General features: G+C 39.7%; 52 protein-coding genes (1 of these 52 cut by a window edge). 37 read left to right on the top strand and 15 right to left on the bottom strand.

Features of this window, described 5'->3' with window-relative positions; genetic code table 11:
- A complete protein-coding gene (locus ACZSMY_RS02815) occupies positions 1–195 on the top strand; it encodes an alpha/beta-type small acid-soluble spore protein (RefSeq protein WP_040981996.1) in 195 nt (64 codons plus the stop codon).
- 73 nt (positions 196–268) lie between these two features.
- Here ACZSMY_RS02815 and ACZSMY_RS02820 read toward each other — a convergent pair whose 3' ends face one another.
- Together ACZSMY_RS02820 and ACZSMY_RS02825 are read right to left on the bottom strand one after the other, a co-directional pair.
- Positions 269–1,366, bottom strand: coding sequence for an ABC transporter ATP-binding protein (locus ACZSMY_RS02820; protein ID WP_042534664.1), 1,098 nt, complete (start codon positions 1,364–1,366; stop codon positions 269–271).
- A 111-nt stretch (positions 1,367–1,477) separates the two neighbouring features.
- Positions 1,478–2,377, bottom strand: a complete 900-nt coding sequence (locus tag ACZSMY_RS02825; protein ID WP_193064761.1) for a PucR family transcriptional regulator — start codon at positions 2,375–2,377, stop codon at positions 1,478–1,480.
- Between the two features lie 164 nt (positions 2,378–2,541).
- On the opposite strand from ACZSMY_RS02825, the gene ACZSMY_RS02830 reads away from it, so the two are divergent.
- Positions 2,542–2,889 (top strand): YlbF/YmcA family competence regulator, encoded by a 348-nt coding sequence (locus ACZSMY_RS02830; RefSeq protein ID WP_042534660.1) that lies wholly within the window; start codon positions 2,542–2,544, stop codon positions 2,887–2,889.
- Positions 2,890–2,951: 62 nt separating this feature from the next.
- Here ACZSMY_RS02830 and ACZSMY_RS02835 read toward each other — a convergent pair whose 3' ends face one another.
- A complete protein-coding gene (locus tag ACZSMY_RS02835) occupies positions 2,952–3,137 on the bottom strand; it encodes a YhzD family protein (protein ID WP_042534658.1) in 186 nt (61 codons plus the stop codon).
- Between the two features lie 165 nt (positions 3,138–3,302).
- Positions 3,303–3,536 carry a hypothetical protein gene (locus tag ACZSMY_RS02840; RefSeq protein WP_175297069.1) on the bottom strand — a complete coding sequence of 78 codons (234 nt, stop codon included), beginning with the start codon at positions 3,534–3,536 and terminating at the stop codon, positions 3,303–3,305.
- A 486-nt stretch (positions 3,537–4,022) separates the two neighbouring features.
- Between ACZSMY_RS02840 and ACZSMY_RS02845 the strand changes: the two genes are divergently transcribed.
- From ACZSMY_RS02845 to ACZSMY_RS02875, 7 genes are all read left to right on the top strand, one after another.
- Complete coding sequence (locus ACZSMY_RS02845) at positions 4,023–4,919, top strand: ABC transporter ATP-binding protein (RefSeq protein ID WP_042534654.1); 897 nt, start codon at positions 4,023–4,025, stop codon at positions 4,917–4,919.
- Entirely contained in the window at positions 4,912–6,165 is a 1,254-nt protein-coding gene (locus ACZSMY_RS02850) for an ABC transporter permease (RefSeq protein WP_042534653.1), read from the top strand. Before ACZSMY_RS02845 ends, ACZSMY_RS02850 begins: the two co-directional genes overlap by 8 nt.
- A 276-nt stretch (positions 6,166–6,441) precedes the next feature.
- Positions 6,442–6,741: a metal-sensing transcriptional repressor gene (locus tag ACZSMY_RS02855; RefSeq protein ID WP_042534650.1), complete on the top strand. Its 300-nt coding sequence runs from the start codon at positions 6,442–6,444 to the stop codon at positions 6,739–6,741.
- Between the two features lie 135 nt (positions 6,742–6,876).
- Positions 6,877–8,091: a metallophosphoesterase family protein gene (locus ACZSMY_RS02860; protein WP_193064763.1), complete on the top strand. Its 1,215-nt coding sequence runs from the start codon at positions 6,877–6,879 to the stop codon at positions 8,089–8,091.
- Positions 8,088–11,039, top strand: coding sequence for an AAA family ATPase (locus tag ACZSMY_RS02865; RefSeq protein ID WP_465147445.1), 2,952 nt, complete (start codon positions 8,088–8,090; stop codon positions 11,037–11,039). The genes ACZSMY_RS02860 and ACZSMY_RS02865 overlap by 4 nt, the downstream gene beginning before the upstream one ends.
- A gap of 18 nt (positions 11,040–11,057) precedes the next feature.
- The gene (gene yhaM / locus ACZSMY_RS02870; RefSeq protein ID WP_042534644.1) at positions 11,058–12,002 is read left to right on the top strand and encodes a 3'-5' exoribonuclease YhaM; all 945 of its coding nucleotides are present in this window, start codon (positions 11,058–11,060) and stop codon (positions 12,000–12,002) included.
- Positions 12,003–12,105: 103 nt separating this feature from the next.
- Positions 12,106–12,282 (top strand): sporulation YhaL family protein, encoded by a 177-nt coding sequence (locus tag ACZSMY_RS02875; protein ID WP_042534641.1) that lies wholly within the window; start codon positions 12,106–12,108, stop codon positions 12,280–12,282.
- A gap of 47 nt (positions 12,283–12,329) precedes the next feature.
- Here ACZSMY_RS02875 and ACZSMY_RS02880 read toward each other — a convergent pair whose 3' ends face one another.
- From ACZSMY_RS02880 to ACZSMY_RS02900, 5 genes are all read right to left on the bottom strand, one after another.
- Positions 12,330–13,229, bottom strand: a complete 900-nt coding sequence (locus ACZSMY_RS02880) for a peptidylprolyl isomerase (RefSeq protein ID WP_042534639.1) — start codon at positions 13,227–13,229, stop codon at positions 12,330–12,332.
- Positions 13,230–13,343: 114 nt separating this feature from the next.
- On the bottom strand, positions 13,344–13,529 hold the full coding sequence (locus tag ACZSMY_RS02885) for a hypothetical protein (protein ID WP_042534637.1): 186 nt from the start codon (positions 13,527–13,529) through the stop codon (positions 13,344–13,346).
- A 223-nt stretch (positions 13,530–13,752) separates the two neighbouring features.
- Positions 13,753–14,124, bottom strand: coding sequence for a YtxH domain-containing protein (locus ACZSMY_RS02890; RefSeq protein WP_042536304.1), 372 nt, complete (start codon positions 14,122–14,124; stop codon positions 13,753–13,755).
- A 284-nt stretch (positions 14,125–14,408) separates the two neighbouring features.
- Entirely contained in the window at positions 14,409–14,930 is a 522-nt protein-coding gene (locus ACZSMY_RS02895) for a tryptophan transporter (protein ID WP_042534635.1), read from the bottom strand.
- A 123-nt stretch (positions 14,931–15,053) separates the two neighbouring features.
- Entirely contained in the window at positions 15,054–15,485 is a 432-nt protein-coding gene (locus ACZSMY_RS02900; RefSeq protein ID WP_042534633.1) for an HIT family protein, read from the bottom strand.
- 197 nt (positions 15,486–15,682) lie between these two features.
- Between ACZSMY_RS02900 and ACZSMY_RS02905 the strand changes: the two genes are divergently transcribed.
- Both ACZSMY_RS02905 and ACZSMY_RS02910 read left to right on the top strand, forming a co-directional pair.
- Positions 15,683–16,426, top strand: a complete 744-nt coding sequence (locus ACZSMY_RS02905) for an ABC transporter ATP-binding protein (protein WP_042534631.1) — start codon at positions 15,683–15,685, stop codon at positions 16,424–16,426.
- Positions 16,419–17,639 carry an ABC transporter permease gene (locus tag ACZSMY_RS02910; protein WP_042534629.1) on the top strand — a complete coding sequence of 407 codons (1,221 nt, stop codon included), beginning with the start codon at positions 16,419–16,421 and terminating at the stop codon, positions 17,637–17,639. Before ACZSMY_RS02905 ends, ACZSMY_RS02910 begins: the two co-directional genes overlap by 8 nt.
- A gap of 38 nt (positions 17,640–17,677) precedes the next feature.
- On the opposite strand, the gene ACZSMY_RS02915 is transcribed toward ACZSMY_RS02910, so the two are convergent.
- Positions 17,678–18,853: a M20 family metallopeptidase gene (locus ACZSMY_RS02915; protein WP_042534627.1), complete on the bottom strand. Its 1,176-nt coding sequence runs from the start codon at positions 18,851–18,853 to the stop codon at positions 17,678–17,680.
- Positions 18,854–19,220: 367 nt separating this feature from the next.
- Positions 19,221–19,655 (bottom strand): ferritin-like domain-containing protein, encoded by a 435-nt coding sequence (locus ACZSMY_RS02920; RefSeq protein ID WP_042534623.1) that lies wholly within the window; start codon positions 19,653–19,655, stop codon positions 19,221–19,223.
- Between the two features lie 108 nt (positions 19,656–19,763).
- Between ACZSMY_RS02920 and ACZSMY_RS02925 the strand changes: the two genes are divergently transcribed.
- The 4 genes from ACZSMY_RS02925 to ACZSMY_RS02940 all read left to right on the top strand — a co-directional run bounded on the left by ACZSMY_RS02925 (position 19,764) and on the right by ACZSMY_RS02940 (position 22,987).
- A complete protein-coding gene (locus ACZSMY_RS02925; protein ID WP_042534622.1) occupies positions 19,764–20,414 on the top strand; it encodes a phosphatase PAP2 family protein in 651 nt (216 codons plus the stop codon).
- 66 nt (positions 20,415–20,480) lie between these two features.
- Positions 20,481–21,251 carry a cell wall-active antibiotics response protein LiaF gene (liaF, locus tag ACZSMY_RS02930; protein WP_042534620.1) on the top strand — a complete coding sequence of 257 codons (771 nt, stop codon included), beginning with the start codon at positions 20,481–20,483 and terminating at the stop codon, positions 21,249–21,251.
- Positions 21,252–21,269: 18 nt separating this feature from the next.
- Complete coding sequence (locus ACZSMY_RS02935) at positions 21,270–22,328, top strand: sensor histidine kinase (protein WP_042534619.1); 1,059 nt, start codon at positions 21,270–21,272, stop codon at positions 22,326–22,328.
- Between the two features lie 17 nt (positions 22,329–22,345).
- Positions 22,346–22,987 carry a response regulator gene (locus ACZSMY_RS02940; RefSeq protein ID WP_042534618.1) on the top strand — a complete coding sequence of 214 codons (642 nt, stop codon included), beginning with the start codon at positions 22,346–22,348 and terminating at the stop codon, positions 22,985–22,987.
- A 635-nt stretch (positions 22,988–23,622) separates the two neighbouring features.
- Here the strand turns inward: ACZSMY_RS02940 and ACZSMY_RS02945 are convergent.
- Positions 23,623–24,120, bottom strand: a complete 498-nt coding sequence (locus tag ACZSMY_RS02945; protein ID WP_042534615.1) for an antibiotic biosynthesis monooxygenase family protein — start codon at positions 24,118–24,120, stop codon at positions 23,623–23,625.
- Between the two features lie 186 nt (positions 24,121–24,306).
- On the opposite strand from ACZSMY_RS02945, the gene ACZSMY_RS02950 reads away from it, so the two are divergent.
- The 5 genes from ACZSMY_RS02950 (at position 24,307) to ACZSMY_RS02970 (ending at position 31,030) form a co-directional block, all read left to right on the top strand.
- Positions 24,307–26,508, top strand: a complete 2,202-nt coding sequence (locus ACZSMY_RS02950; protein ID WP_256704791.1) for a transglycosylase domain-containing protein — start codon at positions 24,307–24,309, stop codon at positions 26,506–26,508.
- Positions 26,509–26,808: 300 nt separating this feature from the next.
- Entirely contained in the window at positions 26,809–27,846 is a 1,038-nt protein-coding gene (gene hemE, locus ACZSMY_RS02955; RefSeq protein ID WP_042534614.1) for a uroporphyrinogen decarboxylase, read from the top strand.
- A 120-nt stretch (positions 27,847–27,966) separates the two neighbouring features.
- Entirely contained in the window at positions 27,967–28,902 is a 936-nt protein-coding gene (gene hemH / locus ACZSMY_RS02960) for a ferrochelatase (RefSeq protein ID WP_042534612.1), read from the top strand.
- Complete coding sequence (gene hemY / locus ACZSMY_RS02965) at positions 28,902–30,308, top strand: protoporphyrinogen oxidase (RefSeq protein WP_465147446.1); 1,407 nt, start codon at positions 28,902–28,904, stop codon at positions 30,306–30,308. Before hemH ends, hemY begins: the two co-directional genes overlap by 1 nt.
- 152 nt (positions 30,309–30,460) lie before the next feature.
- The gene (locus ACZSMY_RS02970) at positions 30,461–31,030 is read left to right on the top strand and encodes a GNAT family N-acetyltransferase (protein WP_042534609.1); all 570 of its coding nucleotides are present in this window, start codon (positions 30,461–30,463) and stop codon (positions 31,028–31,030) included.
- A 127-nt stretch (positions 31,031–31,157) separates the two neighbouring features.
- On the opposite strand, the gene pepF is transcribed toward ACZSMY_RS02970, so the two are convergent.
- Complete coding sequence (pepF, locus tag ACZSMY_RS02975) at positions 31,158–32,978, bottom strand: oligoendopeptidase F (protein ID WP_042534608.1); 1,821 nt, start codon at positions 32,976–32,978, stop codon at positions 31,158–31,160.
- A gap of 268 nt (positions 32,979–33,246) precedes the next feature.
- The gene (gene yhfH / locus ACZSMY_RS02980) at positions 33,247–33,378 is read right to left on the bottom strand and encodes a protein YhfH (RefSeq protein ID WP_084612985.1); all 132 of its coding nucleotides are present in this window, start codon (positions 33,376–33,378) and stop codon (positions 33,247–33,249) included.
- 112 nt (positions 33,379–33,490) lie between these two features.
- Between yhfH and ACZSMY_RS02985 the strand changes: the two genes are divergently transcribed.
- The 16 genes from ACZSMY_RS02985 (at position 33,491) to ACZSMY_RS03060 (ending at position 56,019) form a co-directional block, all read left to right on the top strand.
- Positions 33,491–34,219 carry an MBL fold metallo-hydrolase gene (locus tag ACZSMY_RS02985; RefSeq protein WP_193064769.1) on the top strand — a complete coding sequence of 243 codons (729 nt, stop codon included), beginning with the start codon at positions 33,491–33,493 and terminating at the stop codon, positions 34,217–34,219.
- A gap of 153 nt (positions 34,220–34,372) precedes the next feature.
- A complete protein-coding gene (locus ACZSMY_RS02990; RefSeq protein WP_042534606.1) occupies positions 34,373–35,368 on the top strand; it encodes a lipoate--protein ligase in 996 nt (331 codons plus the stop codon).
- 229 nt (positions 35,369–35,597) lie between these two features.
- A complete protein-coding gene (locus ACZSMY_RS02995; RefSeq protein ID WP_042534605.1) occupies positions 35,598–36,062 on the top strand; it encodes a competence protein ComK in 465 nt (154 codons plus the stop codon).
- Between the two features lie 381 nt (positions 36,063–36,443).
- Positions 36,444–37,082 (top strand): TVP38/TMEM64 family protein, encoded by a 639-nt coding sequence (locus tag ACZSMY_RS03000; RefSeq protein ID WP_042534604.1) that lies wholly within the window; start codon positions 36,444–36,446, stop codon positions 37,080–37,082.
- Positions 37,083–37,241: 159 nt separating this feature from the next.
- Positions 37,242–37,790, top strand: coding sequence for a signal peptidase I (gene lepB / locus ACZSMY_RS03005; protein WP_042534603.1), 549 nt, complete (start codon positions 37,242–37,244; stop codon positions 37,788–37,790).
- A gap of 819 nt (positions 37,791–38,609) precedes the next feature.
- Positions 38,610–42,107 carry a helicase-exonuclease AddAB subunit AddB gene (addB, locus tag ACZSMY_RS03010; protein WP_042534602.1) on the top strand — a complete coding sequence of 1,166 codons (3,498 nt, stop codon included), beginning with the start codon at positions 38,610–38,612 and terminating at the stop codon, positions 42,105–42,107.
- On the top strand, positions 42,100–45,816 hold the full coding sequence (addA, locus tag ACZSMY_RS03015) for a helicase-exonuclease AddAB subunit AddA (protein WP_042534600.1): 3,717 nt from the start codon (positions 42,100–42,102) through the stop codon (positions 45,814–45,816). The genes addB and addA overlap by 8 nt, the downstream gene beginning before the upstream one ends.
- A 3-nt stretch (positions 45,817–45,819) precedes the next feature.
- A complete protein-coding gene (locus tag ACZSMY_RS03020) occupies positions 45,820–46,977 on the top strand; it encodes a DUF418 domain-containing protein (protein WP_319022572.1) in 1,158 nt (385 codons plus the stop codon).
- 144 nt (positions 46,978–47,121) lie between these two features.
- Positions 47,122–47,493, top strand: coding sequence for a YisL family protein (locus ACZSMY_RS03025; protein WP_042534597.1), 372 nt, complete (start codon positions 47,122–47,124; stop codon positions 47,491–47,493).
- Between the two features lie 581 nt (positions 47,494–48,074).
- Entirely contained in the window at positions 48,075–49,574 is a 1,500-nt protein-coding gene (locus tag ACZSMY_RS03030) for an alpha-amylase family glycosyl hydrolase (RefSeq protein WP_256704784.1), read from the top strand.
- Positions 49,575–49,805: 231 nt separating this feature from the next.
- Positions 49,806–50,354 (top strand): signal peptidase I, encoded by a 549-nt coding sequence (lepB, locus tag ACZSMY_RS03035; RefSeq protein ID WP_042534594.1) that lies wholly within the window; start codon positions 49,806–49,808, stop codon positions 50,352–50,354.
- A 218-nt stretch (positions 50,355–50,572) separates the two neighbouring features.
- The gene (locus ACZSMY_RS03040) at positions 50,573–51,202 is read left to right on the top strand and encodes a helix-turn-helix domain-containing protein (protein WP_193064837.1); all 630 of its coding nucleotides are present in this window, start codon (positions 50,573–50,575) and stop codon (positions 51,200–51,202) included.
- 17 nt (positions 51,203–51,219) lie between these two features.
- Entirely contained in the window at positions 51,220–52,386 is a 1,167-nt protein-coding gene (gene rodA / locus ACZSMY_RS03045) for a rod shape-determining protein RodA (protein ID WP_042534590.1), read from the top strand.
- A gap of 275 nt (positions 52,387–52,661) precedes the next feature.
- Complete coding sequence (ddlA, locus tag ACZSMY_RS03050) at positions 52,662–53,759, top strand: D-alanine--D-alanine ligase (RefSeq protein ID WP_042534588.1); 1,098 nt, start codon at positions 52,662–52,664, stop codon at positions 53,757–53,759.
- Between the two features lie 20 nt (positions 53,760–53,779).
- On the top strand, positions 53,780–54,211 hold the full coding sequence (locus ACZSMY_RS03055) for a hypothetical protein (RefSeq protein WP_042534586.1): 432 nt from the start codon (positions 53,780–53,782) through the stop codon (positions 54,209–54,211).
- A 128-nt stretch (positions 54,212–54,339) separates the two neighbouring features.
- Positions 54,340–56,019 carry an ABC1 kinase family protein gene (locus ACZSMY_RS03060; protein WP_175297094.1) on the top strand — a complete coding sequence of 560 codons (1,680 nt, stop codon included), beginning with the start codon at positions 54,340–54,342 and terminating at the stop codon, positions 56,017–56,019.
- Positions 56,020–56,090: 71 nt separating this feature from the next.
- On the opposite strand, the gene guaC is transcribed toward ACZSMY_RS03060, so the two are convergent.
- The gene (gene guaC, locus ACZSMY_RS03065; protein ID WP_042534582.1) at positions 56,091–57,074 is read right to left on the bottom strand and encodes a GMP reductase; all 984 of its coding nucleotides are present in this window, start codon (positions 57,072–57,074) and stop codon (positions 56,091–56,093) included.
- A 289-nt stretch (positions 57,075–57,363) separates the two neighbouring features.
- Between guaC and ACZSMY_RS03070 the strand changes: the two genes are divergently transcribed.
- Positions 57,364–57,671, top strand: partial view of an SDR family NAD(P)-dependent oxidoreductase gene (locus ACZSMY_RS03070; protein WP_042534580.1) — the 5' portion only. Its footprint extends 493 nt past the window's final position; 308 of the gene's 801 nt are visible here — the first part of the coding sequence; the start codon lies at positions 57,364–57,366; its stop codon lies off the right edge, out of view.

Consider the following 57,671-nt stretch of genomic DNA (forward strand, 5'->3'; position numbering starts at 1 on the left):
ATGGCAAACAACAATTCAAACCAATTAGTAGTGCCTGGAGTACAACAAGCTCTTGATCAAATGAAATATGAAATCGCTCAAGAATTTGGTGTAAACCTTGGTGCAGATTCAACTTCTCGTGCAAATGGTTCTGTAGGTGGAGAAATCACAAAACGCCTAGTGCAGACTGCTCAACAACAAATGCATGGTAAATAATTTTATTAAATAAAATATTACTGGCTAAAAAGGGGAACTTATAATGAGTTCCCCTTTACCAATATCTTCTGTCTTAACGTATCCGCTGTTCACTCTCATTATCAAAGAAGTGGACCTTATTCATATCAAAGGAAAGCTCTAATTCATCCCCGCCTTGAATATCTGCACGAGAATCGACGCGCGCAACAAATTCTTGATTATCGATACTGGAATAAAGAATAGATTCTGCTCCCATCAATTCCGCAACCTCAATTTTGGCTGTCAATTTAGACTCAGGAGAGGATTCTAAGAAGACTAATTCATCATGAATATCTTCCGGACGAACACCGATAGTCAGCTCTTTTCCTTCATAGCCCTGTTCTTTCAGCGGTGCAAGCTTTGGCTGCGGAATTAGGAAGGAATGGTCACCGATTTGGAACTTGTCTCCCTGCAATGTGCCAGTAAAGAAATTCATAGATGGAGATCCGATAAACCCGCCTACAAAAATGTTTTCCGGTAAGTCATACACATCCTTAGGAGCACCAACCTGCTGAATAACACCATCTTTCATTACAACGAGTCTTGTTGCCATTGTCATTGCTTCGGTCTGGTCGTGAGTCACATAGATAGTTGTGGTTTGCAGTCGCTGGTGCAGCTTTTGGATCTCTGCACGCATTTGCACACGCAATTTTGCATCCAGGTTAGATAAAGGTTCGTCCATCAGGAATACCTTGGCATCCCGGACAATCGCACGTCCTAAAGCAACACGCTGTCTTTGTCCGCCGGATAATGCTTTTGGTTTTCTGTCTAAGTATGCTTCTAATCCTAAAATTTTAGCCGCTTGATCAACACGTTTTTTGATTTCTTCTTTTTTAAATTTGCGAAGCTTAAGTCCGAATGCCATATTATCATATACATTCATATGAGGGTATAAGGCATAGTTTTGGAATACCATTGCGATATCGCGATCTTTTGGTGAAACATCATTCATTAATTTCTCATCAATATACAGTTCCCCGTCAGATATTTCTTCCAAGCCGGCAATCATGCGCAATGTAGTTGATTTCCCGCACCCGGATGGCCCGACAAATACAATAAATTCCTTATCTTGAATATGTAAGTTGAAATCTTTTACCGCTAATACATCCTTATCGTATTTCTTTTGAATATGATTTAATTTTAATTCTGCCATGATGACATCTCCTTAAAATGATTTAGTGTTAAAATAAAATGAAAGCGTTTTTCTTATGTTTTTAATTTTACTGAAAAAGCTGTAAAAACAATATGGAGATGTTGCACAAAATTATGACTGGATATTGTGCATATTTGCTAAAATGGCTAAATAAACGGTAAATGCATTATCAAACTGCTTGATATCAATGCCTGTACTTTCATAAAATTTATCGAGTCGATACTGCAGGCTGTTCCTGTGGATATATAAATTCTTTGCTGTTTCAGATACATTTAAATTACATTGAATAAACATTCGAATCGTTTCTAAAGCCTCCGGGTCTGTTAAAAACTCTTTCAAAACCCATTCACTTAATTGCTGCCGTTGCTTATGGGAAAGAATTTCAATAAGAAACGAAGGGTATACCTCGGTATAATCAATCACAGCTGTGTCCATTTTTCGAAAGCTTCTCTCTGCCATGGTGGTAATTTGCTCTATGCAGTCTGCCAAGTCTTTATCATTTTCTAAGTAGGGGCCGATGAAAAACATGATTTTCACATATAATTCACCTGTTAATGTATCGGCGATCTGGTGATAAGTGATGCCCTCCTCTAAAAAACTGGCCGGTTCCTCGATAATAAACCCTTCATTTGTATGATTCCATAATATAGATAAATCTCCTGAAAAAAATTCCTGTAACGTTTTTCTGAATACATTTGTATCAATCTGTCCTTGTTCGATTCGAAAAAAAATAAAACGGTAGCGCCCGGCTTTACCAAGGTTTGCGTCTTTTTGCCGGTGAATCCGTGCTTCCCACTGTTTTTCTTTAGGTGTTTGAATGGGCAACTGAACATGGTAAGAAGTAAGAAAAGTGCCCAGAAGGATTTTATCTCTGTCTGTTAATTCTTTATTATCAATACCGATAACGGTATTTTCCAGTTGGTACCACTTAAAATCAGGGTTTACTTCTTTCTGGTTTTTGGGAAGCTCTGTCAAACTGGGGTAAAGCTTCTTCAATCGTTGTAAATGCAATCGTATTCCTCCTTTTAAACTGAGATAGCAGTTCTATTGCATGCTGCTTTTATTATACTATGAAAATGCAGGATTTATTTTTTAATCCATTAAATAGATATGGCTATACATACGTTAACAGCTTTGTTATAGTAGCAAGAGACGATGAAGGAGGAGTTATATTAATGTCAAATTTACAAGAACAAGCAAATCAATTAGAACAAGCACTTCGTGAAAGCAAAGAATTTCAGGATTTAAAACAAGCTTATGAAGCAGTAATGTCTGACGAAATTGCAAAGCAAATGTTTGAAAACTTCCGTGAAACACAATTAAACCTGCAGGAAAAGCATATGCAAGGTCAAGATATTTCTGAAGAAGAAATTGAAAAAGCAAGACAAATCGTTGAGACGGTTCAACAGCATGATGCCATCTCAAAATTAATGGAAGAAGAGCAGAAACTAAACAATGTGATTAATGAAATCTCTCAAACCATTACAAAACCATTAGAAGAACTTTATGGTGCAGCTGAATAAAAAATGAACGGATACATCCCTGCCGCTGCTTTACCTTTTGCAGCAGCAGGGATTTTAACTTTTTAACGATGAAAGAGCACCAGCTTAGCATTTGGGCTGACACATCGATGTGTATGTTCAGCGTACCCCTCTTTATCCAGCTTTTCCTTTCCAATTTCCTTTGCTTCTGCATGCGTGGAAGCATCAAATTGTGTATCAAGCAGTTTTTCTCCTGATTGTGAAAATACCGTTAAATAATATGTCCCCATCGAATGACCTCCTCCAAAATGTAATCGCTTTACTCTAAATTATAAAACAGATGAAATACTTCTTGCAATAGTTATGAATTGGTATTCATTTTTTCTTGAAGAATAAGAAGTATATAAAAAATGCTGAATATAGCCGCTCCAACGGGTTTCATGGGGTGAGTAATCTTAGGCCCCAGAAATAAACTCCACTTTCCATGGGCCCGAGCTCATCTCCTCTAAAGAAGACTTAGCAATTGGCAAGCCGACAGGCGCAGACAGAGCTAAAGTCGCACTTATGCCCCGAGGGTGAAAAGAAGACTTAGCAATTGGCAAGCCGACAGGCGCAGACAGAGCTAAAGTCGCACTTATGCTCTGAGGGTAGAAAAAAAGAAATTCACTTTTTTCCTGCGGGGTCTTCACCCTGCGCATTCCCACAGGAGTCTCCGTGTATTTCTTCTGGGACTGCGATTACTCGTCCCATCAAAAAGCGTCGCTAGAATTAGCTTCATTTCTTTGAAAGAAAGCAAATAAAACATAATTCTTCTTAGATGGGAGCGGAGGGAAGCCGACTCCTGCGGGAAAAGCAACAGGTGAAGACCCCGCAGGAAGTGATTTTCTTCCGAGGAGGCTGATCCGTTGCCCGCGGAAAGCGACTTCCCGCAGCGGACATCGCTTCGGCGAGGACACTGGTGATTTAAAGACCAAGTGGTGCTCTTGGTTTTCTAATCATAATGATTTAGATAGAAGCGCCGGGGAGGTAATGATAGTAAACAGGATAGATATAATAAAAAAATGAAACGAATGGATATGTTTGTACGTATAACAAGTGGATGAATAAAAATTTGAAAAGTTATATGAACCTTTTGATTCGTTCAATTGTATAGTCAACAGAAGGGAGAGAAGTATGTGCTAAAGCTATCAAATGTCACAAAACGGTTTGGAAATCATACTGCAGTAAACAATTTATCTCTGGAAATTCCTGAAAGAGAAATGTTTGGGTTTTTAGGCGGAAACGGGGCAGGCAAAACAACAACATTTCGTATGATTCTCGGCCTGCTGGATAAAACATCCGGCGATATTACCTGGGACGGCGGCCCGATTTCTTATAATGAGAGTCATTTAATTGGGTATTTGCCGGAAGAAAGAGGGCTGTATCCGAAATTAACGGTGAAAGAGCAAATTATTTATTTAGGACGGCTGCGGGGAATGAAAAAACAAGAGGTTCTTAAAAAGCTGGATGAATGGCTGGAACGGTTTAAAGTACCGGAGTACTTAGATAAAAAAGTGCAGGAGCTGTCTAAAGGGAATCAACAGAAAATACAGTTTATTTCTGCCGTGATTCATGAGCCTAAACTGTTAATATTAGATGAGCCATTTTCTGGATTAGATCCAGTCAATGTAGAAATGCTGAAAAATGCTGTCAAAGATTTAAAAAATCAGGGGACGTCGATTGTTTTCTCTTCTCACCAGATGGAGCATGTCGAGGAAATGTGCCAGCATATCTGTATTCTGCAAAAAGGAACGCCAGTTGTTCATGGCTCCTTACGCGAAATCAAACACAGCTTTGGAAAGAAAAATCTTGATATCCGCGGTGATTTTTCAACAGAATTTTTAAAGAATTATCAAGGTGTGGCTTCTTATAAAGAACTGCCGGATGGATGTGCATTGCAGATTGAGGATGAACAAATTGCACAAGATATATTTTCAGAGCTGCAAGGGAAAGGCTTTGTCCGGAAATTTGAAATTGAAGAGCCTTCTTTAAATGATATCTTTATTGAAAAGGTAGGTGCTTCCTATGAATAAATTCTGGACGATTGTTGGTCATACGTATCTTTCGCGGGTAAAATCGAAATCATTTATTATTACCACGGCAATTACATTAGCTATCATTATTGGTTTTGCAAATATATCCTCTATTATTGATATGTTTTCAGGTGATGAAGAATCGGATCAAGTGCTTGTCATCGATGAATCCGGAATATACGGTGATTATTTGCAGGGGGAAGGGATAAGTGAAGGCGCCGGAATTGCCTTTGAGAATTTTGAAGGAACAGAGGAAGAAGCGAAGGATGCAGTCTCTGCTGAAGAATATGATGGCTTGCTTGTCATTGCTGCCGATGAAAATAATCTGCCCGAAGGAGACTATTATGCGAACCGTATTTCGGAAACGGGCGAACAGGTAGAAATTGAGCAGATTTTGCAGCAGCTGAAGGTGGTTGTTGGAACGCAGGAGGCGGGAATTGACCAGCAAACGTTAGATATGATTTATGCCCCGGTGAGCCTGCAGACAGAGCAGCTGGATGACAGTGCCAGAACAGCAGAAGAAATGAATCAATCTCGAGGTCTGGTATATGTCATGCTGTTTGTTCTGTATATGACCGTTCTTCTATACGGTCAGATGATTGCTACAGATGTTGCAACAGAAAAATCATCCCGCGTCATGGAGCTTCTTATCTCCAGTGCTCCGCCTATGATGCATATGTTTGGAAAGATTGTCGGGATTGCTTTGTTAGGATTGACACAAATGATTATCCTGCTGGGCGGAGGTTACTTTGCCATTCAAGCAAATCAAGATTCTGCAGCAGGGGAATTTTTTGAAGTAATGGGAATTATGGATAATGATCCGGTTATTTACATTTATGCAATTGTCTTTTTCCTATTAGGCTATTTCCTCTATGCAACTCTGGCGGCCATGCTCGGATCGTTAGTCAGCCGGATTGAGGATGTTAATCAATTGATTATGCCGATGACGATGCTGATTGTCATTGCCTTTGTCATTGCAATGACAGGTCTGGGTATGCCTGAATCAACATTGATTACGGTGACATCCTATATCCCATTCTTTACGCCGATGATAATGTTTTTACGTATCGGTATGCTCAATATCCCATTTTGGGAAATTGGTTTGTCTATCGGGATTATGATTGTAACGATTGCTTTGTTTGCTGCATTGGCAGCCCGCGTATACAAAGGCGGGGTACTGATGTATGGCAAATCAGGATCGTTAAAAGATTTTAAACGTGCCATCAATTTATCAAAAAAAGAATAGCTGTATGATTGATTTTAAAATAACCGCTTTGCCTGTGTGGCATATGAAGCGGTTATTTTAAAGGAGTAACGGGAAAGATAATGATGGTTGAACCGGAAGAAATTATCAGCAGGATGATTTATACAAACCTATAGAAACAGACTCTAAAAATAACTCCTGTTCAGGATACGTTTTATTTTGATTAATGATATAATGGACTTTTAAGCAGAAGTCTTCTGCATTGACATATATACGGTAGGGTGGTATATTAAAAGAGAAGATTAAAGGAGGGATACGATGGATTCCTTACATGAGCATACATTGAAACCAAGAACAGATGCCGAGAAAAAAGCAGTGACAAATCGTTTAAAACGAATTGAAGGTCAGGTCCGCGGTATTCAAAAGATGATTGATGAAGATAGATACTGTGTAGATATTCTTGTTCAAATCAGTGCGATTAATTCCGCGTTAAAGCGTGTTGGATTTGAAGTTGCTGAACGTCACATCAAGCATTGTGTCAGCGATGCTGTGAAATCTGGAGAAGGCGATGAAGCAATTGACGAACTGATGGATGTGCTGAATCAGTTTACAAAATAATAAATAAATCATGATAAAAGTCTACACGTACGGTAGGCTTTTTTTATTGTGCTGGAGAATAATCAGCGGATAGAACGTGCATTCTGTTATTGCCTCTGTTAAAATAAGGATATCATAAAACTGGGAGTGGAGACAGTGAATGCAGCAGTTACTTTTATTCATGCAGCTGATTTACATTTAGACAGCTTATTTAAAGGCCTGAGGCATGTGCCTGCCAATCTATTTAAAGAAATTCAAGAAAGCACATTTACTGCTTTGAATCACCTGGTTGATGAAGCGATAAACAATAAGGTAGATTTTGTTTTATTAACAGGTGATCTGTACGATCAAGAATCACAAAGCTTAAAAGCGCAAATAAGACTGCGACGCGCATTTGAAAGGCTGGCCGATGAAAATATTGCAGTATTTTTATCTTATGGAAACCATGATTTCAGAAAAGGGGATGCCTTTGTCGTGGAATACCCCGATAATGTATATATCTTTCCTGATGAATCCGTAACATCTATTCCTTTTTATAAGAATGGAGAAGCGGCTGCGGCTATATACGGATTCAGCTATGAAAATAGAGCTGTATATGAAAATAAATCTTCAGAATATGAACGGACAGAGGATGAATTTCCACTTCATATCGCTATGCTGCATGGCAGCGTGGCAACAAATACAGAGCACGACTCTTATGCGCCATTCCAGCTGAAAGACCTGTTAAACAAACGCATGGATTATTGGGCATTGGGCCATATACATAAACGGCAGCAGCTCCATACAGATCCTCCGGTTATTTATCCGGGCAATATACAAGGGAGGCACCGAAAGGAGACGGGAGAAAAAGGCTGTTATCTGGTTAACTTAAGCAGACATCAGGTAAAGCAAACCTTCCTGCCGCTTCAGGCAATCCGTTATGAAGAAGCACAGGTGGACATTCGGGATTGTCTCACTCCTTCTCAAGCAGAAAAAGCCATTATGAGGCAATTGCCGGAACACAGTGTTCCAAGCTTATTGTATTTGAACATAACTGCAAGAGAAAATGATGCATTTTCCCCGGATGATATCCTTGTTCAAGAGTTAGTTGAAGTGATAAATGAATCTTTGACAGAAGCTTTTCCATGGCAGTATATTTACCGTTATCAGCTTGTTTTGGAGGAAGAACCAGCTCAGCTGAAAGACGCTTTTTTAGAAGATATATTAGAAGAAGCTGATATGGCATTTATTCAGGAAGGATTAAATGAAATTTATCATCACAAGGATGCGCGAAAGTTTTTATCCCCTCTGTCGGAGGAAGAGGAACAGACGATTAAATCGGATGCTTATAAGCTGCTGAATACGCTATTGCGGAAGGAGAGAGCAAAGTGAGGATAAAGGAAATTACGATTTACGGCTTTGGCAGATGGGTCGACCAGTCTTTCTCCTTCTCTGGTTCTAATTTGATAACGCTCTTAGGCGATAATGAAGCCGGGAAGACAACCCTGCATCAATTTATTTTATATATGCTTTTTGGAATGTCCAAAAAGCAATGTGATTTTTATCGTCCCAAAACCAGCAGTAAATTAGGAGGAAGGATGATATTAGAGCATCCTGCGGAAGGAAATATAATGATTGAACGGTTGGATGCGTCTGAGGTCAGATGCTTTGATAACGTTGGAGCGGAAAGAGACATGACCTGGTTCGGAGCTTTTTTGGGAAATATGAATCTGGAAACCTTTCAATCGATTTATTCCTTTTCTAATCAAGATTTAACCGTGATGCAGGATATGAATGAATCGGATATCAGTGAGCTTCTATTAAGTGTCGGTTTAACAGGTTCAACAGCGATTTATAAAGTGGAAAAGAAGCTGCAGGCAGAGCTGCAGAAGCAATTTAAGCCTTCTGGCACCAAGCCGGTTATCAATGAAAAACTAAGTGCGTTACGAATCAAAGATAAACAGACTGGAGAAAGCAAGCAGCTGGAAAAATCATATAAAGAACAAATAGAAAAAATGCGTGCATTGGAAAATAAACATAGGTTGAAAAAAGAGCAGATTGCAGAGAAAAATGAACAGCTGGAAAGAGAAAAGCAGCTGGAAAAAATACTGCCTATACGAAAAGAAATGCTTCGTGTTTCCGAAGAATTGCAAAAACTGGCGGATGTCCGTGATTTTTCATTAGATTATCAGAAGCAAATAGAGACAATCCATGCAGATATGAATCAGGCAGACAGAGAAATCAGCTCCCATCAGGCTACCTTAGACACGTATATGGAGAAAAAACAAGATTTAGAAACGATTTCCCTGCAGGACGGAGAAAAAGAAAAATTAAATCATTTCCTGAATCAAAAAGCAGAAATAACCTTTATGATAGAACGAAAGAAAACGTTGGAAGAGGATTATCAGTATAAAGCCCGTGAAATTACAGAGATGATTCAGGAAAAGCAGATTCGTATAACCGCTGAAGATTTAGAACAGCTGGAATTACCGTTTTATCTTGAAAAGGAATGGGCGGCATTACGTGAAGAGCTGGGAAATGTACAAAAAAGCATCGCTGATAATCAACAGCAGAAAGACCATTTGGCCCAGGAAAAAGCACGAATGGAGGAGGAGCAGAAGCAAGCAGAAAAAGAACTGCTTGCTGACGTGCACGTAGATGAATTAAAACAGCGGATCCAAGCTTATCACCAGACCAATCAACACAGCGAAACACAGCAACAGTATATGCATCAAATGCTTGGTCAAATGATAGAAGAGAAGCAGAAGCAAACAAAAAGATTTACAGCTGTTGGAATAGGGATTTCCTTGGCAGCAGCCTTTATTGGATATGCAGGAAGCATGCCGTGGCTTTTTTTATTAAGCCTGGCAGGTGGAATTGGTATATATTATTTCCGGCATGTACAACAGCAGGATATCCAAAAATTAAAACAGCAGCAGGAAAGCTGGCAGACCGCCCCCTCTGAACAGGAAATGGACGTGACAGAAGCAGAATATCTGGAAGCACAGGAAATTTTGGAAAAGCAGCAAATATTGCGCAGTAAGCTCTCTGCTTTAAATGAGACGTTACGAGAAACGATTCATCAGCTAAAAGTGAAGGGTACGGCTGAATCTAACCTAATCAAGCAGCAAAATAAATTAGAAGAGGGCAGACGGAAGCAGCAAAATCAGTTTCCATTTTTACAATCCATCGATGTCTTTTATTGGCAGGATATTTACCATTTATTACAAAAGCTGCTTCAGCTGACGAATGAAAAGCAGCATATCTATACAGGATTAGTCAGAGTAAAAGAACGGATAGAGCAGTTTTCAGACCAGGCCAAGAGTTGGCTGAAGCATAAAGGGCTGGCGGAGCAGACTCATATGGATGAAATAATGCATGCCCTTGAAGAAATAGAACAGCAAGAACAGCAGCGCCAGCATGAGCTTCAGCAGCTGAATCAATTTATAAAGGACACCAGCAATAAACAGGCAGCTTTCATCCAAAAAAGAAACCATGATAAGAAAGAAATAGATAAACTGTTAAATATGGCAGAAGTGGAGTCTGTAGAAGTTTATTTTGAAAAGAAGACAAGAAAAGAACAATATAATAAACTGTACGCCAGACAAGAAGAACTGAGAGAAAGAATCCACATCCTGCTTCCGGAGAAATGGCAGCAGGAATGGATAAATGTTTCCATAGAGGGTGCTGACCATTATAAAAAGAAAAAAGAATTAGAGCTGGCTTTAGCGGATGAGGAAGAAGCGTTAGAACAACTAAAGAGTCAGCAGGCAGAATTGAAATTACGTATTGAACAGCTGGAAAGAGCGGAGGATATATCTCTGCAAATGCACCAGCTGGCAATGGAGAAGGAAGAACTGGAGGACTTGGTCAGAACCTGGGCTGTACAAAAAACAGCTTTACGGATGCTGGCTGCTGCGAAAAGCCAATACAAGGATAAATACTTGTCGCTTGTAATTGAAACCGCCCAAATCTATTTTAAAGAGATTACTAGAAATCAATATGATACAATATATTCACCTGCAGCAGAGCAGCCTTTTCAAGTAGAAAACAGCAGGGAAAAACGGCGGTTTCGCGTGGAGGAGCTTTCTCAGGGAACAAGAGATCAGCTTTATATTTCCCTGCGCCTTGCGATTAATGAGGTGATGGCAAAAGCGAGCGGTCTGCCATTTCTGATGGACGATGTTTTAGTGCATTTTGACGGGAAACGTTCAGAACGTATGCAACAGGTACTGGAGCGGATGGCGGAAAATCAGCAGGTTATTGTATTTACATGCCATAGAGAGCTGGCTGAAGCTGCAAATGGAGAAATCATTCATCTTAATGCTAGGGATGCTTGATTTGGAGGGAGGAAAAAAATGAAAAAAGGAATCGCAAATTTAACAGTCGGTGATAAATTTGAAGGATTTTTATTGATCAATGATGCTACGAAGGGTACGACCAGCAACGGAAAACCATTTTTAACGTTAATGCTTCGAGATGAATCTGGCGAGATAGAATCGAAGCTGTGGGATGCTACCAAAGAAGATGAAGAGAACCTGGTTGGCGAGCAGATTATCCATGTAACGGGAGATATTAATCAATTTCGGGGGAAAAATCAACTACGCATTCATTCCATCCGCTTATCTCAGGAAACAGATCAGGTTCAGGTCAGTGACTTTGTCGGTAAGGCTCCCGTAGGCAAAGAAGAGCTGGGAGAAAAGCTGACAGAAGCTATTTTTGAAATGAAGAACCCAACGTTGCAGCGTATTGTGCGGGGGTTTGTAAAAAAATATCAGCATGAATTACTCATTTATCCGGCTGCTGCGAAAAATCATCATGATGTCGCATCAGGGCTCGCCTATCATATTGTCAGCATGGTGGGGGTTGCCCGTCAGCTTCATGAACTGTATCCCTCCATCAATAAAGATTTATTATATGCAGGTATTATCCTGCATGATATCGGAAAAATAAAGGAATTATCTGGTGTCGTGTCAACAACATATACGCTGGAAGGAAAATTGCTTGGACATATTACCATTATGGTAGAAGAGATAGCAGAAATGGCGAAGGAGCTGCAAGTAGAGGATAAGGAAGAGGTGCTTATTTTACAGCACTTGATTTTAAGTCATCATGGAAAAGCAGAATGGGGCAGTCCGAAGCCTCCAATGGTCAAGGAAGCTGAACTGTTGCATTTAATTGATTTGATTGATGCAAAAATGAATATGCTGGATAAAGCACTGGATAAGGTGCAGCCGGGCGAATTTACAGAGCGGCTTTTTGCAATGGACAATCGCTCTTTCTACAAGCCTTCCTTTGAGTAGCTCTTAAAAAATATTGAATCCATCGGATTGCTGTGAAGATTATGTCATTTTCTATTTACTTGTTCATATATATTTATTAAGGAGTGGACAAGGGGGATTTAAGATGAGCTCGATTCCAATTTGGGTCTTTGCAGTGATTCTGTTAATTTTATTCAGCGGATATATGGCAGTGCGTGCGTTTTTAGCTGAAAGAAAGCTGGATCGGCAGTTTATTGAACGAGAAGGTAAGATATATATGGAACGTATTCAAAAGGAACGATTGAAAAAAAGAGAGCAGTAATAAAATGAAAAAATCGCTACCCATTTTCAAAATGGATAGCGATTTTTTTATTGTTCAGATTCCGTGTCTTCTGCAGGCTGCTCTTCTTCAGAAGGCTGTTCAAATAAATCTTCAAGTCCTTCAGCAGAGATATCTACATTCGCATCTTCAATTAAATTTTGAAGTTTTGCTTGAATATCTTCCTGATTTGCTTGTTGAAGAACGAGTTCGCTTCTTAATTCATCTTTTAATTCTTCAAAATCGCCAATGGATTCTTCTTTTTCACGTACATCATTTACTTTGATGATATGGAAACCAAATTGAGATTGCACAGGGTCGCTGATTTCACCTGGTTCCATAGAGAATGCAACTTCTTCAAACTCAGGAATCATATCGCCGGCAGAGAAGTAACCAAGATTACCGCCGTCTTCTGCACTGCCATCTGTTGAGTATTCTGAAGCAAGGTCTTCAAACTCTTCCCCATCATCTAATTTTTCTTTTACTTCATTTGCTGTTTCTTCATCCTGCACAAGAATATGCTGTGCATCTACTTCTGAATTCTTTCTGTCATAGTAATCCTTCAGCTCTTCATCCGTAATTTCCATATCTTCAGAAATAGCGGCTTCCTGAAGCATTCCTACATAGACTAAATCTCTAAGTTCTTCTTCATCACCGAATTGCTGAGCCACCATGGAATCAAATTCATCTTCGCCAAGTTCATTTTTCATGGTATCGATTTCTTCATCTACTTGCTCGTCAGTCACTTCGTATTGGTCTTCTAACACTTTTATGGTAACAAGCTCTTCAAGAACAGCTTCTCCATTACGTTCTTTTAATTCATCATAAAACTCTTCTTTTGTGACGTCGCCTGCGTCTGTAGTCGCGACCACTTCATCATCGGAAGAATTACATGCAGCCAATGCAAGCACACTGGCAGATATTGTTGCTGCTAATGTCCATTTTTTCATGTCTGATACACACCTCTACTCTTTTCTCATCTTACTTTTATTGTTTACCATGATTAATATATCATACTTTTCCAGTTTAAATAATTATTTTCAACTTTTTACTAAAAAATCACATTAAACTGTCACATTTAAAACACGCAGATAAGAACAAACTAGCATAGCTACCAATATCATATTCGTAACCCGATCCATTCTTTCTGATTTTTGCTTGGAAAGCTCCATTTTTGTACTTAAAGCACTAATCATCACATTAAAAATAAGTAATATAAAAAAACCAAAAATGATATAAAAAATAGCCATGTTCTATGTACGCCCCTTTACAATAATGCTACTTCTCTAACTCTATCAAAAACAAATCGCATTGAACAGTCATAAAGCGCAACTTAATAGAGTAAATCACGTTTTTTCTCTTCCTGTAAAACCATATTTTTATGATTGCGATAGAGAGGCTGCGGACACGCATGCTGTAATAAAGTAAAAAAAAGCTTTTACCAGCGGAATTTTGCCAGCAAAAGCTTTCTTTCTATGAATTGGCATTTGTGTTTTTAAGTTTTTCTTCTAATTCACGGATACTTGATTCAATTTGTTCCAGTGACTGGTGAATATTATCCTGCTGAGGTTCTACAGCGTTTTTCCAGTCTTCAACGGATTTTCGCATTTCTTCCGTCAATTCTTTGACTAAAACAGCACCTTCTTTAGAAGTTCGAAGCAGCTGCTCTTTGATTCGAATGCTGTCTTCTTTTAAATTCATCAATAGTTCTTTTAATTCTAAGGATTGATTTTTGACTCTTACACGAACATCCTTGCCTGATTCAGGTGTGCTTAATAGTGCAATGCCAGCACTGACAGATGCTCCAACGATAAAACCCAGGGTTAATGATTTTTTCTTAGACATAATAGGAAATGCACTCCTTTCTTCTTTCACATATACCTTTTCCTTTTACGATATGTACTTAAACATCTTCCTGCAAAATAAATGCAATATACATATTATAGGAAAAAGAATCAATTTCTGCTAGTATGAATGTTTTTTTACTATCTTTATTTTAACACAAAATAGATAAGATATGATAAATATACTTTTTTAGAATGGAAAAAGCATTCGCTCCAATTTAAAATGGAACGAATGCTTCGGAAGACAAAGAAGAGCTGAAAGTATTTTTAACTCTCTGATCTCCTTTACGAAACCGCAGCTACTTTACTTCGCTTCATAATTCCCTCTACAATTGGATAAACAACCAGCATGATAACGGTATTCATTACTGCTGCTGGAAGAACAACAGCTGCAAATAAAGCAAGAAAACCGCCTTCTAAGAATCCTAAGAAGAAAAGCGCAACAGATAAAAAGATACTGCCGCTGATCAGTGTCCCGGCAAATGTTAATACAGAAGCTGTTACTTTTGTATTCATCTGCTTTCTTACCAGCAAAAATAACAGAAAGAAAGCAACTGCTGTCAACGGTTTATCAATCAGGTTGGCAATTTGCCCTCCCGGAGCCGCTGTGGTCAATGCGGAAATAGCACCTGTTGCAAATGCAAGCAGAATAACATAATTCCATTTAGGGAATAAAATAATACCTAAAAACATCATTGCCAGCATCATATCAGGCTTTACACCAAATAATAGCGGGGGCATTACAAAATGCAGTACGGTTCCGATACTTACCAAAAGGGCAAGAATGGTTAAAATTTTTGTCTTCATTACTTAACTCTCCTCTACTTTTCTATACTCTGCTTTCCGGTTGTGCGCTCATCGCCAGCCGCGAAAGGTTATAGTCAGTATATCAAATGCTGTTGAAAATAAAAAGAACGAAATGGATTGTTTCTAGTGTTTGATTTGCTCATTGATTGCTTTTGCAACCGCCTGTAAATCATCTGATGTGTAATCCTCTGTATGCGTTATCCAATTTGGTGTGTACCCATCTCCATCGCCGTAGCGCGGAATTAAATGAACGTGCAGATGGAAGACTGACTGCTCAGCAACCGGTTCGTTATTATTAAGCAGATTGATTCCTAATGGCTGATAGGCATCGCGAATAGCGTTAGCAATAACGGGTATTCTACTGAATAATTCTTTTGCTGTTTCTGGCGGTGTTTCATAAATATTCTTAGTGTGTTCTTTAGGAATAACAAGTGTATGCCCTTTGGTTACTTGACTGATATCGAGGAAAGCATAAACCTTATCATCCTCGTAAACTTTGGCAGAGGGAATGTCTCCATCGATAATTTTGCAAAAAATACAATCTTCATGTGCCATCTTTTGTTCCTCCCTATCTAATTTAAAATGTAATCTTTTATCTATTGTATAGAGTTGGACCGGGTAAAGTAAAGGGTTCTGTATTAAACTTGTTAAAGGATGTCTAAAAAACTTCCCGTAATTTGTAGAACGGTTCATTTTGGAATCTTCTTCGAATGATGATAAAATCAGATTAGTGAACAAAGGGGGTTAACAAGGTGAGTTCCTTATTACATATTGAAAACTTGTATGGAGGCTATACCCATAAAAATGTACTGCACGATATATCATTTGATTTAAATAAAGGAGAAATCGTCGGGCTGATTGGATTAAACGGTGCTGGAAAAAGTACAACCATTAAGCACATTATCGGTCTGATGCAGCCAAAAAAAGGGGAGGTACAGGTAGAGGGGAAAAGCTTTCAGGATGATCCTGAAGGGTATCGTAACCAGATGGCATACATTCCGGAGATGCCTATCCTGTACGATGAGCTGACTTTATATGAACATCTCAGGCTGACAGCCATGGCCTACGGAATTGAAGAAGAGGTGTTTGAGCAGAGGCTGCCTAAGCTTTTAAAAGAGTTTCGGTTAGAAAAGAAATTGAATTGGTTCCCGGTCCATTTCTCAAAAGGAATGCGGCAGAAGGTTATGATTATGTGTGCTTTTCTGATTGAACCGCCGCTTTATATTGTGGATGAGCCATTTGTTGGTCTGGATCCATTAGGTATCCAGTCTTATCTGCAGATGATGGACTCGATGAAAAAGCAGGGGGCAGGCGTCTTAATGTCCACGCATATTCTGGCAACAGCGGAGAGATACTGTGACCGTTTTCTTATTTTACATGATGGAAAATTACGTGCGGAAGGAACATTAGAGGAGCTTCGCATGCAATTCCAGATGCCAGGGGCGACTTTGGATGATTTATATGTACAGCTGACAAAGGAAGATGATCATGTTTGATTCGCACGCACTTTATAAAAAACGTTTATCTTCCCATGTCAAAAATTTAAGCAGATATTTAAAATATATGTTCAACGGACATATTGCATTTGCCATGTTTTTTTTCATTGCTGCAACTGCTTATTATTATCAGCAGTGGCTGGAACAATTACCGGAGAATTTTCCGACTGGAATCATCATGGGAATTGTTTTAGGATTGCTGATCAGCTATAATCCAATCCGCACATTATTGCAGGAGCCGGATTTGGTGTTTCTTATTGCTGCTGAGCAGCAGATGGGATCGTATTTCCGTAATAGCTTGATTTACAGCTTTGCGATCCAGACGTACCTCATTGTACTTGCAGCGGCTGCATTCAGTCCGCTTTATTTCGCCAGTTTCAGCGGACGGGCAGGAAGCATATACCTTGTTACGCTTCTGTTATTTCTGGTTTTTAAAGGCATGAATATGCTGGCAAACTGGAATATGCTGAAGGTAAGAGAGAAGAGTTTGCGAACCATTGATTTAACAGCACGTACACTGCTTAATATTGTAACAGCCTACTTTGTGATTGAAGGACAGGCATTATACGCTGTGATAACGATCGTATTGCTGCTTCTTGTAATTGTATATGATTTTATTGTGGCAGCAAAACAGCCGGGCATTATTTGGGAATTGTTAATAGAAAAGGACCAAATCCGCCTGCAATCCTTTTACCGGATTGCGAATTTATTTGCGGATGTTCCACATTTGAAGAATAAAGTAAAAAGAAGAGAATGGCTGACAAAGACCTTTATCAGCAGAATCCCATTCGAGCGTTCAGCTGCCTATGATTACTTGTATCAGATTTCTTTTCTCCGCAGCGGAGATTATTTAGGGATGTATCTCCGGCTTGTGGTAATCGGCGGTATTTTCATCTGGGTCATTCCTAATGTCTGGATAAAGCTATTATTTGCTATTCTGTTTATTTATTTGAGTGTTTTTCAGATGATGGCTCTATATCACCATCATCGTACGCAAATGTGGCTGGATCTGTATCCGCTGAAGCCCGGATTAAAACTGGATGCAGTGATTAAAATTATTCGCAAGCTCGGCTATATGCAGGCATTTGCTTTTACCTTCTTATTTATTTTTCAGCTTGAGTGGCTGGGGAGTATTATTGTATTAATTGGCGGTCTTGCTTTTGTCTGGGCATACGTAACATTCTACGTGCAACCTAAACTGGATAAGGTATAAAAAACAAGCTGACGAGAGAATAGCCTCGTCAGCTTGTTTTATTTGGCTTGTTCCTGATAGGTCAAATAAATATTTGCAAAAGCTTTTGCAGCTATAAGCATTGCTTTTTCATCAATATCAAACCTCGGATGATGATGCGGATAATCATTTCCCTCCAGATTCGCACCTGTCAGGAAGAAAGCACCTGGTTTTTCTAATAAATAATAAGCGAAATCTTCTCCGACCATTAACGGATCTGTAATCGCGGCAATGTCTACACCGTCAATTTCCTTTGTTGTCTGAAGGACAAGATCTGTCTGCTCTGGATGATTGATAACCGGCGGATATCCTTTAACATAGTCAAACGTATAGGAAGCGCCGAAAGAATCGCAAACCCCTTTTAGAATCTGCTCCATTTCTTGAATGATTTTTTCTTGCACTGCTGTATCGAAATGTCTGACGGTTCCGACCAATTTAGACTGGTCGGCAATGATGTTAAAGGCATTCCCTGCTTCAAAAATACCAATTGAGATAACGGCAGATGATAATGGGCTTAATCGTCTGCTCACAATTTGCTGGAGTTGGGAAACTGCCTCAGCACCAATCACGATGGCATCCTTTGTATCTTGCGGAATAGCGCCGTGACCGCCCTTTCCCTGAATCGTAATTTCAAACCGGTCCGTACCTGCCATGATTGCCTGATGTGTAGAATAAATACTTCCAAGCGGCAGGGTTGCCCATAAGTGTGTGCCAAATACAGCATCTACATCTTTCAGAGCACCAGCTTCAACAATCGGTTTCGCCCCGCCGGGAGCATATTCTTCTGCATGCTGATGAATAAAGACAATACTTCCTTCCAAGTCATTTTGAAACTGCTGCATTACTTTTGCAAAGGTAAGCAGGGTAGCAGTATGTCCGTCATGACCGCAAGCATGCATAACACCCGGAATCTGGGATTTATAGGGAACATCCTTCTCATCCTGTATCGGCAGTGCATCAAAGTCAGCCCGGAAAGCAACGGTTTTGCCCGGCTTTGCCCCTTTTAATGTTGCTACAATACCGTTACCGCCAACATTTTTTTCATATGGAATACCTAATTTTTCATAATAGTTTGCGATGTATTTAGCAGTTTCTGTTTCTTGAAATGACAGCTCAGGATGCTGATGCAAATATCTGCGGATGTCTACCATTTCTTCATATGTGTTATCAAGGAGTGAATGAATTGCTGATAACATGTTAATCACCTCTTTCAATTGATAGCCTTGTGACTCAACTTTCGCACCTAAGAATAAGCATATATATCATGCTATTCCAGAATGAACATGTTTTCGATTACCATGCTTGCTTTTTGGTTAAATATCCGGCCTTTTTGGAGATTAACTCCTGTTTCTATGGAAATAAAGTTACTTTTTAATGTGCGAAAGTTGAGCTTACGAAAAATAGAGAAAAGCCTTCTAATTTCAATCTCTTTCATTATATCACTAATCCATGCAGCTGTAGAACAAATATTTCGAGGATAAAAATACTTGCTTATGTCTGCAATATAAAAACCATGAAGCAGTAATCGCTTCATGGTCAGGAAGAAGTTCATATCAATTGTTCTTAATGGATACGCGGGTCTTCTAATAGTCTCTCTATTTCTTCTTTATGATGTGTTTCATCAGAGATCAAGTCCTCTAATTTCACAACCAGCTCTGTCAGCCCCAGTTCCTCAGCCTGTGCTTTTCTTTTTTCATAGCGCTTGATCGTATCTGTCTCAGATTGAAGGGAAGCCTTCAATAAATCTACAACTTGGGAAGGCTGCGGTACAGAAGCTGCTTCTGTAGTCGGAGTGCCGCCAAGTGATTTGATTTTTTCGGATAAATAAAGTGCATGTCCTAATTCGTCTGTTATTTCTGATTCAAAAAATGGTTTCAGCGCGGACCTGTATAAACCTGAGACAACGGATGCGCTGTACGTATACTGGATAGCTGCAGCGTATTCATTCGATAAATCTTCATTTAACCCGTCAATTAATTCTTGTAATTTTGCATCCATACTTTATCACCCTTCTTTATGATTTTTACTTCTTTATATATATTTCCCATTGTTATTTTTGTCAAACCTGTTTAGCATAAAAAAAGAGAACAGAAAAGGAGAGATTATATGAAAAATAAAACAGCAGCAGTTTTGTTCAGCGTATGGATGGCTGCTTGTTTACTTAGTATTGTCTGGATAATACAAATAAAACGTGATATTTTGCCATATACCGATCAATGGACCAGAGGAATCGTTCCTCATGTGCATGGAACAGGTTTATTTGATTTTTTTAGAGTGATTACGGAGTTAGGCTCTTCGCATGTGCTTATCCCGATAGCCATTGCTGCAGCGGCAGGACTTATGCTGTTGTATAAGCATTGGTATCCGGCGCTGCTGCTTTTAGGAGGAACGTTATTTGCGCATTTACTTAATACATGGATAAAGCAGCTTGTAGCCAGAGAAAGGCCGAGTGTCTCTGTTACTTTAAATGCTGAAGGATTTAGTTTTCCATCGGGACACAGTATGATTTCCATGGTTTTTTACGGGCTGCTGGCTTATTTACTATGTAAAAAAATACATTCAGAGAAAGGAAAGCTGACGGTGCAGATTCTATCAGGAATGCTCGTTTGTTTAATCGGAATCAGCCGCTATTTTATTAATGTACATTATATAACAGATATTATCGCCGGATTTACAATTGGTTTTGCGCTGCTTTATATTTATATTCGTATAGATAAAAACGTCTCAGACTTAAGACGGAGAAGAGAACCTGCTTAAGCTGGTTCTCTTTTAATCCTATTCTGAAGTAAAATAGAGTCATAGAGAAAGGGGTTGATGAAACACATGAGGAGAGTTTTTTCTTATTTTATAGCAATTTGCTTCATTTGGATTGGAATCATGTTAATTGTAAACAGTTTAAATATAGATGGTTTTGAATTAAATTTTGGCTGGACATATATTTATCCATTATTCTTTGTGGTTGCCGGAGCTGTGCTGCTGGGAAGTGCTGTAATCAGAAAAGGCGGCAGGTGGATGATAGGCACGTTCTTGCTCATTTTTGGAGGACTCTTGTTAGCAGATCGGTTTGGGCTGGTTGATTTTACATTTTGGAATGTGTTTAAGCTCTGGCCGCTGATTCTGATTTTTATAGGAATCAGTCTATTTCGCGGACTTCATTTTTTGACTGTGTACAGCGGCAGTTCGAAAAAACAAAAAAAAGATCGCTGGTATGCCTTCTCTGAACCTAAAAAGAATGATGCAACATTCACGATAGGTGATATGGAGAAGAAGGGAAACTGGAATTTGGAGCCGATGAATATTAGCACCATGGTAGGCAATTTTTATTTAGACCTGACTGATGCGTATATCCCGGATGAAGAAACAGAAATAAATATTCGTTCGCTGGCGGGCGATGTCACTATCCTGATTCCCGGAGAAGTGGAATTTCAAGCCAAAGCAGCAGCTAAGGCTGGAGATATCAATATTTTGGATGAGGAATCGACAGGAATCAATACATCCTTGTTTTATAAAACGGATCAGTTTGAAACTGCTACCAAAAAATTATTTATCGACATTCGCTTAAAGGCAGGCTCTATTCGGGTAGATCGAGTATAAGATGGGAGGGGGGAGAAAATGAAACGTTGGGGAAAAAGTATCCGATTCAGCTTTATAAAATCTCATCTTTATGTTTTATTTTTAACAACATGCATCCTGCTGGCTATTATTCTATCCTTATTTGTTATTTTGGAGCCGGACTGGCTAACGGCACAAAGTATCTTTTTATTTATCGGCTTATATATTATCATTGGATTTATTTTGTCCCTGCAGGCCGGATTTACACAAATCGGTAATTTATTAAAAATTCGTTTAGATGCTATCTCCATCCAAATTAAGCAATTTGCCAACGGAAATTATACTTCTAAAATCACGAATGTTCATGAGGATGTGGATGAAACAGATCGAATTATTGCTGAGCTGAATGATTTAGGAGATAAATTGCAACGGCAAGTGGAGTCCTTACAGCGGATGGCCGATGAGAAATCAGATTATGCGAAATCAGCACATAAAGCAGCAGTTATTGAAGAACGGCAGCGGATTGCCCGGGACCTTCATGATGCTGTCAGCCAGGAGCTTTTTGGGCTGGCAATGCTATCAGAGACAGCATTAAAGCTATTTGATAAAAATCCTGCTACAGCGAAAGAACAAATGGAGGAAGTCGTACATTCTGCGCATCAGGCACAGGCGGAAATGCGTGCATTATTGCTTCATTTACGGCCGGTTTATCTTACCGGCGGAGAAACGTTAGAAGAAGGCATTCAGAAATTAATCGATGCTTTAGAACAAAAAAGCAATCTGACATTCCAAATCGATATGGATGAAGGCTTAGATTTAAAAGAAGTAGTCGAGGAGCACATTTTTCGAATTATTCAGGAATCCTTATCGAACATCCTGCGGCATGCGAATGCAAATATGGTTCAGGTAGAAATAAAACAGAGGCAAGAAGAGCTTTATGTCCGTATTGAAGATGATGGCATCGGCTTTGAATCAGATGATCAGCAGAATAATAAAGCTTCTTATGGTCTGAAAACAATGAAGGAACGCAGCGAAGAATTAGGTGGAACATTTACCATTCGTTCCAAAGAAGGGCAGGGTACATATATTTATATTCGAATTCCCAATCAGGGGAATTAAAAAGGGGAGAATGTATTATGATTCGTGTAGTTGTCATTGATGATCATGATGTAGTGCGTAAAGGAATTATTTCTTTTTTACAGACGGAGGATGATATTGAAATTGCAGGGCAGGCGGACAGCGGATTTAAAGGAGCTGAGCTTGTTATCCAGGAGAAGCCCGAAGTCGTGCTGATGGATTTAATTATGGAAAATGGAAATGGTATCGAAGCAACCAGACAGATCATGACTTCTTATCCAGAATGCAAGGTGATTATTTTGACATCCTATTATGATAATGAACAGGTAATCCCTGCCTTGGAAGCAGGAGCATTCAGCTATTTGCTGAAAACCTCTAATGCACAGGAAATTGCAGAAGCTGTACGAAAAGCAGCCAAAGATGAAAATGTGATTGAACCAAAGGTTGCTAACACAATGATGAACCGTTTTCGCACCCCTGCGAAAAAACCCCATGAAGATTTGACCGAACGGGAATTAGAAGTGCTGCTGTGTATTGGGGATGGAATGACCAATCAAGAAATCAGTGAAAAACTCTATATCGGAATTAAAACGGTGAAAACACATGTAAGCAATATTTTAAGTAAGCTGGAAGTGAATGACAGAACCCAGGCTGCTGTTTACGTACACAGGAATCAATTATTTAAAACAGCAGGAGATTGATTCGCTTCACATGAAGATACGCCACCAACAAAAAAGGTTGTCCGCAGGGGAACAACTTTTTTTAGAATAAGAAAGTATAAAATGTTAAGGATAGCCGCTCCAGAAATACATTACACTTTCCGTGGGCTTGAGTTCAGCCTCCTCTAAAGAAGACTTAGCAATTGGCAAGCCGACAGGCGCAGACAGAGCTAAAGTCGCACTTATGCCCTGAGGGTAGAAAAAAAAGGAGTTCACTTTTTTCCTGCTTAGGTCTTCACCCTGCGCATTCCCACAGGAGTCTCCGTGTATTTCTTCTGGGACTGGGACTGCGATTACTCGTCCCATCAAAAAGCGTCGCTAGAATCAGCTTCTTTTCTTTGAAAGAAAGCAAATGAAACATATTTCTTCAAAGATGGGAGCGGAGGGAAACCGACTCCTGCGGGAAAAGCAACAGGTGGAGACCTAAGCAGGAAGCGGTTTTCTTACCGTGCGGCTGAACGTTGCCCGCGGAAAACGACTTCCCGTAGCGGACATCTCTTTGGCGAGAACACTGATGTTTTAAAAACAAAGCGGTATTCTTGGTTTTTCTTGATGAAACGATTATTAAAGGGAATTGTCCGAAAACAACCTGCTGCATAGATGTTCGTTTTCTGTATTTATTCTTCCTTCTCATGCATATGCCCTGAAATAACAAACGGACGCTCCATAAAGTAACTCGGCTGTTTTGCCTGCTGCGAATCATGAGCTTTTTTAAATTGATCGGAGTTTTTCCAGTTCTCAAAATCAGCAAACGATTTCCACTGTGTTAAAACCACATATTTACTTGATTTTTCCTGACGTAAAAAACGCCATGCTTGAAAGCCTTCCATTTTTTCAATGCCGCTGTCACTATGCTTCATACGATATTCAAAGGCGGGGCTGCTGTCTTCTGAGATAGGGAGATGATTCATAACCACATACCCTTCCTTAGATAATTCGCCAACCGATTTTAATACATCAAAGGCTTGACCGGCTGAAAAAATATTTTTAGAGCTGTTTTCATAATAGGCGATACCGCCATCATTACTGGCGATAAAGTAAAAGTCAATATGCTTATTTTTTTTCTCCAATGTTTCTAAAAAATGAATCGTTCCTCTGGACATAAATGCTTTCATAAAATTCCTCCTTCAATTGTCGACCTTCTTTGAATATCTACTTATAATTAAATTGTACACAAATACAAATAATATTGAAAATAATACCCTTTTGTCGAATGTACTTGTAATTTAAGGATGTCCATTCTTTATCAAAAGATGAGAATAACGTATAATGAATGCGTATATGCTACTTGAGGTGAACTTATGAGAAGCGAGCGAAGAAATGAAAAAAGAAACGAACGCAAAAAACAGCAGAAGAATGTTTTTCGACAAAAAATCAAATGGCTGGGAATAGCCGTCGCTGCTGTTTTTCTTTTATTATTAAGCGGCTATGGTCTGCTCATTTTAGGCGGGAAAATGATTGCCAATGAGGAAGATTTACAGCTTGATTTGACGACCACTATCCGCACAGAGGATGGAGAAGTTATCCGGACATTATACAACGAGAACAGAGAGTATGTTTCAACAGACCATATACCAGACCATGTTCTGGAAGCATTTGTTGCAGTGGAAGATCGCCGGTTTTATGAGCATCAGGGAATTGATCTGCAGTCGATCAGCAGAGCTGTTTACCGTGATATTTTAGCGAGAAGCAAAGTAGAGGGCGGAAGCACCATCACACAGCAATTATCTAAAAATCTTTTTTTGTCAAATGATAAATCCTGGACAAGAAAAATAAAAGAAATGATGGCGTCACTTTATCTGGAGCGCAGACTCAGCAAGGACGAGATATTAGAGTTATATGTGAACCAGGTTTACTTTGGAGAGGGAGTATATGGCCTGCAGAAGGCTTCAGAATATTTCTTTTCAAAAGATGTTGATGAGTTAACGATATCTGAGGGAGCACTGCTTGCCGGGTTAATGAAGGCACCCAATGGATATTCGCCTTTAAATCATCCTGATAAAGCAGCAGAGCGCAGAAATGTTGTTTTAATGACCATGGAATCAGCCGGCTTTATAGATGAAGAAACAATGGCTGCAGAGCAGGAAAAAGGATTAGGAATCAATCTGAAAGAAGAAGAAAGAGGAACGAATCCCTGGGTCGACAGCTATGTTGATATTGCTATAAAAGAGGCTGCGGAAGCGCATGACTTAAGCTTTGCCGAATTGCAAAGCGGAGGCTATGATATTACTGTCTATATGAATGAAGATTTTCAGCAGGTTGCTTATCAGAACTTTCAAGAGGATGCTTTCTTCCCTGGGAATACAGAGGGGACAGAGGGAGCCTTTGTTATGCTGGATAAGAATAACGGACATATTGTCTCGGCTATCGGCGGACGGGATTATAGCTTTGGTGATTTAAACCGGACAAATGTACAGCGGCAGCCGGGGTCAACCTTTAAACCAGTTGCTGTGTATGGACCTGCGTTGATGCAGGAAGACGAGTATAATCCTTATACAATTATCCCTGATCAATATATGGATATAGACGGGTATGAAGCAACCAATGTTAGTGGAGAATATAAGAATAACATAACGATTTATCAAGCGATTGTTGAATCAACAAATACCTCTGCAGTCTGGCTGCTTAACGAAATTGGAATAGACAATTCGAAATCCTATCTGGAGAAAATGGGGATGCCAATCGAGGATAAAGGATTGTCGATTGCACTGGGAGGTTTAAATAAAGGGGTCACGCCGCTGCAAATGGCTCAAAGCTTCCAGACCTTTGCAAATAATGGAGAAATGTCGAAAGCGACAGCAATAGCGGAGATAAAAGACCGTAACGGGGAAATTATTTATCAGTCGGAATCAAGCAGCGAAGAAGTATTTACCCCGCAGGTTGCCTGGGATATGACAGAAATGCTTAAAGAAACCGTCCGGACAGGGACAGCAAGCTCCGGCTACTATGGTAAGGAGCTTGCTGGGAAAACAGGAACAACACAGCATCCAGCTGTTGACGGAGCGTCAAAGGATGCCTGGTTTGTAGGCTATACACCCGATTATGTTACGGCTATGTGGATGGGCTATGATCGGTCTGATGCAGAGCATTATTTGACAGGAGGAAGTTCTTACCCGACGTCCTTGACCAAAAAAATATTGACCGATATCGATAACCAGACGGGTTCTGGATTAACAGCGTCCTTTGAGATGCCAGAAGGTGTAGAAGCTTTGCCGGAGCCGATTGATTTACCAGTCATCGAGCATGTAGATGCAAGCTATACCTTTGGCGGATTTGCTTTATTGAAAGGAAAGCTTAGCTGGGAAGGCTCCACAGATGATCGAGTCGTCTACCGTATTTATAAAGAAGAAGAAGGTACAGATGAGCTGGTCGGAGAAGTGGAAGGAGAAACAGAATTTATCGTTGATGATGTTTGGTTCCGCAACGAAACGTATTATGTCGTTCCGGTTGATCCCATTACCAATATGGAAGGTTCTCATTCCACATCCGTATCCTTTTTCTAATATCTTGCCGGTTCGTTTTATCACGGAGAACCGTCCGTAAAATCTCGCCTCAAAATAAAGCGTAAAGATAAATTTATTTATGCGGGAGATAACGGACGCTAACTCCCTGAATCACTTAGGCTAACCCAGTGGGAGAAGAACAAAACTCCTACTGAGTGAAGTTTCGTTTTATAAGAAATATCTTTTTAGAATGATTATAAAATGAGACAATTTGATGACAAACAAATCGTAACCCTATACAGAAATGCGATAAATAGATATAGTTAGAGATGGAAAAAGAATATAAAGGATGAACGTTGCATGGCAAAAGTAAAAAATACAACTATTTTAGACGCATATCGCGGAAAGAAAACAGACTACACGCCAGCTTGGTTTATGCGCCAGGCTGGAAGGTCCCAACCAGAATACCGGGCATTAAAAGAAAAATATTCCCTGTTTGAAATTACTCATCAGCCGGAGCTTTGTGCTTATGTTACAAGACTTCCGGTAGAAAATTACGGAGTGGATGCGGCGATTCTTTATAAGGATATTATGACGCCTCTGCCGGCTATCGGGGTAGATGTAGAAATCAAAAGCGGAATTGGACCAGTGATCGACCAGCCAATCCGGAGTATGCAGGATATAGAAAAGCTTGGTGAGATCAATCCGGAAAGTGATGTTCCTTATGTGCTGGATACCATACGCCTGCTGACAGAGGAACAGCTTGATGTACCATTGATCGGCTTTTCCGGAGCGCCGTTTACATTAGCGAGCTATATGATTGAAGGCGGACCTTCAAAAAACTATACGAAAACAAAAGCGTTAATGTATCGTGAACCACAGACTTGGTTTGCATTAATGGATAAATTGTCAAAAATGATTATTCGTTATGCAGAAGCGCAAATTAAAGCTGGTGCAAGTGCGATTCAAATCTTTGATTCTTGGGTCGGCGCATTAAACGTGGAAGATTACCGTTATTTTATGAAACCAGTCATGATGGATATTTTTTCAGCGTTAAAAAAATATGATGTACCGCTGATTACCTTTGGTGTAGGAGCAAGACATCTTCTGCTCGAGTGGAATGACCTGCCTGTCGATGTCATTGGCCTGGATTGGCGCACTTCCGTGGAAGAAGCGAGAAGCTTAGGTGTAACGAAAGCACTACAAGGAAATCTGGACCCTGCAATTTTACTTAGTAATTGGGAGACAATTGAAAAAAGAACGAAAGCGATTCTTGATCAAGGAATGAACACAGAAGGCTATGTCTTTAACCTTGGTCATGGTGTTACTCCTGATATTAAGCCGGAAACCTTAAAACGGCTGACAGATTTTATTCACAGCTATTCCAACCAAAATTGAGGAACAAACCCGGGCTAATGAAGCCCGGGTCAAACAGTTAAATCCTATCTGTCAAACAGATGTATAAAATGGTATAGTTTCTAACTACGGAATAACAAAATGTAACGAGGTGTATTGGAAATGGAAAAAAAGAAATTAGGATTATTAGTAATGGCATACGGTACGCCATATAAAGAAGAAGATATTGAACCTTACTACACACATATTCGTCACGGCAGAAAACCTGATCCAGAAGCCTTACAGGATTTAAAGGATCGTTATGAAGCAATTGGCGGCATTTCCCCTTTAGCAAAAATAACAAAGGAACAAACAAATGCTTTAGAAAACAAGCTGAATGAAGTACAGGATGAATTTGAATTTAAAGCATATATCGGTTTAAAGCATATTGCTCCATTTATTGAGGATGCCGTAGAGGAAATGGCAAAAGACGGTATTGAAGAAGCAGTTTCCATTGTTTTAGCGCCACATTATTCTACATTCAGCGTGAAATCATATAACGAACGGGCGAATAGTACTGCTGAAAAACATGGTATAAACATTGAATCTGTACAGGATTGGTATACGGAACCAGGGTTTATTGACTTCTGGGCAAAAGGTGTGCAAAATACCTTTGCAGAAATGCCTGCCGAAGAAAAAAAGAATGCGGTATTAATCGTATCTGCCCATAGTTTGCCGGAGAAAATTCTTCAAAATGGCGATCCGTACAAACAGCAGTTAGAGGAAACAGCACAATTAATAGCAGAGGCTGCTAATGTGAAAAATTATGAAGTAGGCTGGCAAAGTGAAGGGAACACACCAGATCCTTGGCTTGGTCCAGATGTACAGGATTTAACTCGTGAATTGTATAACAAAGAAGGGTACAAAGCATTTATATATACACCTGTCGGATTTGTAGCAGATCATCTTGAGGTGCTATACGATAATGATTATGAATGTAAAGTAGTCTGTGATGAGATTGGAGCAAGCTACTACCGTCCGGAGATGCCAAACGCTCATCCAGCATTTATTGAAACATTAGCAAATGTTGTATTAAAGAAAGTAAAGTGTGCTTCCTGATGGATAGAAAAAAAGTAGTAATTGTCGGCGGCGGGATGACAGGTTTATCAGCCGCCTATCACTTGCAAAAACAAGTGAAATCAGCAAACCTTCCAATTGATATTACATTAGTGGAAGGTTCTAACCGGCTGGGAGGACGCATTCATACGATAAAAAGAGACGGGTTTACGATTGAGAAAGGACCAGACTCACTTTTAGCACGTAAACCGGCTGCAATGAATTTGGCAGAGGAATTGGGTATACTTAATCAAACAAGACGTAATTCTACCGGGCAGTCCTTTATGCTGATTAAAAATCGGCTGCATAAAATGCCAAAGGGTGCATTTATGGGTGTGCCAAAAGAAGTTGGACCGCTTCTGCGTTCAAATTCCTTTACGTTGACAGGTAAAATCCGTGGATTAATGGATCTGATTATACCAAGAAAAAAACGGTCCGGGGACGAATCATTAGGACATTTTATGCGTCGCCGTTTTGGGGACCAAGTGGTAGATAATCAAATTGATCCGCTGCTTTCCGGAATTCATTCTGGTGATATTGATCAAATGAGTCTGGAGGCAATATACCCTGTTTTTGGAAAAATGGAGCAGGAATATGGCAGTGTTATGAAAGGTCTCCGTAAGACCATGTCGAAACCGGCAAAAAACAGTAAGCCTGCCCAAGGACAGTTTTTCTCTTTTACAAACGGTTTACAGAAGCTTGTTGATGCGCTTGAAGCAAAGCTGGATACGGTGAAAATTCTCCGTGAAAATAAAGTGAATCATATAGAGAAGAAGGAAACAGGGTATCATCTTCTATTAGATTCAGGAGAGGTGTTAGCAGCAGATTTTGTTTTAGCAGCAGTTCCGCATACTCAGGTTCCCGGAATGCTGAGTATGCATGCTCCGCTGCAGGAATTATATGCTATTCCGGCGACATCCACAGCAAATGTCGTACTTGCTTTTGATGAAAAACAAATTAAGCGTGATTTAGATGGAACCGGGTTTTTGGTTACTAGAAATAGTAATTACCGCTTCACTGCATGCACGTGGACCCATCGTAAATGGGAAGGAACTGCACCTGCAGGGAAAGCTTTATTGCGCTGTTATGTCGGAAAACCTGATGATCAGGAGATTGTAAAAGAATCAGACGAGACGCTTGTGGATATTGTCTTGAAGGATTTAAATAAAGTAATGAAAGTAAAGGGAAAGCCTTTATTTTATGAGATTACTAGATTTATTGAGGCAAGACCACAGTACCACACAGGGCATTTAGAGCTTGTCAGCAGGGTCCGCGATTATGTAGCCAGCCAGCTTCCAAACCTGGAGCTGATTGGCAGCTCCTATGACGGTACAGGACTTCCGGATTGTATTGAGCACGGACAAAAGGGTGCAGAATTGGCAATAGAAGCATTGACTCAAAATAAATAAGTTGGATATATGATTTAAAACAGCTATGGAATATTTGTTTCTGTAGCTGTTTTTCTTATGGACAGAAGTAAATAAGTGATAGAATGAAGAAAATAACTTGTTTTAAAAAAAGGCATTCGTTTATCATGAAAAAACGTGAAGCTTAAACGCGAATGAACGAGAAGGAGGAGGGGGAGCAGCTGCTATATAATCAAGTCAATCCAGAGATCATGATTTCGTTGCTGGAAGAAAACGATGCAGAAAACTTATTTGATTTAGTCAGCGCCAACAAAGATTTTTTAAGCAACTGGTTATCCTTTCCGTCTGTAACCAATCAGATGGAGGATTCCAAAAGTTTTATTAAAAGGTCCTTATTTCGTTTCGTAAATAAAGAGGGCTTTTGGGCCGGGATATGGTATAAGGAAAAATTAGCCGGGTCCATCGGTTTCTTATATTTTGATTGGAAAGTAAAGAAAACGGAAATTGGATACTGGCTTGGAGAAGCATATACAAATAAAGGAATCATGACACTTACCTGTGCTGCAATGGTGAATTATGCATTTCACGAATTGGAATTAAATAAAGTGGAGATTAAAACAGCCGTAAAGAATAAAAAAAGTGCGGCGGTCCCTGAAAGACTGGGTTTTAAACATGAAGGAACCATACGGGCGGATGAAGTGATAGGGGATACGATTCATGACCGGGAAGTATATGGGATATTGCGAGCCGAGTGGGACAGGTGAGGCGCAGCTTTTCCAAAAATACCAAAAAGCCAGACTGGCATAATACCTGTCTGGCTTTTTGGCGGAGCTGGGACTGCTATTACGATTGTTGTAAAGTTAGATAGAAAGCATTAAAATTTAAAACAAATTATTCCGAATAGCTTTCGATTAACTTATCGATTAATGAACCGACATAATCCACCGCAATCTCGATATTTTTTGGATTGGACATATCAATGCCTGCATCGTTAATTAACTCAAGCGGGCGCTTGGTACCGCCTGATTTTAAGACGTTTAACCAGTCATCCACAGCAGGCTGTCCTTCCTCACGAATCCGCTTAGCCATGGTTGTTGAGACGGTTAAACCGGCAGAGTAGGTATATGGATACAGACCCATATAGTAATGCTGCTGGCGCATCCATGTTAAGCCTGCACCATTATCAAAAGTGACGGTGTCTCCCCAGAAGGATTCTAATACTTGACGTTTCTCTCTGCATAAAACATCAGCTGTTAACGGAGTACCTTTTTCAGCCAAATCATAAACCTTACGCTGGAATGCGCCTTCTAATAGATGTGTAATAAAGTTATGATAATAGGTCCCCAATAATTGGGTAATCACCCAGCGTTTCATCCGCGGATTATCTTTGTTTGCGTGCATTAAATGATCAGCAAGCAGCAGTTCATTTAATGTAGAAGGTGCTTCAATAAAATAAGTTGACGGTCGTGTATTAAAAAGCGTCTGATTTTTACCGGCTAAATAGAAGTGACCGGCATGCCCTAATTCATGTGCAAGAATAAAGGCGTTGCGCATTTTATCGGCCCAGGTCACCAGAATATATGGATGTGCTCCGTATGGGCTCGAACAGAATGCGCCGCTTGCCTTACCAACATTTTCAGCACGGTCTACCCAACGGTCTGATAATGCTTTTTTCATTCCTTCGATATATTCCGGCCCCATGATATCGAGTGCGTTTAAAATGGTCTCGGAAGCCTCTTCATAGGATGTACTCGGATTAAACGCAGGGTCCAGCGGAGCTTTTAAATCACAGAATCGCAATTCTTCCAGCCCGAGCTTTTCTTTTAGTAATTTCGCGTACTTCTGCATGTGCGGAGCTAATTTTTCCTGGATAACATCTAATTGATTATGATACATTTCCGTGGTTGCCTGCTGTGGTGCTAAAAGCATATCCGTGACAGAATCATATTTTCTTAACTTGGAAAGCTGTACCTGTTTTGTAATCTCTGTCTGATAGGCAGCAGCATACGTATTTTTATATTGTTCCAATGTTTCTATAAAGGACTCATAGGCGTTCCTTCTCAATACAGTATCCTCTGAATACTCATAACTTTCTTCGTATAACGGTTCACTCATTGGCTGTGTTTTTCCCTGACTGTCTGTTACACTTTTGAACTGTATATCGGACTGTTTGCTTCGTGAAAAGATATTGTGTGGAGCTTCTAAAACTTCACCCAGCGCAGATAAAGCCTCCTCTAATTCAGGTGAGAGAATATGCTCCTTCTGCTCTAAAATATCAAACAAATATTTCCGGTATGTTTCAAGTCCAGGCTCATCTTCTATAAACTGCTCGATTTCAGATGAAGTCAGGTTAAGAAGCTCTGTTTCAAAGAAAGAAATCTTGGAGCGGATTGCAGCAAGTGCAGCCCCGCTCTTTGCAGCAGCCCCCTGATTCACAGGATCGCTCCCGTCTGCACTTACTAATAAATTTGCATAAACGGCAACATGAATAACCTTCTGCTGGTAAGCTTCTACAGAGTTAATAGCTTGTAATAAAGTGTTTGCATTTTCAGAAAGCTTTCCTTTAAAAGTGGTAATTTGATCAGCTTCTTCGACAATGTCCTTCAATGCTTTCTCCCAGCTTTTTTTGTCAGGAAAAAGATCTGTTAAATCCCATGTCTGTTCAACAGGCACATCTTTTCGATATCTTCTGCTTTCTTCTATCATTGTCATTCCTCCCAAATGCTTGAAATATTACTGTCTATCAAAGAAAATATAGATACAGCAATATGTTAGCCATTAATTCGATTACCTAATTAATTATAGTACACAGAAGGGGAAATTTATAGCGTTTTATCACAGAAGCAATAAATGTGCAAAAAAAAGAGAATAGCCGAGTACAGGCTATTCAGGAGAAGGATATAACTTATGGGAATTCTTCATATTAAACAGAGCGAGAATAACAGTAATGCCTTACTAATCGTTTTACTGGTAACATCTATTAACGCCCTGGATAATCGCAATCGTCACAAATGTTGCCATAACAATCTGCCTTTTCATTTACCATTGCATTTCCACATTTTGCACATTTCTTCTTTGGCAGATTTTTAAAAAATTCGATAATTCCAGTCATTTCGATTCCTCCTAATGTTTTAAATGATTTAAAAGTATTGTACTATAACAGAATATTGATGTCAACACTGTATTGCTACAATTTTTAAAAATTTTAAGGAGCTGTTTTTAAGATGCAATTAACTATTATCGGCTTTTGGGGCGGCTATCCAAATAAAGATGGCGCTACTTCAAGCTATTTATTAGAAAAAGACGATTATAAATTGGTGCTGGATATGGGGAGCGGAGCCCTGTCCAAGCTGCAGAAATTCACATCTGTACCTGAACTGGATGCAGTGATTTTATCGCATTATCACCATGATCATGTAGCAGATATCGGTGTACTCCAATATGGAAAACTGATTGATTATTATGTGCATAATAATGAAAAAAAACTAAAAATATATGGACATACAGAAGATGAAGAAGGCTTCTCGTCCTTGTCCCACCAGTATACAGAGGGGGTTGCTTATAACCCGGAGGAAGAATTGAAAATAGGGCCTTTTTCCATTACATTTCTAAGAACAGCGCATCCAGTTCCATGCTTTGGCATGCGTATTACGGACGGGAAAAAGACGATTGTATATACTGCAGACAGCAGCTACACAGAAGCGTGGATTCCATTCGCAAAAGATGCGGATGTACTTATAACAGATTGCAATTATTTTAAAGAACAGGATGGAACAGCAGCCGGACACATGAATAGTGAGGAAGCTGCCGGCATTGCGCAGGCTGCAAATGTGGGAAAATTAGTGCTTAGCCACCTGCCTCAGTTTGGTGTACTAGAACAGTTGAAGGAGGAAGCTGAACAAATATATACAGGTCCGGTTATATTAGCAGAGGAAGGGTATGTTTGGAAGTAACTTATAAGAGGTGTTCAGTAAAGCTGTTATAGGTTTTCAAGGTGACGAGTTATCATCGGGCTTTTTAAACGCCTATTTGCAGGTAGAAGTTTTGATTTGCAATAATTTATACGTTAGAATAAAAATAGTGAAAATAAAGGGAGGAATAGTAAGTTGAAATTTATTGATAATAAAGGAATCACAGACCCTCAAATTAATCTGGCTATTGAAGAATATATTCTTGAAAATTTTGGTGAGAAAGATACATACCTCTTATTTTATGTAAACAGTCCTTCTATTATTATCGGACGAAATCAAAATACAATTGAAGAGATTAATACGGATTATGTGGATGAACAAGGAATTAAAGTTGTTCGACGTCTTTCCGGCGGCGGCGCAGTTTACCATGATGAACAAAATTTAAATTTCAGCTTTATTACGAAGGATGATGGCAACAGCTTTCAGAATTTCGCTAAATTTACACAGCCAGTTGTCGATGCTTTGAATAACATCGGTGTGCCGGTTGAATTGCAAGGAAGAAATGATTTAGCTGTAGAGGGAAGAAAAATATCTGGCAATGCGATGTTCTCTACCCGCGGCCGTATGTTCAGCCATGGAACGTTAATGCTGGATTCCCAATTAGAAGAGTTAACTAAAGCGTTAAAGGTGAAAAAGATTAAAATTGAATCAAAAGGAATTAAATCAATTCGCAGCCGCGTGGCAAATATTGCTGAATATCTGGACAGCCCAATATCTATGGATGAATTTAAGGAATTGATTTTACGCTATATTTTTGATGTGGAAGACGTTAACGATGTACCGCAATATGTATTAACCGATGAAGACTGGGCAAAAATTCATGAGATTTCCGAAAAACGTTATCAGCAATGGGAATGGAACTATGGAAAATCTCCTTCATTTAACTATCAGGAGTCTAAAAAATTCCCAGGCGGGCTTGTTGATGTTCGTTTAGATGTGAAGAAAGGCATCATTGAAAATTGTACCATCTTTGGCGATTTCTTTGGCTTGGGCGATGTAAAAGTATTAGAAGATGCACTGACCGGTATCCGCCATAACCGCGATGCTGTCAAAGAAGCTGTAGATCAGGTTGATGTCTCCCATTATCTTGGCAGAATTTCTAAAGAAGAATTTCTAGAATTGCTTTACTAAAATTTCTAGCAGAATACGAATCATTTAATAAAACTTCATTCTGAAGCGTTAAGAGCTCTGCGCAGAATGAAGTTTTTTGTCGATATTAATTCTAGAATTTAACACCTGAATTTTCTTTGTTTTTTAAAATAATGCAAAATTTTTAAAATAATTATTTCTTTTTCCTCAGTTTGGTGCTATAATACTTTTAACTCATCCATATCACTAGGGAATAAGGAGGAAAAATAAAATGCAAATGAGAGAAATCACCCCTTATACGATGGCAATATTGTCGGATAAGGACGAAAATGGAAAGAATATCACCCGTATTTTAGAAGATGAAGTAGAGTATGTATTAAAAGGCAGGCCGACTAAAGTGATTGAATACGCATGCGCATATTTTGGATCTGATTTAAAAGGCCGGCAAAATGGCATCAAAAGTATATCCCACATTACACATAAAACTCCAATACCGATTGATCCAAGAAATAAAATGTATTTCTTTCCCACAAAATCTCCATCCCATGAGAGCTGTTCCTGGATATCACATACTCATATTGAAGATGTTAAAAGAATAGATAGTAAATCGACGGAAATTTTATTTAAAAATGGACGAAGCATCACATTGGATATTTCTCACGGCATCGTTATTAATCAAATACAGCGTACCGCTCATATACGCTATCTTATGGATGAGCGGGGCAGTGCATTTTAGTAACCCTGCAGTACAGGATTTCAAATGGGATTAAGAGATAATAAATGATTAGAAGAGTTGTTACTTTATCTTCGTTTTTCTGCTTTTTCCTCAGTCTCCTCTCAAAATCACCTCAGCCAACTTCAGTCATAATAATATAAAGCTACCTAGAATAAAAGCCGATATTTTGGCAGGCCTCTGCATAAAATAATGTTATTGCTTAAGAATATGATTATAAAACCTTCTCTGCTTCCATTCATGATGATAATAAATATAATTATAATAGGGTACCCTGGTGATAGATTGAGTTTCATTGGGCAGAGAAGTTTATACTTTTCAAAAAAACTGCAGTAGCATATAATCATCAATAAGATTGTTGGAATTTTGAGGGAGACTGACCGTATGTACGTAATGAATATTACATTTTCAAATTGGCAGACATTTCTAAAAGAAGAAGGCTGGGAGGAGTTTATCCGCCAGCTGTTGGAGCAATATGAAGGGCTTGGTCCGTTGCCTGGTATTGCGCTTCCTTTTTTTGAAGCTTTTTTACCATTTTTGCCGCTTATTGTATTTGTACTCGGAAATGCTGCTGCTTACGGTTTGTTTGAGGGTTTTCTCTATTCTTGGCTTGGTGCCAGTTTAGGTGCTGTTCTAGTGTTCCTTGTTATCCGGCGTTTAGGAAATACAAGACTCTTAAAACGGATACGCCATAACAAGCAGGTGTCCAGGATTACGAATTGGGTAGAACGGCATGGCTTTGGACCTTTGTTTTTATTATTATGTTTCCCATTTTCTCCATCATCTGTTATTAATGTGGTGGCCGGGTTGTCAAAAATCAGTTTCTACCCATTTTTATTAGCGGTGCTGTTAGGGAAAACCGTGATGATTTTTTCTATTTCTTATATTGGCTCCAGTATTATGGAATTTGCACAAAATCCGGTACGGACCATTTTAGTGGGAATAGGTATTATCATTTTTTGGGTATTCGGCAAGTATTTAGAGAAAAGACTTCAAAAAAAGGTGGACAAGCACCAAGTATAGTAACAGAAGTCAAATCAGCTAGTATAACAAAAAGAATAAAAAGACGTTCATATATTTTTTAAAATTAAACGAATACTGTCTGTCTGCGGATAAAAGGTTAAAGTTCTTTGCTTTGGGGTATGATATTAATAATTAAACTAAAGCGAAGGAAGAATAACAGTGAAAAAATATAACTATGTAAGAGTTTCTATTGTCGCTGTTTTGTTAATCGCTGTGTTTTTACTTATCCGGACATTTTTATTCGAAAACTATGTGGTTAACGGAAAATCCATGGAACCCACACTGTATGACGGAAATTTAATGATGGTTAATACGTTTACAAGTGATATTTCAGATATTTACCGTTTTGATGTGATTGTATTTCATGCCTCGGAAGAAAATGATTATGTAAAACGGGTTGTCGGGCTTCCGGGAGAAAAAGTAGAATACAAGGATGACCAATTATATGTAAATGGCGAGTATATCCCTGAGGATTTTCTGCAGGAAGAAAAAGAAAAGACGGAAGCGACACCTTTGACAGAAGACTTTACACTTTTGCAGGTGACTGGGGAACAAACGGTGCCGGAAGATGAACTGTTTGTATTAGGGGATAACCGCAGAGACAGCTTAGACAGCAGATCAATCGGCTTCGTCCCTGTAGAGGAAGTAGTTGGCAAGGTGGATGTGACGTATTGGCCGATAACACAGTTATTTAAGCAGCCGCACTAAGACGGATGGAAAGCAGGTATATGTTCGTGTAAGATGTATGAACAATCCTAGCATTCACCATTTTAGTGCAGGCATGAAACAGATGAAAATAAAGTGAAACTTCCTTCAACGGGGGTGCTCCGTCCCCCCACTGAAGGACTAAAGGAACAAAGGCTAAGTTCGCGACGTCCTGGGCCTGCGATTACTCACCCCATCAAAAAGCGTTGTCGCAACCCCTTTGTGACCTACATCCTGTAGGCCGGAACGAATTGGACCGTTACTGGCTGTTGGATCTCCCGCTTAGCAATAACATGTATTCGTCATTTCTGGAAGCAGAAGTCTTACAAAAGCCCTTCGGTGGGGCTAGCAATCGTAGCAATGTTGTCAGTCAGGTTAATTAATTTTCTTAAATTTAAAACAGATAGCAATAAAACTATCTAGCGGAGGAAAAATACGTAGACTCCTATGGGAAAGCACAATGGTTTTCGGTGGGGCGAGTAATCGCAGTCCCAGTGTGAAGACCCCGCAGAAAAAAAGTGAACTTCTTTTTTCGAGGAGGCTGAGCGCAAGCCCATGGAAAGCGTAGTGTTTTTCCGCAGCGGTCGCGTTAACCTGTCAACATTGGTAATCGCCGTCCCAGTCTCAGCCAGTTACACTGCGATAAATTACTTTTATTAGGAACAAGCTTCTATCTTTGATAAAATAAGGATAGAAGCTTTTGTTTTGAGGCAAGTAAGGTATAATGTGAAACAAACAATAACGAAACTGCTTTCTGCGGGAAATTTGCAGAAGGTTATCCGTAATCCATACATATACCACTAAAAAGGAGTGTGTATCAGATTGACTGTGCGATTTATTTTAGGCAGGTCCGGTACAGATAAAAGCGAGTGGATGATGAAGGATATTGAACATCGTCTGCAAAAGGAGCCGATTGGTCCGGCTATTTTTTATATTGTACCGGATCAAATGACCTTTCAATTAGAAACAGCTTTATTCAGCCGGGAGCATTTAAATGGGAGTATCCGGGCGCAGGTTGCCAGTTTTTCACGGCTTGCATGGCGGATTTTACAGGAAACAGGGGGCGGATTAAAGCCTTTTATCAGTTCGGTTGGAACCCAAATGATGCTTCGGAAAATCATTGCTGAAAAAAGCGGAGATTGGATGGCTTTTCAAAAAGCAATCAAAAAACAAGGATTTTTGGACCAGTTAGAATCTGTTATTCAAGAATTTAAGCGATATGAAATTACACCTGATGCACTTCGGTTACAGCAGGAGCAATTCAATAAATTTGTGCATCAATCTCCCTCGGAAACAGGGTTAGTCCGAAAATTGGATGATTTCATTTACATTTATGAACAGCTTCTTAACCAGCTGCAGCATATGTATATGGACAGTGAAGACAGACTGCAGATATTAATGGAAAAAATTCCGCAGGCAAGCACGCTGGAAGGAGCACATATTTATATTGACGGCTTCCACCGCTTTACGCCGCAGGAGCTGTCCGTAATCACGGAATTAATGAAGAAATGTGCGCAGGTTCATATTGGTTTGACATTAGATCCGACAGCCACAGAGAATCTGGAGGAACTGGATATCTTCTACCAGACGAATCAAACCCATCACCAATTAACAGCTGCAGCGGAAGAGAACGGTATTTCGCTGGAACAGTCTGTTTATTTAGATCCGGCAAAGGATCAGTTTAAAGAGCGTGCCTACTTTGCTCACTTAGAACAGAATTTTGACGTACGGCCTTTACCGGAATACAAAGGGGAGGCTCCGATTCAAATAGCTGAAGCAGTGCATCCGCGTGCAGAAGTAGAGGGTGTTGCGGGAGAAATTCTTTCCCTTGTCAGAGACGAAGAATACCGCTATCGGGATATTTCCATTTTAGTAAGACAGCCGGATGTATATGATGATTTAATAGAAACGATTTTTGGCGATTATGATATTCCTGTTTTTATTGACCAGAAGCGTTCGATGCTGCATCACCCATTGATTGAACTGATTCGTTCGATGCTGGAGGCAATTGAAAATGGCTGGCGTTCCGATGCCATTTTCCGGGTTTTAAAAACCGGCTTTATCCCTGCCAGTGATGAGGAGTTTCCTTTAACCAGTGACGCCATTGATCAATTAGAGAACTATACGATAGAATATGGTATTCGTTACCGGAAGCAGTGGTTAGATGATAAACCTTGGAAATATCAACGTTTCCGCGGCTTTGAACAGGCTGCGCAGACAAACACGGAAAGGGAGATGCAGGACAAAATCAATCGTTATCGCAACCAAATAACGCATGCACTCCGTCCTTTTGATGAAAGCTTTCGTGCAGCAGGAAGTGTAAAAGAGCGCTGTGAAGCTATTTTTATTTGGCTGGAATCGCTAGGCGCACCCGAAAAGCTGGAAGAAATGCGTGCATCCTTCGATGAACAGGGCATTCCTGAAAGAGGAAGGGAGCAGCAGCAGGTCTGGGATGCAGTGCTCCAATTAATGGATGAAATGGTAGAAATAGCTGGTGACGAAGAAATGGATATGACTACTTTCAATGCTTCCATCAATGCCGGCGCAGAAGCTTTGGAATTTTCACATGTGCCCCCGACCATGGATCATGTGTTAGTAGGAACGATTGACAGGTCAAGAATGTCTGATGTCCGTTGCATGTTTTTACTTGGTGTGAATGAAGGAATATGGCCAATGAAGCCGACAATTGATGGCATGATTGACGATGAAGAAAGAGATTTGCTGGAGCAAAATGGCTTGAAGCTTGCGGATAATGGAAAACGACAGCTGCTGGATGATTGGTTTTATATCTATTTATCTTTAACTGTAGCAAAGGATAAGCTGATGATTAGTTATCCAATTAGTGATGAGGAAGGAAAAGCGAAGGTCCCTTCTCAGGTTGTTCATCGAATAGAAGGCCTGTTTCCGGCAACGCAGGAGCATGTATTATTTCAAGATGTGGAGGATACTGCGGATACAACGCGATTTATTACGACCAAAACGAAAACAAGAGCAGCTCTGACAACGCAATTTGCAAGATTGCAGCGCGGCTATGAAATAGATCATGCCTGGTTTGCTGTATATAATTGGTATGTAAAAAATCAGCCGAAATACCGTATGACCTATCGCATATTACAAGGCTTATTTTATAAAAACCAGCCGGAGCATTTAAAAAAGGAAACAGCGGAAGAACTTTATCCAAAACAAATCAAGGCAAGCGTCAGCCGTCTGGAATCTTATTACAGATGTTCGTACCAGCATTTTGCCCGTTACAGCTTGAATTTGAAAGAAAGAGAAACATATAAATTGGATGCTCCGGATATCGGACAATTATTCCACGAAGCATTACGCCTCATTACAGAGTGGGTTCAAAATGAAAAAACAGACTTTAAGCAGCTTACCAGGGAGACATCGGCAAATTATGCACACCGGGCAATCCAGAAATTATCTCCCGTACTGCAGCATCAAATCTTGCACAGCTCGAACCGTTACACATTTATTCAGCAAAAGCTGGAGGAGATTATTGCCAGGGCAGCATTTATATTAAGTGAGCAGGCAAGACAGACAGATTTCAGCCCAATTGGTCTTGAACTCAGCTTTGGAGAGAAGGATAGCCCGCTGCCTCCGCTTATTTTGCCGCTTGAAAATGGGTATGAACTGCTGCTGCGCGGAAGAATTGACCGGGTAGATAAAGCACAGCTTCATCAGGATTTATATTTACGGATTATCGACTATAAATCAAGCTCCCGTGCGCTGGATTTATTGGAAGTTTACTATGGACTTGCCCTGCAAATGCTGACGTATTTAGATGTTGTACTGACTCATTCCGAAAAATGGCTCGGTCAGCAGGCGAGCCCGGCAGGCGTTCTTTATTTCCATGTGCATAATCCAATGATCAATATGGATAAAGAGAAATTAGACAGCGATATCGAGGAGCAAATCTTTAAGTCTTATAAAATGAGAGGACTGCTCTTATCTGATGAGGACATCGCCAGAATGATGGATGAGTCATTAGAATCTGGGAACAGTCATATTATTCCTGCCGGACTGAAAAAAGATGGTACATTCAACAGCAATTCGAAAATTGCGGATGAAGATACATTTGAACAATTGAAAAATCATATCCATGGATTACTGAAGCAGGCAGGACTGGATATGACTTCAGGCGGAGTAGAAATTAATCCGTTTCTGAAAAAAGAGACCGAAGCATGTACGTATTGTCCTTTTCATGCAGTTTGTCAGTTCGATCCTGCGTTAGAAGGAAATAATTATAGAAAAATAGCAAATATGAAAGAAAAAGAAGTGATTGAACGGCTAAAGGGAGGGGAAATCCGTGGTTAAATGGACACAGGAACAGGAACGGGCAATTTATCAAAGCGGCACGGATATCCTTGTAGCCGCAGCAGCTGGTTCCGGAAAAACAGCTGTCCTTGTAGAACGTATTATTCAGAAGTTATTAAAGGAAGAAGATGCAATTAATATCGATGAATTACTCGTCGTTACGTTTACAAATGCTGCTGCCCAGGAAATGCGGGCGAGAGTTGGAGCAGCGTTAGAAAAGGCTCTGGCTGAAAAGCCTGGATCACTTCATTTAAAAAAGCAGCTGTCCTTATTACAGAGAGCTTCTATTTCGACATTACACTCTTTTTGTTTAGATATTGTACGAAAAAATGCCTATATGATCGAGCTGGATCCTTCTTTCCGGATTGCCGATGAGGTAGAGATGGATATGATCAAACGGGAGGTTCTGGATGAGCTGCTGGAGGGCTGGTATGATGATTCGAATACGGAGCAGGAAACGTTCTTTGAAGTGGTGAACCGCTTTTCTAATGACCGAAGTGACAGAGATGTGGAAGAGTTAATTTTACGGACGGCAAATTTTGCAGTCCAGCATCCATCACCCAAAGCATGGCTGCACCAGCTGACGGCTAATTATGAAATAGATGAGAATTGGACGGAAGAGACCATCCCCTGGATTCAGGAGGTGAAGGAAGAAATATCGGGTCAATTAGAAGCGATGAAGCAGGAGAATGCATTAGCTATTGCTGTGGCAAGAGAGCCGGATGGACCGTATCATTATCTGGATGCTTTGGAAAAGGATACGGCGATACTGGATACAGCGATGGAAAAAATAACGCATTGGGAGGCATTACACCAATTTGTCCAAGATGCAAAGTTTGCTGCTTTATCCAGAAAAAAAGCAGACGATAATCCAGAGAAACGGGAGCAAGTGAAGGATTTTCGGAAAAAAGTCAAGGACAGATGGGACAAGATGAAGGAAAAATGGTTTGTCCGCAGCTTGCCTGCTCATATTCAGGATATGCAGGAAATGGCACCTGTTTTGAAACAAATGACCTTGATGGTAGAAGACTATATGGATAAGTTTCAAAATCGAAAAAAAGAACAGGCTATCGTTGATTTTAATGATTTGGAGCATTATTGTCTGGACATTTTAACAGAGACAAATCCAGAGGATAACAGCAGACAGGCTTCTTCGATTGCTTTCCAGCTGCAAAAGCAGTTTAAAGAGGTACTCGTTGATGAATATCAGGATACGAACCTGGTGCAGGAAAGTATTCTGCAATTAGTCCGCAACCCGGAAGATAATGGGAATATGTTTATGGTTGGCGATGTGAAGCAAAGTATCTATGGGTTTCGTCATGCAGAGCCTTCCCTGTTTATCGAAAAATATAAACAATTTGCCGCAAACGATGATCCCGCAGAAAGAATTGATCTTAACCGGAATTTCCGGAGCCGGGGAGAAGTGTTGATTGGTGCAAACTATTTATTCCGTCAGCTGTTCGATGAATCGGTCGGGGATATTGCCTATGATGAGGATGCTGAATTGATTTATGGTAACCGCATGTACGATGAATTTCCATTCGACTCTAATCCGGAATTGCTGCTGATTGATTCTCCACAGGGACAGAAATCCGATGGAGGAGAAGAAACAGAGGAAGATTTAGAAAAGGCGCAAATTGAAGCGCGCGCCTATGCTAAAAAAATACAGGAATGGATTGGTACCGGAGAAAATGGAACACCGATGCAGGTGGTGGATAAAGGAAAAGGGCAGCACCGTAATTTGATGTACCGGGATATTGTTATTTTAATGCGTTCAATGACATGGGCCCCGGTAATTATGGACGAGCTGAAAAAACAAGGTATACCTGTCTATGCTGAACTGACCTCTGGCTATTTTGAAGCGATTGAAATCAGAGTCATGATCAGTTTATTAAAGACTGTTGATAATCCGCGTCAGGATATTCCGCTGGCTGCAGTACTGCGGTCGCCTATCGTCGGGCTGCAGGAAAATGATTTAGCGGCTATCCGCTTAGCTGATCGTCACGGTAATTTTTATGATGCTCTCTTAGCATACATGGCAAAAGAGGATAACAGCGTAACTGAGCAATTAAAGGAGTTTCAAGAGCTGCTGGATAATTTAAGGTTATCTGCCCAGCAGGGAGCGCTCTCGGAATTGATTTGGCAGATTTACCGGGAGACCGGCTACTATGATTTTGTCGGCGGTATCCCTGGAGGGAAGCAGCGTCAGGCAAATTTACGGGCGCTGTATGACCGGGCAAGAAGCTATGAAGAAACGTCCTTTCGCGGTTTATACCGCTTCTTGCGATTCATTGAAAGAATGGAAGAAGAGCAAAAGGACTTAGGTGCTGCCCGTGCACTCAGTGAGCAGGAAGATGTTGTCCGGATAATGACGATTCATAAAAGTAAAGGACTGGAATTCCCGGTCGTTATCCTCGGCGGCATTGGCAAATCGTTTAATATGATGGATTTAAATCAAAAGTATCTGCTTCATAAGGATTTGGGCTTTGCCAGTAAATTTATTGATCCCGAGAAACGAATTCAATATTCTACGTTGTTTTATCATGCGATGCGGGAAAAAATCAGGAGAGAACAATTATCTGAAGAAATTCGTCTATTGTATGTTGCCTTGACACGTGCGGAAGAGAAGCTGTTTATGGTAGGGACAGTGGATTCGGCGGAGAAGCGGAAAGCAGCATGGTCCTGGATTGCACACCATCCAGACTGGGTGCTGCCGGCTTATTTCCGGGTTGGAGCAAAGGCTTATCTGGATTGGATTGGCCCTGCGCTTATCCGTCATCCGCAGGGACAAGTCCTGCGGGAAGAGGAGATAGGTAATCAGGTTTTATCTGCGATTACGCAGGATGCGTCCAAGTGGGAGGCAAATATTTATCCACGTCAGGATATCGTTGCCTTTGAAAATCGGGTACAGGAGAAACAGGATGCCTTAAAAACGCATATCAGAAATTGGGATCCGATTGAACAGAAAGATAAAGCGTTAGATGCTTGGGTGGATCACCGTCTTTCTTATCAGTATCCTTATCAGGAAGCTGCTCATTCACGTGCGAAGCAATCTGTAACCGAGTTGAAACGTCAGCAGGAGCAGAAGGATACGTATAGTGATGAAAAAATGCTTCCTGCAGCGACGAAGGCTCCAATTACGAAAAGACCAAGATTTATGCAAGCGGAAAAGAAATTAACACCGGCCGAAAAAGGGACCGCACTTCATACCGTGATGCAGCATCTTCCTCTAAAAGGCATGCTTGCAAATGAAGAAGTAGAGGAATTTATTGAAAAACTGGTGCAGGAGGAGAAAATGACAGCTGCAGAAGCAGAAAGTGTATCCACTTCGGATATTATCGCATTTTTAGAATCCGCTATTGCACAAAAGATTTTTGATAAGAAAAAGTTGTATAAGGAAGTGCCATTCAGTTTAATGCTGCCGGCCGAAAAGGTATATGCTGACTGGCAGGGGGCCTCCTCAGAAAAAGTGTTGATCCAGGGAGTTATTGACTGTATTATCCCTTCAGAAAACGGCTGGATTATTCTTGATTATAAAACAGACCGGATTACAGAAGAAATGTCAGAGAAATTGGAAGAAAAATTGAAAAAACGATATAAGACCCAGCTTGAGCTTTATCGATACGCTATAGAAGAAATCTGGAAGCAGCCTGTGGAGGAAACCTATCTCTATTTCTTTTCAAAAGGACTGCTTATCAAAGGGGAGTAGCCGGTGCAACCTTATCAGGGAAACAAACGATTAGAATGGATAGATGCAGCAAGAGGCTTTGCGATTTTTGGAATATTTATGGTCAATATAGGAGCATTTTCTGCTCCTTATTTTCTCTATGGCGGAGCAGAGGATGCCTGGACGGCTAAAATAGATCAGTACAGCTTGTTTTTTATTGATATTTTCTTTCAAGCGAGCTTTTACACGCTGTTTTCGATTCTTTTTGGTTTTGGGATTCAAATTCAAAAGGACAGCTTAGATAAAAAGGATATTTCTCCATACGGCTTTTTTGGACGCAGGCTGGGAGTGTTGATTATTTTTGGAATCATTCACGCCTTTGCGATATGGAGCGGAGATATTCTTCTGACTTATGGAACAATGGGATTTTTGCTATTATTCTTCTTATACAGCGGGGAGAAGGTTTTAATGGGCTGGGCGATTGGTTTATTAGGTGCATCTACCCTTGCCTTGACAGGTCTGCAGTATGCGGCAAGGAATTTTATTGATATAAGTTATACAGCGGAAATAAACCAAGCTTTTCAAAGCTATCAATCCAATGATTTTTCCATTATTCTGGCGCAGAATTTTCAGGATTGGCAGTTATCAAACGGGGTTTTCAGCTTTTTCCTGTTTCCTTTTATTTTCCTGCCGCTGTTTTTATTTGGGATGTACTTAGCAAGAAAGAGATGGTTTCATGAGCCGCTTGTCCATAAGGGAATATTGAAAAAGGTTTGGGTTATTTCTCTAGTTGTGTTCATCGTATTTAAGATAGGACCGTATACATTTGGCAACCCGCTCTGGTTTAGTCTAGTTCAGGATAATATTGGCGGGACGGCATCGGCCGTCTTCTACCTGACGTCGATTACATTATTATGGGAGAAGGATAGGGCGCAGAAGGTACTTGGTGTCCTGAAGCCGATCGGAAAAATGGCATTATCTAATTACTTGCTGCAATCGATTATCTCTTTTTGGCTTTTCTATGGCATCGGTTTTGGATTATACGGGGAAATCCGGCCCGTTCATCAAATCGGTCTCGTGATTGTGATTTTCTGCTTACAGATTATCGGAAGTATGATCTGGCTTCGATATTTTCGGTTTGGTCCCGTGGAATGGGCATGGCGATCCATTACGTATAAAAAATTACAGCCAATGAAACGCTAATCATGGCAATTTGTTGACAAAGATACGTTTAAATGTCATCTTAGGGAAGAAAATGGTATCATTATAAACGAATTATTAGTCATTTTTGTGAAATATGACAGATGATGATGACATGTATTTATAAAATTGAAGGAGGGAACATGAATGACGCATATGCATATTACATCGTGGGCGCTGGGTCTGATTCTATTTTTAGTAGCTTTAGCCCTTTACAAGAAAAACAGTAACAAGCCTGCAACCATTGTTCATATGATTTTACGACTTGTGTATTTGTTTATCATCGTTACCGGTGGATTATTAACTTGGGACTATATTCAAGGCTATGGCATGCCGCTTCTTGGGGAAGCTATTGTAAAAGCACTTGCCGGTCTTTGGATTGTTGTGGTAATGGAAGGAATTCTGGTTTCTACGAAAAAAGGAAAAGCAGTAACCGGCAAATGGATTCAATTCTTTATCGCACTGATTATTGTTATTGTTTTAGGCTTTTTCCGTCTCCCAATGGGTTTTTATTTCTAAAATAAGAGGATGACGAACACTCCTGTGAGGATAGTGTAATACATTCTCGACGAACAGGAGGAGACAAAGTGCCTTGGTCCATTGCCGAGGCACTTTATTTTAAAATAAGAATGTTTATAAAAATAGCTGAAAATAGCCGCTACGGAAAAAATACTCCGCTAGAATCAGCTTCATTTCTTTGAAAGAAAGCAAATAAAACATATCTTTTCAAAGATGGGAGCGGATGTTGTCGACTCCTTCGGGAAAAGCAACAGGTAGACCTGAACAGGAAGCGATTTTCTTACCGTGCGGCTGAGCCGTTGCCCGCGGAAAGCGACTTCCTGGGGCTGGGACTGGGACTGCGATTACTCGTCCCACCGAAAACCATTGCGATTACTCGCCCCATCGAAAACCGTCGTAGCGGACATCTCCTTGGCGAGAACACCAATGTTTTAAAGATAGTGGTGTTCTTGTTTTTTCTGTTTAATTGTGAACGCTTTTTTACATCATTCCAATCAAGGTATGATTTTTTTAGAAAATAAGTGATAATAAAACAAGGGTGGAATCGTAATTACAGTTTTATTATCATTGGGGGAAAATCTATGATTAAAAAAATAAGTATTGGATTTGCTGCTGTTATCAGTATGTTTATCATGCAAATACCGGTACATGCACAGGACGAAGATATACATAATGAAGTATTTTATCAGGTATTGATTGACCGCTTTAATAATGGGGATACGGAAATTGAAGGAGAATTAGATATTAACGATCCTTATCATTACCATGGAGGGGACTTTCAGGGAATTATAAATAAATTAGATGATTTGCAGGATATTGGAATTACCACGATTTCCCTGAGTCCGATTACGGAAAATAAAGAAAGAGGATATCATGGTTATTGGATCAATGATTTTTATGAGATCAATCCGCAATTTGGAACAATGGAAGATTTTGAGCGTCTTGTATCCGAAGTGCATAATCGTGATATGAAAATAATGATTGATTTTGTATTTAATTATGCTGCGGATACCAGTCCGTTAACAGATGATGCGGACAAGGAAGATTGGTGGCTTGGAGCACCTGAATCAAATGACGAATGGCTGTCAGAAACAGTTCAATTTGATTTAACAAATCCGGAGGCTGCGGAATATGTATTAGACGCTGCGAGATATTGGCAGGAAGAAACCGAAGTGGATGGATTTAAGCTTCATGATGCAGACATGGCGCCGCAGCCATTTGTCGAAGAGCTGACAGCAGCTTTGAAAGAAAACCGTCCTGATTTTTATCTGATTGGTGATACAAGTGCGGCAACGATTGATGAAGCAGCTTCGTTAATGGAAAATACATCCCTCGATCTCATCAATTATCCGGGTTTCAATCAAGTATTAAGCGAAACATTTGCAGATAGCGATCAGGATGTTTCAGCCATTTTTGATGCGTGGAAAGAACAAAGGCTGACCGATTTTTATAAGCAAATCGACGGCCTTCAACAAGAACGTTTTACAAATATCTTTTCAGAGAATCAACGTAATGCTGTCACTGCTTGGACGCTTGCCTTGACCTATATGTATACTACACCGGGGGCAACAATGGTAACGCAGGGGACAGAGCTTCCCATGTACGGAATGGATGCGGAAGAATCGCAGCGGCTTGTTCCTTTTAATAGCGGAGATGAAGATTTAAGGGAGTTTCATAAGCGTATTGCTGCGCTGCACAATGAATTTCCGGCATTAAGGTTGGGAGATTTTGAATATGTCGGCTCCGAAGCTTCCATGCTGGTTTTCCGCCGCAGCTATGAAGATGAAGTGATGTATGTCGCTATTAATAACGGAAGTGAATCAGCATATATTGATGAAACTAATTTAGAATCTGGTATGCAGCTGACCGGTATTTTAGAGGATAATTTAGTCCGTGAAAATGAAGAGGGCAATTATCGGATTGGAATACCGAGAGAATCTGTAGAAGTCTATCTTTTAGAAGAAGATAAAGGCTTTAATTGGTTATTTATCGGCTTTATTATTTCTGTTCTTTTATTATTTGTGATTGCTGTTGTACTATTAAAAAGAAAGCAGAAGCAAAGAGAGCATGCAGACAATTAATACTGTTAATTACCTTGGTGAATTTGAAATATAACTGCATAAAAAACATGTGTCTGATTTATTACTGACGCATGTTTTTTATGATTGTACGTTTGGAACATCCTTTCTTAGGGACTTTACTCACCCCTATGTATAGAATAATTTTAGAATATATAAATATATATCGTTCCATTCTCCTGCTTATATTGTATAATAAAAGAAGAGAGTATTTGTTTAAAGGAGGTGCCCAGTATGGAGCGGAGCGCAATAAAGAAAGAATTCTATTTGCTTTGCAGAATTATTCTTTTTGTTGTTATCGGATTATTTATTGTTAAAAATTTCCTTTTAGCTCCTTCGGTCGTATGGGGTGAATCGATGCAGCCCACTTTTTTCGATCAGGATAAAATCATTGTTAATAAAGTAGCTTCAATAGACCGGTTTGATGTGATTGTATTCCAGGCCCCTGACTCTGACAATTATTACGTGAAACGGGTTATTGGTGTACCAGGCGATCATATCGAATATAAAAGTAATACGTTATATTTAAATGGAGAAGCAGTGGAGGAATCCTACTTAATAAATGATGACAGTCCGGCGAAAATGGGTTTTCAAACTGGTAATTTTACATTAGAAGAATTAACAGGCTATTCCATTGTTCCGGAGAATACCTATTTTGTTTTAGGCGATAATCGCGGAAACAGTAATGACAGCCGCTTCTTCGGCTTTCTGAATGAAGAGGCAATTATTGGGGAAGTAACATTCCGATTCTACCCATTTAATAATATCGGCAGGCCTGAATAAACCTGTATCTAAAAAGGAACTTCCTGATTTAGATGCGGTTTTTTTTATTTTATTCGTCTTTGCTATTTAAGAAAGGCAGAAAGCGGTTTTTTCAAAATTAATCCAGCTTATATATCTATCCTAATTCAATTGCGGCTGTATTTGACATTTTGTCAACATCCCTCGTATAGTAGAATAAGAGGAAAAGATAACTGAAAATAGAAGGGTTTGTATAACGAATGAGCCAAAATATAGGAGATTACTTAAAAGAGCAGCTAAAGGAAAAACATATTTCTATGCGTGAACTAAGTAAACAGACGAATATTAATGTTTCGACGATATCCCGAATTATCAACCATAAGCGTAAACCGACAAATCAGCATTTAGTGGAAATTTCAAAAGCACTGGATGTTCCTTTTGATGAATTACTTCAGAGAACCGGACTGCCGGTCAAATCTTCAGAGAATCATACTAATGATATACAGACATCTATTGTAATGATAGATCAATTTTTAGAGCAATCAGATGATCATTATGATTCTTTTTCAATGGAAAAATTAAAAAAACAACTGGATTGTTACGAAAAAGATGCAGAAACGGAAGAAGGGCGCCGTCTCATTCTGGATACATTTCATCAGAAAAAAGAAGATGCACGAGCCCGCGGGGCCTATATGAAAAAACTTTCCACTTTTTTTCATCGGATTTGTCATAAAAAAGGAACAAGGAAAGAATTAATTTTAATGGGTGCAGCACTAATTTATTTCATCAGTACAGCTGATGTTATTCCGGATTATCTTTTTCCTGTTGGTTATTTAGATGATGCTGTAGCAGTTCAAGTGGTAATGAATGCACTTGCTAATAAAACGTAATTAATGAGGGTTTGGATATGAATCGGAAGAAATACAATTTGGATTACAGTATAATCACTATTTTGTTCTTGTTATTATTAATTAGTTTAATTGCAATTTATAGCGGTTCGGGACAATATGCGCAATCACAGCCTTACTATTTTGTGATTCGCCAAGGTATTTGGTATTTTTTTGGTGCGTTGATAATGCTGGCAGTGATTTTCTTTGACTATGAGCTCTTAAAAAAACAGGCATTTAAGTTGTATGCGATTGGCGTGTTCCTTTTATTAGGCGTTCATTTTTTTGGGGTTTTTCGCAACGGTTCTCAACGTTGGCTGAATTTAGGAATCTTTGAGATACAGCCATCTGAATTTATAAAAATATTTCTTATCATCTACTTAGCTGTTTTATTAGAGAAGTATGGCAATCGAAAGCTGCCCTTAAAAAAGAGTATTCAATTAACGCTGAAAGTAGTGGCAGTAACATTAATTCCATTTGTTTTTATATTTTTACAGCCGGATTTAGGATCTGCTTTGATTGTATTAGCCATTGCTTTTTCCATGATTATTGTTTCCAGTATCTCTGTTAAAGTTATTTTACCGGTGCTATTCACCATAGCTGCTTCTATAGGCGGTTTAATTTTTTTGTATTCTTATAATGAAGATATTTTTTCCCGGTTATTTCAATCACATCAAATGGACCGTATTTATGGGTGGTTAAATCCGGCGGAGTATGCATCTGATTATGGGTATCAGCTTCAGCAGGCAATCATGGGAATCGGTTCAGGACAATTGAGCGGCGCCGGATTTAATCAGGGGATGCAGATTCAAAATGGGAATGTACCTGAAGCACATACAGACTTTGTTTTTACAGTAATTGGAGAAGAATATGGTTTTATCGGAGCAAGTATTCTGATTTTATTATATTTCCTGCTTCTTTATCGAATTACAAAGGTTGCCTTCGAAGCAGATAATCTATTCGGGGTCTATCTTTGCGTCGGCATCATCGGAATTCTTGCCTTTCAAGTATTTCAAAATATTGCGATGACCATTGGTTTAATGCCGATTACTGGGATTACCTTGCCTTTTATCAGTTATGGAGGAAGCTCGCTGATAACCAATCTGATTATGATGGGGCTGGTCATCAATGTGCAAATTCGTTCCTCCAATGATTATTTATTTCGAAAAAAAGCAATTAGTGAATAAAGGGGAAGCTAAAAAATCAGCCTGGGAAGATTTTTTAGCTTTCTTTAATTATTTTTTAATACATTCAGGATCCCGGATTAGGCAGAGAAGTTGAAAATTTATTATTTCTTAATAATCAGAATCACTGCTTCGGATGAATTATTGACATTAAAGTCCCCTTCCAAATGAACTCTATGATAAAATAGCGATACAGGTCAAACAAATAATGATATAAACACATAGGATATAGGAAGAATCGTAATTATGTCATTAGAGTCAATGAGGAGAGGATTGGAATGAAGAAAAAAGTTGGTATTGTTTTTGGAGGGAAATCATCAGAGCATGAGGTTTCTTTACAATCAGCCAAAAATATTGTGGACGCAATTAATTTAGATAAGTATGAAGTATATCTGCTGGGAATTGATAAGCAGGGGAATTGGCATGTCAATGACCGTTCTCACTATTTAATAAATGAAGAGGATCCAAGCCTGATTGCATTAAATAAAACAGGGAAGGGAATTGCCATTGTCCCTGGAGCGGAAGAGAATCAAATTATTGAGACCGGCTCAAGTGTAAGCATGGACCAATTAGATGTTATTTTTCCAATTGTCCATGGCACACTCGGTGAAGATGGAAGCCTGCAGGGTATGCTGAGAATGGCCAATATTCCATTTGTAGGTTCTTCTGTACTTGGTTCAGCTATCAGCATGGATAAGGATATTGCCAAGCGTCTGCTGAGCGATGCAGGCTTACATGTTGCCCGCGGATACAGCTTCCGTAAAGCCAAACAAAATCAAATCTCTTATCAGGATATTGCTGCGGAATTAGGAACACCATTATTTATTAAGCCGGCAAATCAAGGCTCTTCTGTTGGCGTACACAAGGTGGAGACGGAAGAAGCATTTAACCATGCTATTCAGGATGCATTTATGTATGATCACAAAGTTTTAGTTGAAGAGGCTGTCTCAGGAAGAGAGATAGAGTGTTCGGTTTTAGGTAATGAAAACCCGATTGCCTCTGTACCAGGCGAGATTCTTCCAACCGTCGAATTTTATTCTTATGAAGCGAAGTATATTGATGAATCTGGAGCAAGCTTAGAAATACCTGCTGTATTGGACAAAGACGTGGCAGATCGAATTAAACAGACTGCTGTTCAAGCTTTTGAGGCTTTAAATTGTGAAGGCTTAGCCAGAGTAGATGTATTTTTAAAAGAGGATAATACGATTATTATTAATGAAATTAATACATTGCCCGGATTTACGAAGATAAGTATGTATCCAAAGCTTTGGGAAGAGAGCGGCGTTTCCTATCGGGAACTGATAGAGAAATTAATTGAACTGGCAATCGAAAGACATCAAAGAGATCAGCAGCTGAAGAGCTCTATTCAAAATTAAAGACGTAAAAGGATGATTGAATGTCTAGCGACAACATAGAAAACGGCGGTATCAAAGCATATTTACAAAACAATTTGCCGGCGCTGATTTTTCACTTTTTCCTGACAGTGTTTGCCATGCTAATGGTACTTTTCACGAATCAACTGCAAATGGTATTTTTCGGAGTTTTAATCGCGTATGTATTATTTGGATTTGCATTGAAAAATCAAGGAACGCTTTTAAAAAATAGTTTGACGGTTTCCCTGGTTTTTATCATTAATCTGATAATGTACACCTTGGTCCCGCTGGCAGTATCTGAGGCACTTATGTTTTATTCCTTGCCGTATCTTTATTTAGCATTGATTAATGGACAATTGATTTTCCTGGCTATTATATTGCCATCCATTTGTATGCTGATCGGGTTATATGTGAAAATAAGCATTATAAAACTAACAAATAAGAACGAGGCATAAATTTACAAAGAGGAGCTGTCATAGGGAAAACAGTTCCTCTTTGTAAAATAGCCTGGATTTCCTGTTAACAGATGGATAAGAATGGGTATACTATCAATAGGAATTAAACGGGAAAGGAGGGAACCGTGATTCTTAATAAACGTATTCGTCATATACAACGTTATCGAGAAATACTTGTTGCATTTTCCCGTAATGGCTTTGGGTATATTGTAAAGGAATTGGGATTGCAAAAGGTTGTTTCTTTGCCGGAAAGAGTTCTTAAAGGGAAGAAGGAAATACATAGAAAAACAACAGGAGAGCGAATTCGGCTTTTCCTGGAAGAATTAGGTCCGACCTTTGTGAAGCTTGGACAAATCGCAAGCACAAGAAGTGATTTGATTCCCCAAGGTATTATTAAAGAGCTGGAGAAGCTGCAGGATCAGGTCGGGAAAGTCTCCTATACCGAAATTCAGGAAATTATCGAGAGGGAATTGGGAGAGCCGATTCATGATATATTTAAAGAGTTTAACAAAGAGCCTATCGCCGCCGCCTCCATCGGACAGGTTCATTATGCTATTTTGCAGAGCGGGGAAGAAGTAGCTGTGAAGGTACAGCGCCCGAATATTGAAAAGAAAATTCATACGGATTTAGAGATTTTAATGAATTTTGCCACCCTTGCAGAAACACGTTTAGAGTGGGCTTATCAATATAAAATCACCGAAATCATTGAAGAATTTAAAGCATCCATCCTGGCCGAATTAGATTACACTTTGGAAGGACGGAACGCGCATAAAATTGCGATGAATTTCAAAAATGATAAAGAAGGCGTGAAAGTCCCTGATGTGTATTGGAAATATACAACCGAACGTGTGCTGACAATGGAATTTGTCAAAGGGATAAAGTTAGATGAGAATGTGCAGCTTATCCGGGAAGGCTATCAGCCCAAGGTAATTGCAGAAAAATTAATTCATAATTTATTTGAACAAATATTATTAGATGGTTTTTTTCATGCAGACCCGCACCCGGGTAATGTGATGATACTCCCTGGTCATCAGCTGTTATTTATGGATTTTGGAATGGTCGGCCGGCTCACACCGTTAATGAAGGAGCATCTGACGGATATGATTATTGCGCTGGCCCGTCAAAATACGCATGCTATCGTGAAGGCTATCTATCGAATGGGTGTGGTTCCTGATGAGGTCAATGATGATATGATGCGTGCAGATATTGAAGAGCTGCGGGATAAATATTATGATGTTCCATTTAGCCAGGTTAGTCTGGGAGAAGCGGTGAATGATTTATTCAGCGTTGCTTCCAGGCATCAAATTCGTATTCCCGCAGATTTATCTTTAGTCGGGAAAACGCTGGTTACCCTGGAAGGGACCGTAGAAAGATTAGACCCGGATATCAGTATTGTTAAAATAGCGCAGCCTTTTGGAAAGAGGCTGATTAAAGAGAAATATCGACCTAAAAAAATGGCAGAGGAAGTTTACGAGCAGGTTGATGATTATAAGGATATTATTTTAGATTTACCGGAGCATGTTAATGCGGTCTATAAGCTGATTCGGAAGGGTAAGGTGCCCTTGGAAATATCCGTTTCCAGAGTGGATATGATTCTTAAGAAGCTGGACAGAATCAGTAACCGTTTATCGTTCAGTATCGTCCTGTTATCGTTCAGTATTATTATGGTTGGATTAATTGTCGGTTCAGCAATCGCGGGAGAGGTTTCTTATTTTTGGAGTCTGCCAGTTATCGAAATTGGCTTTGTTGTTGCTGTACTGATGTTTATATGGCTTATCTTTGCGATATTCAGGTCAGGAAGGTTTTAGCTTTAAACAGAGAAAAAGCTTATGTCAGAAGGGCTTGTCCCTTTCCTGACATAAGCTTTTTTAAATGCTATTTAGAATACCTTATCGCCGTTAAAGATAGAGTTTTTCACAACCACATAATCCACTGTGCGGATAGCATCTAACTGTCTGCCGCCGGCGTAAGAAATAGAGGATTGAAGATCCTGTTCCATTTCTGTCAATGTATCCTGAAGGGCACCTTTATGCTCTACGTACATTTTTTTGCCCTCTACGTTTTTCTTTTCTCCCTTTTGGAACTCTGATGCAGAACCGAAGTATTCCTTCAGCTTCTTGCCATCTTTTTCAATGGTATCTCCAGGAGATTCTTCGTGACCGGCAAATAAAGAACCGATCATGACCATGGATGCACCAAAACGTACAGATTTCGCAATATCGCCATGTGTACGGATTCCGCCGTCTGCAATAATTGGTTTACTTGCAGCTTTTGCACACCAGCGCAGTGCTGCCAGCTGCCAGCCGCCCGTTCCAAAACCAGTTTTGATTTTAGTAATACATACTTTACCAGGCCCGATTCCTACTTTTGTAGCGTCCGCGCCGGCATGCTCCAGCTCACGTACAGCTTCAGGAGTACCAACATTACCAGCAATTAAAAAGCTGTCTGGTAAATGTTTTTTAATATGCTTGATCATACGGATAACAGGTTCTGAATGACCGTGTGCAATATCAATGGTGATATATTCTGGAACTAAGTTATTTTCAGCAAGTGATTCCACAAAAGCATACTCGTCATCCTTCACTCCGACACTGATTGAAGCGAATAAATCTTGTTCTCGCATTGTTTTTATAAAATCAATACGTTTCTCAGGCTCGAAACGGTGCATAATATAGAAATAATTATTTTTAGCTAAATAAGTTGCAATATTTTCATCAATAATCGTCTGCATATTTGCAGGAACGACCGGTAATTTAAAGCTTCTTCCGCCAAACTCAATGGAGGTGTCACATTCTGACCGGCTATTTACTACACATTTTGCGGGAACTAATTGGATATCTTCATAATCAAAAACATTTTCCATTTAAAACACTCCTAAACACGAATAAAATTTGTATTGGATATTAAAAACATTCGCCTTTAGTAATTTAACCCAATCCAGGTATTTTGTCAATGTTTTATGCCTGTTTATCGACATAATAATTTGAAAAATAAGGCACTTCATGACAATCTATAGTTGGATTAATAAATATAGGGGGAAAGGTAAGGGGGGGGATTGTATACGCGACAACAACGTTTAATTAGAAAAGAACAATCATGCTATAATTGGAGGATAATCATATCAAAGTAATGAATTGGAAGGGGAATACACCATGGCCATATTTTCAAAAGATGCATTAGAAGGAAGACATGTATTAATAACCGGCGCAACTGGCGGAATAGGAAGAGAAACAGCGAAGATTGTCGCACAGATGGGGGCTAAGGTCACCATAACCGGACGGAATGCCGATAAGCTTGCAGAACTTAGACAGGAGCTGGAAGGTCTTACTGATGCTTCGAAGCTATTTGTGCAGCAGGCAGATATAACAGAGGAAGCGGAAAGAACGCAATTGGTCAGCAACGCACGGGACGCATTGGGATTTATCTCTGATTTAGTCAATGCCGCTGGAATTGCGGGAAA

The sequence above is a fragment of the Oceanobacillus sp. B139/18 genome (genome assembly GCF_055524595.1).

Coding starts and splice junctions, on each gene's coding strand:
- ACZSMY_RS02815 (WP_040981996.1), top strand. CDS start 1: ATGGCAAACAACAATTCAAACCAATTAGTAGTGCCTGGAGTACAACAA.
- ACZSMY_RS02820 (WP_042534664.1), bottom strand. CDS start 1,366: ATGGCAGAATTAAAATTAAATCATATTCAAAAGAAATACGATAAGGAT.
- ACZSMY_RS02830 (WP_042534660.1), top strand. CDS start 2,542: ATGTCAAATTTACAAGAACAAGCAAATCAATTAGAACAAGCACTTCGT.
- ACZSMY_RS02835 (WP_042534658.1), bottom strand. CDS start 3,137: ATGGGGACATATTATTTAACGGTATTTTCACAATCAGGAGAAAAACTG.
- ACZSMY_RS02850 (WP_042534653.1), top strand. CDS start 4,912: ATGAATAAATTCTGGACGATTGTTGGTCATACGTATCTTTCGCGGGTA.
- ACZSMY_RS02855 (WP_042534650.1), top strand. CDS start 6,442: ATGGATTCCTTACATGAGCATACATTGAAACCAAGAACAGATGCCGAG.
- yhaM (WP_042534644.1), top strand. CDS start 11,058: ATGAAAAAAGGAATCGCAAATTTAACAGTCGGTGATAAATTTGAAGGA.
- ACZSMY_RS02875 (WP_042534641.1), top strand. CDS start 12,106: ATGAGCTCGATTCCAATTTGGGTCTTTGCAGTGATTCTGTTAATTTTA.
- ACZSMY_RS02880 (WP_042534639.1), bottom strand. CDS start 13,229: ATGAAAAAATGGACATTAGCAGCAACAATATCTGCCAGTGTGCTTGCA.
- ACZSMY_RS02885 (WP_042534637.1), bottom strand. CDS start 13,529: ATGGCTATTTTTTATATCATTTTTGGTTTTTTTATATTACTTATTTTT.
- ACZSMY_RS02890 (WP_042536304.1), bottom strand. CDS start 14,124: ATGTCTAAGAAAAAATCATTAACCCTGGGTTTTATCGTTGGAGCATCT.
- ACZSMY_RS02895 (WP_042534635.1), bottom strand. CDS start 14,930: ATGAAGACAAAAATTTTAACCATTCTTGCCCTTTTGGTAAGTATCGGA.
- ACZSMY_RS02900 (WP_042534633.1), bottom strand. CDS start 15,485: ATGGCACATGAAGATTGTATTTTTTGCAAAATTATCGATGGAGACATT.
- ACZSMY_RS02910 (WP_042534629.1), top strand. CDS start 16,419: ATGTTTGATTCGCACGCACTTTATAAAAAACGTTTATCTTCCCATGTC.
- ACZSMY_RS02915 (WP_042534627.1), bottom strand. CDS start 18,853: ATGTTATCAGCAATTCATTCACTCCTTGATAACACATATGAAGAAATG.
- ACZSMY_RS02920 (WP_042534623.1), bottom strand. CDS start 19,655: ATGGATGCAAAATTACAAGAATTAATTGACGGGTTAAATGAAGATTTA.
- ACZSMY_RS02925 (WP_042534622.1), top strand. CDS start 19,764: ATGAAAAATAAAACAGCAGCAGTTTTGTTCAGCGTATGGATGGCTGCT.
- liaF (WP_042534620.1), top strand. CDS start 20,481: ATGAGGAGAGTTTTTTCTTATTTTATAGCAATTTGCTTCATTTGGATT.
- ACZSMY_RS02935 (WP_042534619.1), top strand. CDS start 21,270: ATGAAACGTTGGGGAAAAAGTATCCGATTCAGCTTTATAAAATCTCAT.
- ACZSMY_RS02940 (WP_042534618.1), top strand. CDS start 22,346: ATGATTCGTGTAGTTGTCATTGATGATCATGATGTAGTGCGTAAAGGA.
- ACZSMY_RS02945 (WP_042534615.1), bottom strand. CDS start 24,120: ATGAAAGCATTTATGTCCAGAGGAACGATTCATTTTTTAGAAACATTG.
- ACZSMY_RS02950 (WP_256704791.1), top strand. CDS start 24,307: ATGAGAAGCGAGCGAAGAAATGAAAAAAGAAACGAACGCAAAAAACAG.
- hemE (WP_042534614.1), top strand. CDS start 26,809: ATGGCAAAAGTAAAAAATACAACTATTTTAGACGCATATCGCGGAAAG.
- hemH (WP_042534612.1), top strand. CDS start 27,967: ATGGAAAAAAAGAAATTAGGATTATTAGTAATGGCATACGGTACGCCA.
- hemY (WP_465147446.1), top strand. CDS start 28,902: ATGGATAGAAAAAAAGTAGTAATTGTCGGCGGCGGGATGACAGGTTTA.
- ACZSMY_RS02970 (WP_042534609.1), top strand. CDS start 30,461: ATGAACGAGAAGGAGGAGGGGGAGCAGCTGCTATATAATCAAGTCAAT.
- pepF (WP_042534608.1), bottom strand. CDS start 32,978: ATGACAATGATAGAAGAAAGCAGAAGATATCGAAAAGATGTGCCTGTT.
- yhfH (WP_084612985.1), bottom strand. CDS start 33,378: ATGACTGGAATTATCGAATTTTTTAAAAATCTGCCAAAGAAGAAATGT.
- ACZSMY_RS02985 (WP_193064769.1), top strand. CDS start 33,491: ATGCAATTAACTATTATCGGCTTTTGGGGCGGCTATCCAAATAAAGAT.
- ACZSMY_RS02995 (WP_042534605.1), top strand. CDS start 35,598: ATGCAAATGAGAGAAATCACCCCTTATACGATGGCAATATTGTCGGAT.
- ACZSMY_RS03000 (WP_042534604.1), top strand. CDS start 36,444: ATGTACGTAATGAATATTACATTTTCAAATTGGCAGACATTTCTAAAA.
- ACZSMY_RS03025 (WP_042534597.1), top strand. CDS start 47,122: ATGACGCATATGCATATTACATCGTGGGCGCTGGGTCTGATTCTATTT.
- ACZSMY_RS03030 (WP_256704784.1), top strand. CDS start 48,075: ATGATTAAAAAAATAAGTATTGGATTTGCTGCTGTTATCAGTATGTTT.
- lepB (WP_042534594.1), top strand. CDS start 49,806: ATGGAGCGGAGCGCAATAAAGAAAGAATTCTATTTGCTTTGCAGAATT.
- ACZSMY_RS03040 (WP_193064837.1), top strand. CDS start 50,573: ATGAGCCAAAATATAGGAGATTACTTAAAAGAGCAGCTAAAGGAAAAA.
- rodA (WP_042534590.1), top strand. CDS start 51,220: ATGAATCGGAAGAAATACAATTTGGATTACAGTATAATCACTATTTTG.
- ddlA (WP_042534588.1), top strand. CDS start 52,662: ATGAAGAAAAAAGTTGGTATTGTTTTTGGAGGGAAATCATCAGAGCAT.
- ACZSMY_RS03055 (WP_042534586.1), top strand. CDS start 53,780: ATGTCTAGCGACAACATAGAAAACGGCGGTATCAAAGCATATTTACAA.
- guaC (WP_042534582.1), bottom strand. CDS start 57,074: ATGGAAAATGTTTTTGATTATGAAGATATCCAATTAGTTCCCGCAAAA.